Origin of the sequence: Pseudomonas guariconensis (genome assembly GCF_900102675.1) — a bacterium.
Classification (GTDB): Bacteria; Pseudomonadota; Gammaproteobacteria; order Pseudomonadales; family Pseudomonadaceae; genus Aquipseudomonas; species Aquipseudomonas guariconensis.
In genome coordinates this window covers 1-55,798 of the sequence record NZ_FMYX01000008.1, presented here as the reverse complement: position 1 = coordinate 55,798, position 55,798 = coordinate 1, and the positions used below count along the sequence as shown (strand labels likewise).

Below are 55,798 nucleotides of genomic sequence, written 5' to 3'. Positions count from 1 at the left end.
CCGGCGTGCGCGTGGCCACCGGCAGCAGCGCCGATGCCCGCTCCACCAACCAGAGCCTGGACAATTACTTCGAGAAGAAATCGTTGTGGGTCGACCTGGCCTACCTCGACTGGCACCCCACTGCCGTGCCGAACCTGCACTTGATCGGCGGTAAGATGATGCAGCCCTGGGTGAGCATGGGCGACATCATCTGGGACAGCGACATCAACCCAGAAGGCGTGGCCGTCACCTACAAGACCGACCTGGGCGCGGCCGAGCTGTTCGGCAGCGCCGGTCACTACAACCTCAAGGACAACGTCGACGGCGAAGGCGTACAGTTCAAGCACGACGCGCAGCTCTATCACGGCCAGTTGGGCGCCCGCTTCAATGCCGCCGACACCGTCAAGGTCACCGTGGGCACCAGCATCTACGGCTATGACAATGACAAGGACGCAGCCCCACTGCAGGCCTTTGGCAACACCACTAACGAGTTCAACCTGGTGGAAGGCTTCGGCCAGGTCGACTTCACCGGTTTCGCCATCCCGCTGTCCGCCTATGGCCAGTACGTGAAGAACACCGAAAGCACCGACGGCGAAGACAAGGCCTGGCTGGCCGGTCTGAAGACCAAGCTTGGCGCCTGGAGCCTGGATTACAACTACCGCGACGTGCAGCGTAACGCGGTGGTCAGTGCCTTCACCGACTCCGACTTCGGTGCCGGCTACACCGGTTCCCGTGGTCACAAGTTCAAGGTCGGTTACGAAATCGACAAGAACTTCTCGCTGGGCGCGGCCTACCTGATGGCCAAGACCGACCTGTCGCAACTGCCGAACAGCGATGCCGATGTCGACACCCTGCAGGTCGACCTGGAAGCCAAGTTCTAAGCGCGAGCTCCCCTGCGTTGCTCAGGCGGGAAGTGCCGACCCCATCCGGCGCTTCCCGCCTTTTTTATAGGCCATTGGCAGATAAACCCGCCCTCACCAATTGGGCGCTGCCCGTCGAGGGCGCCACTCTACCTGTGGAAGCGGGTTTACTCGCGAAAAGACCTGGGCAGGAGTCAGCGCTTGCGCAAGATCACACTACCGATCGAATAGCCTGCGCCAAACGAACTCAGCACACCCAGCGCACCTTTGGGCAGATCATCCTGATACAGGTGGAAGGCAATCACCGAACCTGCCGAGCTGGTATTGGCATAGCGATCCAGAATCACCGGCGCGTCTTCCTCGGCCACATCACGGCCGACCAGCTTCTTGACGATCAGGTGGTTCATGCTCAGGTTCGCCTGGTGCAGCCAGAAGCGCTTGACGTCGGTGGGCTGCAACCCGTTCTCGCCCAGGTGCTGGCCGATCAGTTCGGCGACCATCGGGCACACTTCGCGGAACACCTTGCGGCCTTCCTGGACGAACAGTTTGTCCGGCGCCCCGATGCCCTCCTCCGCCGCGCGGTTGAGGAAGCCGAAGTTGTTGCGGATGTTGTTGGAGAACTGGGTCAGCAGCTTGGTACTGACAATGTCGAACTGATGCTTGGAGGTGGCTTGGTCGGCACGTTCGATCAGCACTGCAGTCGCTGCGTCACCGAAGATGAAGTGGCTATCGCGGTCGCGGAAATTCAGGTGGCCGGTGCAGATCTCAGGGTTGACCATCAGCACCGCACGCGCCTGGCCCAGTTGCACGCTGTTGGCGGCGGTCTGGATGCCGAAGGTGGCCGAAGAGCAAGCCACGTTCATGTCGAAGGCAAAACCCTGGATGCCCAGTGCCTGCTGCACCTCGATGGAAATGGCCGGGTACGGGCGCTGCAGGTTGGAGCAGGCGACGATCACACCGTCGACATCGGCCGCTGTGCGTCCCGCGCGCTCCAGGGCCTGGCGAGCAGCGGCCACGGCCATCTCGCAGAGGATCGACGGTTCGTCGTTGGAGCGCTCCGGCAGGCGCGGCTTCATGCGCTGGGGATCGAGGATGCCCGCCTTGTCCATGACGAAGCGGCTCTTGATACCGGAAGCCTTCTCGATGAAGGCCGCATCGGACAGCGGCGCAGCTTCGATCTCGCCACGCTCGATGGCGGCCGCGTTGTCTTGATTGAACTGCTGGGCCCACGTGTTGAAGGATGCCACCAGTTCTTCGTTGGAAATGCTCTGGGCCGGGGTGTACAGGCCGGTGCCGCTGATCACGACGTTATGCACGGTCGTTCCTCTGGTCAAAGGCCACCACCACACGGCGCTGGCCGGAAAAGGGCAACATAATGGCACTTCAGTGCCAATTTGTAGGCAAGGGTTTGCCCCTCGGTCACGGAGCAAACCTGCACCCACAGAACCTGCGGGGGCGGGCGTGTCCCGCGATGGGTCGCACAGCGGCCCAAATTCCCACAAGTTTGCCACATTTCCCGGGCTTTAGGCTTCCACCTGCCCCCACTGTTTGCTCAAACGCTTGTCGGAAACCGGTACCTTGGTCCCCAACTGCTGGGCAAACAACGACACCCGGTATTCCTCCAGCCACCAGCGGTAGACCGTCAGTTGTTCGTCACGCTTGCCCTCCTGGGCATGCTTGTCGGCCCGGGCCTTGTACTGCGCCCACAGATTGGCCAGCTCGCCACTCCAGACACGGTCCTTCTGCACCTGGGCGCCAAGCTTCTCCAGACGAAGTTCCACCGCCTTGAGGTAACGCGGCAACTCCTTGAACCACGCAGCCGGTGTCTCGCGGACAAAGCCCGGATAGACCAGGTTGGCCAGCTGCTGCTTGATGTCGTTCAAGGCCACTGCCTGGCTCAGGTCGATCTTGCCCTTGAAGCGCTTCTGCAAACCGTGCCACAGCTTGAGCACCTCCAGGGTCTGGCGGGCCAAGCGTTCGGCGTGCTCGGCCCAGTTGCCACGCTTACGCTCGGCAAGGCCGGCCAGGGCAGCGCCATCTCGGGGCAGCGGCGCCTCGCCTTCAAGGATGCAGCTGTCCAGGCTGGCCAGCAGAATGTCCTCCACCAACGCCTCGACACGCCCCAACTCGCGATACAGCAAACCCAGTTCGGTCAGCCCCGGAAGCTTGCCCCGCAGGAACTTGGCAGGCTCGGCCAACTGTTGCAGCAACAGCCGTTGCAAGGCTCGGCGATGCTGGAACTCGGCTTCGGCCTGGGTCGAGAATCGCCCTTCACGCACGGTGCCGGCCTCTTCCACCAAGGCCGGGTAGACCGTCAACGACAGGCCAGCGATCTTCTGCTGCGCCGTCTGCGCCACTTCAGAGAACGCCTTGGCCTGCACCGGTTGCTCGGCCTTGTCGTTGCGCGGCATGGCCAATGCCGCCTGGCTCGCGGCGGCAAATCGTGCTGTCAGCTCGGCCAAGTCACGACCTTCGCCAAGGAACTTGCCTTGGCCATCGACCACTTCGATGTTCATGCGCAGGTGGCTTTCGACCAGCCCGGCAGCTTCCGTCCAGGCCTCGTCGGACACCCGAGCGCCCGTCATGCGCAACAGCTCCTGACCCAACGACTGAGGCAAGGCCCCCTGGCCAAATGTCATGCGCGCCAGGGCGGCCTTGACGAAGTCCGGCACCGGCACGAAGTTCTTGCGCAGGGCCTTGGGCAAGTTGCGCACCAAGGCCACGCATTTGGCCTCCAGCAGGCCTGGCACCAGCCACTCCAAGCGCTCGCCCGGCAGGTTCGGCAGCAGCGGTGCCGGCACCCGTATGGTGACGCCGTCTCGCGGATGACCCGGCTCGAAGTGGTAAGTCAGCGGCAGGCGCAGGTCGCCGACCTGAAGGCTGTCGGGATACTGCGCGGCCGTAACCTCGCTGGCCTCACGGGCCAGCACGTCCTCTTCGCGCATGATCAGCAGGTTCGGATCCTTCTGGCTGTTCATCCGGTACCAGCTGTCGAAGGTCGCAGTCTGGTGGATTTCTGCAGGCAAACGCGCCTCATAGAAGGCATAGAGCGTTTCTTCGTCGGCCAGGATGTCGCGCCGACGAGCCTTGGCTTCCAACTCGTCAAGCTGCTCGAGCAGGCGCTTGTTGGCGGTCAGGCACTTGGCCCGCGACTGGATCTCGCCGCCGACCAGGCCTTCGCGGATGAACAGCTCGCGCGAGGCCACCGGATCGATAGGCCCGAAATGCACAGGCCGGCGGCCGACCAGGATCAGCCCGTACAGGGTGATCTGTTCGTAGGCCACCACCTGGCCGCGCTTTTTCTCCCAGTGCGGCTCGAAATGGTTCTTCTTGACCAGATGCGTGGCCAGCGGCTCGATCCAGTCCGGTTCGATCTTGGCCACCATGCGCGCATAGAGCTTGGTGGTTTCCACAAGCTCGGCAGCCATCACCCATTGCGGACGCTTGCGGCCGATGCCCGAGGACGGGTGGATCCAGAAGCGCCGCTGGCGTGCGCCTTGATAGTCGCCCTCTTCAGTCTTGTGGCCGATCTGGCTGAGCAGGCCACTGAGAATGGCCTTGTGCATACGCGGGAAATCCGCAGGCTCTTTGTTGACCGACAATTGCAGGTCGCGGCAGATCAGCGCTAATTGGCGATGGGCGTCGCGCCACTCACGCAGGCGCAGGTAATTGAGAAAATGCTTGCGGCACCAGTTGCGCAGCGGGTTGGCGGTCAGCGCCTGGCGCTGTTCCTCGAACCCGCGCCACAGGTTGACCAAAGCCGCGAAGTCGGAGTCAGGATCTTTCCACAGGGCATGGGCCTGGTCGGCGGCCTGCTGGCGTTCCGGAGGACGCTCGCGCGGGTCCTGCACCGACAGGGCGCTGGCGACGATGAGCACCTCCTGCAGGCTGCCCTGGCGAGCGCCTTCGAGCAGCATGCGCCCCAATCGGGGGTCGATCGGCAGACGCGCCAGTTGGCGGCCCAAGGGTGTCAGCTGGTTCTCGCGGTTGACCGCCGAGAGCTCCTGCAACAGGTTGAAACCGTCGCTGATGGCTTTGCCATCCGGCGGCTCGATGAACGGAAACGCATCGATGGCGCCCAGGCGCAGGTGCAGCATCTGCAGGATCACCGCGGCCAGGTTGGTCCGCAGGATCTCTGGGTCAGTGAACGCGGGCCGTGCGTTGAAGTCCTCTTCGCTGTAAAGACGTACGCAGATGCCCGGTTCGACCCGACCGCAACGGCCCTTGCGCTGGTTGGCGCTGGCCTGGGATACCGCCTCGATCGGCAAACGCTGGACCTTGGCGCGGTAGCTGTAGCGGCTGATGCGCGCGGTGCCGCTGTCGATCACATAGCGGATGCCCGGCACGGTCAGCGAGGTTTCGGCAACGTTGGTGGCCAGCACCACCCGGCGCCCGGTATGGGGTTGGAAGATCTTCTGCTGCTCGGCCGGCGTCAGGCGCGCGTACAACGGCAGGATCTCGGTATGGCGCAATTGGGCCTTGCGCAGGATCTCGGCGGCATCGCGGATCTCACGCTCGCCCGGCAGGAACACCAGCACATCGCCGGGGCCCTTGCCCTCGCTGCGTTCGTGATGGGCCAGCTCATCGAGGGTAGCGAGGATCGCCTGGTCGACGGTCAGGTCGTCCTCGACCCGGTTGCCCTCTTCGTCCTGTTCGCTGGTCAGCGGGCGGTACCAGGTTTCCACCGGGAAGGTACGGCCGGACACCTCGATGATCGGCGCCCCGTCGAAATGCTTGGAGAACCGCTCCAGGTCGATGGTTGCCGAGGTGATGATCAGTTTCAGGTCCGGGCGACGGTGCAGGAGCGTCTTGAGGTAGCCGAGCAGGAAGTCGATGTTCAGGCTGCGCTCGTGGGCTTCGTCGACGATGATCGTGTCGTAGCGCTCGAGGAAGCGGTCATGCTGGGTTTCGGCCAGCAGGATACCGTCGGTCATCAGCTTGACCAGGGTGCCCGCATCGCTCTGGTCCTCGAAACGCACCTGATAGCCCACCAGAGCGCCCAGCGGTGTGCCGATCTCCTCGGCCACCCGTGCCGCGACGCTGCGCGCGGCGATCCGGCGGGGCTGGGTATGAGCGATCAGGCCATGCTGACCGCGGCCCATTTCCAGGCAGATCTTCGGCAACTGGGTGGTCTTGCCCGAACCGGTCTCGCCGGCAATCACCAGAACCTGATGCTCGGCCAGGGCCTTCTTGATCTCGTCGCGCTTGGCGGCGATCGGCAAGCTGTCGTCGTAGCGGATGCTCGGCACGCTGTTCTGGCGCGCGACAACCTGGGCACAGGACGCCTGGACCCGCTCCACCCATTGGGCAAGCTTGGCCTCGTCGGGGCGCTTGCGCAGCTCGTGCAGTTGCCGCCGTAGCCGATGGCGGTCGGCGATCATGGCGTGGTCGAGGTTCTTCAGCAGTTGATCGATGGCGTGGTCTGTCATGGGGCTTTTTGATGATGCAGGTGAGCCTGCTTTTTCATGATCGTCATTCGGAAAGTCGGGCGATTGTCGCAGATTTGCCGGTTCTCTGCTGCCTATGTGGGACTCTTCGCGGGTAAAGCCGCTCCCAGCAATTGCACAGAACTTGGAGGCTGCCCGGTCCTGTAGGAGCGGGCTTACCCGCGAAGACGCCAGCACGAATGTTTAGCCAATCACGGAATGAAGGTTGCCATTCACTGCTTTAATCAACCTTATGCCCCGTGTGAGTATCCACCGATGACCTGCCGACCGAGCAATGCGCGCCCCACCCTTCCCAAGGCCCGGGCCCGCGCCGGCGAAAACCCGCTGGTACATGTCATCCTCGCCTTCTGGGCCCTGTGGCACTGCCGCCACGCTCGCCCACCGGATACTTCGTTCGCGTCTCACTGATCCAGCCTCGGCCATCCCTGGCCGACATCAATCAGCCCGACTCGCCGCCCACCTGCGGCCGGTCCTGTGCGCCTGCGGGCGCGAGCGAACATCATGCATTTTGCCAACCCCGAGCAAGCCCGTCGCTTTCTGGCCGACAACCCCGATATCGAACTGTTCGAGCTGTTCATCCTCGATGCCAACGGCGTGCCCCGCGGCAAGCTGCTGCACCGGGACGAACTGCTGGCCGTCTATGAAAGCGGCCGCCCGCTGCCCAGCACCATTCTGGGCCTGACCTTGAATGGCGACGATGTGGAAAACTCCGGCCTGGTCTGGGATGTCGGCGACATCGACTGCCGCGCCTACCCTCTGGAAGGCAGCCTGGTGCGCCTGCCCTGGCGGCGCGTGCCGACGGCTGCCGTGCAGGTCAGCATGCACCCCAGCCAAGGGCTGCCCGCCAGCGTCGCCGACCCGCGCCACGTGCTGATTCGCACGCTCGATGCGCTCAAGGCCGACGGCTATTACCCGGTGATGGCCTGCGAACTGGAGTTCTACCTGCTCGACCAGCAGCGCGACGCCCAGGGGCGTCCGCAACCGGCGCTGGACAATGACGGTGGTCGCCCCCGCACCACCCAGGTCTATGGCCTGCGCGAGCTGGAGCAGATCGAGCCGTTTCTCGCCGACCTGTACGCCGCCTGCAAAGCCCAGGGCATCCCGGCGCGCACCGCCATCTCCGAATATGCGCCCGGCCAGGTGGAAATCACCCTGGAACACGGCGATGCACTGCAGGCCATGGACCAGGCCGTGCGTTACAAACGCCTGGTCAAGGGCATCGCCCATGCCCACGGCATGCAGGCCTGCTTCATGGCCAAACCTTTCGCCCACCTGGCCGGCACCGGCATGCACATGCACCTGAGCCTGGCCGACGCCGAGGGCCGCAACCTGTTCGCCAGCGATGATCCCGCCGGCACCCCGCTGCTGCGTCAGGCCGTGGGCGGGATGTTGCGCCACCTGCGCGAGTCGCTGTTGCTGTTCTGCCCCAACGCCAACTCCTACCGGCGCTTCCAGGCCAACAGCTATGCGCCGCTGGCGCCCACCTGGGGGGTGGACAACCGCACCGTGAGCCTGCGCGTGCCGGGCGGGCCTGCCAACAGCCGGCATGTAGAGCACCGCATCTGCGGCGCCGACGCCAACCCTTACCTGGCTGCCGCCGCGATCCTCGCCGCGACTCATCAAGGCGTACGCGAACAACTCGACCCGGGTGCCCCGATCGAGGGCAACGGTTACGCCCAGGCCACCGAACACCTGCCCACCGAATGGCTGACCGCCCTCGAGGCGCTGGAGCATTCGAGCTGGGCCCGGGAAGCACTCGGCGAAGCCTTCCTCGGCGTCTATCTGAAGGTCAAGCGCGCCGAGTATCGCCAGTTCATGGCCGAAGTCGGCGAACAGGACTGGCGCTGGTACCTGCACCAGGCCTGAGCCCCATTCACAGTAAGGAACGAACATGAACTCAGCAGTGAACAACGGGCCGGCCCAACGGGCGCCGTCCTACTACACCGCCACGCTCAACGACCCGACCCAATACCCCACCCTGACGGGCACCGAGCAGGTCGACGTGGCCATCATCGGCGGCGGTTTCACGGGCGTCGCCACCGCCGTGGAACTGGCCGAACGCGGCCTGAAGGTGGCCATTGTCGAAACCAACCGCATCGGCTGGGGCGCTAGCGGACGCAACGGCGGTCAGGTCACCGGCAGCCTGTCGGGTGACGAGGCCATGCGCACGCAGATGCGCAAGCGCCTGGGTGAAGACGTGGACGATTTCATCTGGCACCTGCGCTGGCGGGGCCACGAGATCATCGAGCGGCGCGTGGAGCGCTACGGCATCGACTGCGATCTCAAGCGCGGACACCTGCACGCAGCGATGAAGCCTTCGCACATGGATGAACTGCAAGCGAGCTACGACGAAGCCCAGCGCCGTGGCATGGGCGACCTGGTGCACCTGCTCGATCGCAATGCCGTCAGCGAACATCTGCAAAGCCCGCTGTACCTGGGCGCCCTCAAGAACCGTCGCAACCTGCACCTGCACCCGCTCAACCTATGCTTGGGCGAAGCGCGCGCAGCCCATGGCCTGGGCGCACTGGTTTTCGAGAACTCCGAGGTGCTGGAGATCGTCCATGGGCCACGCCCGGCGGTGGTCACCGCCCGAGGCCGGATCGAGGCGCGCCAGGTGCTGCTGGCCGGCGATGTCTATCACAAGCTGGAAAAGCGCCAGCTCAAGGGCAAGATCTTCCCGGCCATGGGCGGCATCGTCACCACTGCGCCGCTCGGTGAGCTGGCCGACCAGATCAACCCCCAGGATCTGGCGGTATACGACTGCCGCTTCGTTCTCGACTACTACCGTCTCACGGCCGACAAGCGCCTGCTGTTCGGCGGTGGCGCCAACTATTCGGGCAAGGATTCGCGGGACATCGAAGCCGAGCTGCGCCCGTGCATCGAGCGCACCTTCCCAGCGCTCAAGGGTGTGCCGATCGAGTTCAAGTGGAGTTGTGCGATGGGTATCGTGGTCAACCGCATTCCGCAATTGGGCAAGCTGTCGGACAACGTCTGGTACTGCCAGGGTTACTCCGGGCACGGTATCGCCACCAGCCACATCATGGGCGAGATCATGGCCGAGGCGCTGACCGGGACGTTGGAGAAGTTCGACACCTTCGCGGCGTGCAAGCACATCAAGGTGCCGATGGGGGACTTGCTGGGCAATCCGCTGTTGGCGGCAGGTATGTGGTACTACCAGATGCTCGAGAAACTGCGCTGATCACTGAGGGCTGCGTGACAGCCCCAGGATCCGAACCTTGGTTGCGCAGGGCTGCAATGCAGCCCTGCATGAGCAACGTCAGGCGATCTTCTTCAGGCCCTGCTTCTTGAGCTCTTCATCACGCAGCTCACGGCGCAGGATCTTGCCGACGTTGGTGGTCGGCAGCGCATCGCGGAACTCGATGTGACGAGGGACCTTGTAGCCGGTGACGTTGGCGCGCATGTGCTCCATCACCTGCTCCTTGGTCAGGGTCATGCCCGGCTTGACCACGATGAACATCTTGATCACTTCGCCCGACTTTTCGTCCGGCACACCGATCGCCGCGCACTGCAGCACGCCCGGCAGACTGGCCAGTACGTCTTCGAGCTCGTTCGGATAGACGTTGAAACCGGAGACCAGGATCATGTCCTTCTTGCGATCGACGATGCGCATGTAGCCATCGGGCTGGATGACTGCGATATCGCCCGTCTTCAGCCAACCGTCCTGGTCGAGAATTTCAGCGGTGGCCTCTTCGCGCTGCCAGTAGCCCTTCATGACCTGCGGGCCCTTGACGCACAGCTCACCGACCTCGCCCAGGCCCAACTCGCGACCGCTGTCGTCGATCACCTTGCACAGGGTTGAAGGCACAGGAATGCCGATGGTCCCGACCTGGTTGGCCTCGGCCGGGTTGACCGCTGCGACCGGGCTGGTCTCGGTCATGCCGTAGCCTTCGCAAATTGCGCAGCCAGTGACGGTCTTCCAGCGCTCGGCCACGCTCAGTTGCAAGGCCATGCCACCGGAGAGAGTGATCTTCAGCGCCGAGAAGTCCAAGGCGCGGAAGGCGTCGTTATTGCACAGGGCAACGAACAGGGTATTGAGGCCGACGAAGCCGCTGAACTTCCATTTGCCCAGCTCCTTGACCATCGCCGACAGGTCACGGGGGTTGCTGATCAGCACATTGTGGTTGCCGATCAGCATCATGGCCATGCAATGGAAGGTAAAAGCATAGATGTGGTACAGCGGCAGCGGGGTGATGAGGATCTCGCAGCCTTCGTGCAGGTTCGCCCCCATCAGGGCGCGACATTGCAGCATGTTGGCCACCAGGTTGCGGTGGGTCAGCATGGCCCCCTTGGCAACCCCGGTGGTGCCGCCGGTATACTGCAGCACCGCGACGTCGTTCGGCTGTGGGTTGGCTTCGGTCACCGCGCCGCCCTTGCCCAGCGCCAAGGCATCGTTGAAGCGTACGGCGCCCGGCAGGTTGTAGGCCGGCACCATCTTCTTCACGTACTTGATTACGCTGTTGATCAGCAGGCGCTTGAGCGGTGGCAGCAAGTCGGCCACTTCAGTGACGATGACGTGCTTGACCTGGGTCTTCGGCACCACCTTCTCGGCCAGATGCGCCATGTTGGCCAGGCACACCAAGGCCTTGGCGCCGGAGTCGTTGAACTGGTGTTCCATCTCCCGCGCAGTGTAGAGCGGGTTGGTATTGACCACGATCAAACCTGCGCGCATGGCACCGAATACGGCCACGGGGTATTGCAGGACATTGGGCAGTTGTACGGCAATCCGATCACCCGGTTTGAGGTCGGTATGCTGTTGCAGCCAGGCGGCAAAGGCGCCCGACAGGGTGTACAGCTCACCATAGGTGAGGGTTTTGCCCAGGTTGCTAAAGGCCGGTTTGTCGGCAAAGCGTTGGCAGGATTGCTTGAGCACCGCCTGGATATTGGGGAACTCGTCAGGATTGATTTGCGCCGTTATCCCGGCTGGGTACTTATCCTTCCAAAAATTTTCGATCATGGAAGCCCGCTCCTTCAGCAACAGCGAATTCGTCACGCATTACGCGTTTATTATTGATATGGGATGACGGCTCATTGCAAACCGGATCATCTGGAAGCGCGCCGAGAGTAACAGCTTTGCCAGGGGTCGACTAGAGCCCAAATCGGCCCAATCGGTCACAAAAATGACTCAAAGAAATGTATCGGTCATTTTTAGAGTATTTATCCAAAACGTCGCAATTCAAGCCGAAAACGGCAGGATAGAGCGGTTTACAACCACCCTATTCTGCCGCTCGAAGAAACCTGCGTGAAAATCAGGCGATATCCCGCAGCTCGCGACGCAGAATCTTGCCCACCGGGGTCATGGGCAGCGAGTCACGCAATACGATGTATTTGGGCACTTTGTAACCGGTGAAGTTGGCTTTGCAGTACGCCTTGAGCTCGTCGACGCTCAAGCCTGCTTCTCGCGGCACCACGAATAGCTTGACCGCCTCGCCGGAGCGATCGTCGGGCACACCGATGGCCGCGCAGTTGGCAACCTTGGGATGGCCCATGACCACTTCCTCGATCTCGTTGGGGTACACGTTGAAACCCGAGACGATGATCATGTCCTTCTTGCGATCGACGATCCGGGTGAAACCGTCCGGGTCGATCACGGCGATATCGCCAGTCTTGAGCCAGCCGTCGGCATCCAGCGTCTGTGCGGTGGCCTCAGGTTGGCGCCAGTAGCCTTTCATGACCTGCGGGCCTTTGATGCACAACTCGCCCCGTTCGCCCAGAGGCAGCTCGTTGCCCTCGTCATCGATGACCTTGAATGCTGTGCCAGGCACAGGAATACCTACCGTCCCCAGACGCGCCAGCGCGCCGTAAGGATTGGTGCTGGCGACCGGAGAGGTCTCGGTCAGGCCGTAGCCCTCGACGATGCGACAGCCCGTCAGGCTCTCCCAGCGTTCGGCCGTGGCCTTGACCAAAGCCGTGCCTCCGGAGTTGGTGACCTTGAGCGAGGAAAAGTCCAGGGACTTGAAGCCAGGGTGATCCATCAAGGCGACGAACAAGGTGTTCAAGCCAAGCAAGGCAGTGAAACGCCACTTGCCCAGCTCCTTGATGAAGCCGGGAATATCACGGGGATTGGTGATCAACACGTTATGGTTGCCGGTGACCATCATGCACATGCAGTTCGCGGTGAAGGCATAGATGTGGTACAGCGGCAGCGGTGCGATCATCACCTCCTGGCCATCCTTGATCAGCTTCTGCCCATCCGGGCCGTGCTGGGAGAAACAGGCCAGCACTTGCAACATGTTGGCCACCAGGTTCCCATGAGTGAGCATGGCCCCCTTGGCCAGCCCCGTGGTGCCACCGGTGTACTGCAGCACCGCGACATCATCGAGGCTCAGGGGCACCGGCTTGGGCACCCCCGACCGGCCCTGGCGCAGCACCTGCTTGAACGATATGGCCTGGGGCAGCCGGTAGGCCGGCACCATCTTCTTGACCTTGTCGACCACGGTATTGACCAGCCAGCCCTTGGCGAACGGCAGCAGATCGCCCATCTTCGCCTCGATCAGGTACTCGATATCGGTGTCGCCCAATACCTCTTGGACCCGCTTGCCGAACATGTTCAGGTAGACCAGGGCACGGGCACCGGAATCCTTGAACTGATGGCGCATTTCTCGCTCGGTGTAGAGCGGGTTGGTGTTCACCACGATCAGCCCGGCGCGCATCGCGCCGAACACGGCAATGGGGTATTGCAGGACATTGGGCATCTGCACCGCGATGCGATCGCCCGGAACGAGGTCGGTGTGCTGCTGCAACCAGGCGGTGAAGGCAGCGCTATAACGCTCGAGGTCGCTGTAGCTGAGGGTCACGCCCAGGTTACTGAAGGCCGGACGGTCCGCAAAGCGCTTGCAGGAGCGCTCGAACACGTCGACGACCGATCGATAAGCAGTGATCTCGAGGGTGGAGGGCACGCCCGCCGGGCGTTTGTCGTTCCAGAAGTCGGCTTGCATCTTATTGTTGTTCCTCTGCCATGCGCTGTCCCTGACCTGCCTGCCCAAGCTCACGAAGGGGCAAGAAGGCGTTGAATCGACGTTAGCAGGTAAGCAGGAGACGGCATATACGCCAAGTGCCGCCATTAACATTGTGAATCTTATTTGTGCCCTTCCTACAATCAGGCCCATTGGGCATACACTGTCTGCAACCCATGAGCCAAGGACTCGCCATGCCCCATGACGCCTTCTGGCTGCCCGCCAGCGAGCATTGCAGCTTGTATGTCCATCAGTGGTTGCCGACAACACCGGTCAAGGCCGTGGTGCTGCTGGCCCACGGCATGGCCGAGCACGCCGGTCGCTACCAGCGCCTGGGGCATGCCCTGGCCGATGCAGGTTTCGCCCTGTTCGCCCCCGATCTACGCGGCCATGGCCGCACCGCGGAACTCGGCAATCTCGGCCTATTCGCCCGCCATCATGGCTGGAACACCGTGGTCAACGACCTTGGGTTGGTGGCCCAGCACATCGGCCAGCAGTTTCCCGGCACACCGCTGTTTCTGTTCGGCCACAGTATGGGCAGCTACATCGCCCAGGCCTACCTCATGCACCACAGCGCCAGCCTCCAGGGTGCCGTGCTCAGCGGCTCGAACTTCCAGCCGCCGCTGCTCTACCGCACCGCCGCGCTGATTGCACGCCTGGAGGCCTGGCGCCAGGGCTATCTGGGCAAGAGTGCACTGATCGAATGGCTGTCCTTTGGTTCGTTCAACAAAGCGTTCAAGCCCAACCGCACGGCCTTCGACTGGCTCAGCCGCGATGCCGAGGAGGTCGACAAGTACATCGCCGACCCCCTGTGCGGTTTTCGCTGTTGCAACCAGCTGTGGATCGACCTGCTCCAGGGCCTGGCGCAGATCAGCCAGCCGAAGAACCTCGCGCAGATCGACCCGAACCTGCCGATCCTAGTCCTGGGCGGCGAATGTGATCCGGTCAGCGACGGCAAGCGTCTGAAGCATCTGGCCGACGCCCTGCGCGCGACCGGCAACCGCCATGTGCAGCTGCGCCTGTACCCTGCAGCGCGACACGAAGTGCTCAACGAAACCAATCGCGACGAGGTCACCGCCGACATCCTCGGCTGGCTGGAGCAGGCGCTGGCCCTTGGCCGCCCTGCCCGCAGTGAATGATGTACACTTGCTCGTCCGCCCCTTAAGGAAGCCCAGATGTCCCAGGTCACCAACACGCCCTACGAAGCCCTCGAAGTCGGGCAGAAAGCCAGCTATGAAAAGTCCGTGGAAGAGCGCGACATCCAGCTGTTCGCTGCGATGTCCGGTGACCACAACCCGGTACACCTGGATGCCGAATTCGCCGCCAAGAGCATGTTCCGCGAGCGTATCGCCCATGGCATGTTCAGCGGTGCACTGATCAGTGCCGCGGTTGCCTGCACCCTGCCAGGCCCAGGCACCATCTACCTGGGTCAGCAGATGAGCTTCCAGAAGCCGGTCAAGATCGGCGACACCCTGACCGTGCGCCTGGAGATTCTCGAGAAGCTGCCCAAGTTCAAGGTGCGCATCGCAACGAATGTGTACAACCAGAACGACGAGTTGGTGGTCGAAGGCGTCGCCGAGATCCTGGCTCCGCGCAAACAGCAGACCGTCGAATTGGTCAGCCCACCGAACTTCGTTGCCAGCTGATCGAGCCCGTCGACAGTACGCCTTCACGGGTGAACCCGCTCCTACCAGGCCAGCGCTGCCCTGAAAACCGTGGGCGCGGGTTCACCTGCGAAAGATTCACTCGCGCCGCCTAGCGTTCCAGCTCCCGCAGACACCGCTCGATGTGCCGCCTCTCCGGCCCCTGCCGGGTAAGCGCCAGCGCCTGCTGCCAGGCTGTGCGGGCCTGCTCGTCCTGACCCAACTGACGGTGCAACTCCGCCCGGGCAGCATGGGCCAGATGATAGTCGCGCAACTCGCCACGCTGCAGAATCGCCTCGATCGCCACAAGCCCCGCCCTTGGCCCGTCACGCCTGGCCAATGCCGCCGCCCGGTTAAGCTCGACCACCGGTGACGGCCAGTGCCGTTGCAACACATCGTACAACCCTACGATTTCCTGCCAGTCGGTCTGCTCGGGACTGGAAGCCTCGGCATGCACCGCGGCAATGGCCGCCTGCACGCTATAGGCACCGAACTGCCGGCTGCGCAGTGCTTGTTGCACCAATTGGCAACCTTCGGCGATCTGGGCACGATCCCACAGGCTGCGGTCTTGTCGGTCCAGAACCACCAACTCCCCCGCCGCATCGCTGCGCGCTTGCAATCGCGAGGCCTGCAGCAGCATCAACGCCAACAGCCCAAGCACCTCGGCATCCGGCAACAACTGGGCAAGCAACCGTCCGAGCCGGATCGCTTCGTCACACAGCTCACGCTGTATCAGGTCATCACCCGTGGAGGCCGAATAACCTTCGTTGAAGACCAGGTAGACCACTCGCAGCACACTTTCCAGGCGCTCTGGCAGTTCGGCCAGCGCCGGTACTTGATAGGGAATGCGCGCATCGCGGATCTTGGCCTTGGCACGCACGATGCGCTGGGCAATGGTCGCCGGGCTCTGCAGGAAGGCTCGGGCGATCTGCTCGGTGGTCAGGTCGCAGACTTCACGCAGGGTGAGCGGCACCTGGGCATCGACTGAAAGCGCCGGGTGGCAACAGGTGAAGATCAGCCGCAGGCGATCCTCCACCAAGTCCTCCTCCTCGCCGGGACCCTGCCGTTGGTCCTCGAGCAACATGACCAGATCCGCCTGGGATCGGTCGAAGCGGGCGCGCCTGCGCAAGGCGTCGATGGCCTTGAAGCGGCCCGCAGACACCAGCCAGGCACGCGGGTTGTCTGGGATGCCATCGCGTTGCCAACGCTCGACCGCAATGAAAAAGGCGTCGTGCAGGGCCTCTTCGGCGAGATCGAAGTCGCCCAGCAGGCGGATCAGCGTCGCCAGGATACGCCGGGAGTCCTGCCGATAGACCGCCTCGACCTCCCGCCGCACCTGTTGAGCCTCGAGCATCAGTCCGGCATCCGCTGGGTCACCACCTCGACCAGCCGATCCAGGCTTTCACCCCAGCCCTGGTAAAAACCCATCTCCTCATGAGCACGGCAGTCGGCGGCGTTCCAGTGCAAGGCGCGTGCGGTGTAGCGGGTCTTGCCCTGTTCCTCGTCGAAGGTGATCACGGCCGTCATGAACGCTTTGTCCGAAGGTGCCCAGCCCGGCCCGAAGGCATCGGTAAACACCAACCGCCGCGGCGCGACAATCTCCAGGAACACCCCCTGGTTGGGATACTCGGCGCCATCGGGCGCTCGCATCAAGGTCCGGAACAGCCCGCCCACCCAGAGTTGCAACTCGCACTCGGGGGTGGTCATGCCATGGGGGCCCCACCACTGTGTCAGCCACTGTGGCTCGGTCCAGGCGCGAAACACCTTGGCCGCAGGAGCATCGATCAAGCGTGTGATGGACAACTCGTGTGGCGACTGTTGCGGGCCGGGCTGTGCAAGGCTCATGCTGGTCGTTCTCCGTCGTCAGGGTTGCAACTCACGTACAGGCCGTACCTCGACGCTACCGACTCGCGCCGCCGGAATGCCTTTGGCGATGTTCAGTGCCTCGTTCAGGTCGCGCGCATCGACCAGGTAGAAACCCGCCAATTGCTCCTTGGTCTCGGCAAACGGACCGTCGGTCAGGCTCATGCGCCCACCCCGCACACGCACTGTGGTGGCGGTCTGCACAGGTTTGAGCGCCTCGGCCGCAAGCATTCGCCCGGCCCCCTGCAACGACTCAGCGTAGGCCATGCATTCGGCATCTTCAGGGCTGTCGGGCAGGCTGTGCAGCAGCCCTTCGTCACAATAGACCAGGCACAGGTATTTCATGGTCGTCTCCAATGCTGCGCAAAGGTGCGTTTGCCGATGAGCGGCAGGGTCGTTAAGGCTTGAGGTTGAACAGGGCTTTCTGGGTTTGCATGTCGAACGGTGCCGACCAGTGCTCGTGAATGACCTGCCATTGCCCGCCACTACGACGATAGCCTACGGTGGCCCGCATGAAGCCGCATTGGCTCTCGTCGTCCGAAGGGCCGCAGCGATTGAGCCAATGGGCAAAGCCCAGGTCACCGTCGGCATGCACGGTCAGTTGCGCCAGTTCGAACACCATGGGCCCGGTGCAGAAGCTCATGCACATTTCCCAGTGCGCCCGGTAGGCGGCCTTACCCTTGAATTGCAATGCGTTGATGGCATCGAAGGCGACGATGTCGTCAGCGTACGGCGCGCAGATGGCGTCCAGGTCGCGGTCGCGCACGGCCTGCATCCAGCGGTCGATCAATTGGTTGAGTTGGGTTTCGGCGGTGTTCATCGGTGTTTCCTCCAATCGGTCATGAGCGGTTGGCGCCTCAAGTTTCGGCGCCTTCATGACTGGTCGAATGGTGATTGGGGAAATCGACAAGGCAGGCGAAAAAAAATCAAAGCAGCAAACACTGCGACTTTTCAGCTTTGACGTGTAGGAGCGGGTTTACCCGCGAATGCCAAATCGTTGCTCACGGACAAATCACAGCCCCGAAAAATCACATGGCAGGACTCGCAAGGATGAATTCACGGTACCCTGAAAGCACCACGTATCCGGCAAAGTAACAGAAGATCGCCGCCGACAGCAGGTACGACCACGTCAGCAGACGATCCCCCAGCAAACGCCCGCCGTGACTGGCGATAGCACACAGGCCCAGGCACCACACCACCCCGGCCGCAAAGAAGCCGCCCAGGAACAGTCCGGCCTCCAGCGGCCCACCGGCACCGGAGCGGGAAATCAGCACCCCGCCCACTGCCGCGAACCAGAGGATGGCACTGGGCGAAGACATGGCCAGGAACATCCCCCGCAAGAATTCGCGCCAGGCCGGCTCCACCACTGCCTGTCCACTGGCCTCCAGATGCCCACCGCGCCAGGCCGCCAGCAACATCTTCAGCGCGAACCACACCAGCAGGGCCGAGCCGCCCAGCCACAACGTCCAGCGCCCCGCTTCGAACTGCAGCAGCACGGTCATGCCCGCGAGCGCGGCAACGGCATAGATCAGATCACCCACGCACGTCCCCAGCCCCAGCCACACGCCTTGCATGAAACCGCGTTGCATGGCCAGGGTGATCATGGCGATGTTGGCGACACCGATGTCCAGGCACAGGGACAAGCTGAGGAGGAATCCATTCGAAAAGGGCATGGGAGACTCGGTCATGCAGGTTCAAGGGAAGGCGATTGTGCCTGAGCGCGTGATGCCCTGTTCAGATCTTTCGCGCATGAAACATCGCCTGAATACCCTCAAGCACCGAGCAGCACCCGCGCATAGCGCTCTCGATCGATGTTCGCCCCGCTCAGCACCACCGCCACACGCTTGCCGGCCTGACGCGCGCGCTCTTGCATCAACGCCGCCAGGGCCGCTGCGCCGGCACCTTCGGCGGTGTTGTGGGTGGCTTGGTGGTAAAGGCGCATGGCCTGGGCGACTTCATCGTCGGTGACGCGCACGATGCGTGCGGCGTGTTCATGAACCAGCGCGAAGGCATCAGGGTGCGGAACTCGGCAGGCCATGCCGTCGGCGAAGGTGTCGGCGGTCTCGGTAGTGACGATGCGTCCCTGCTCGAAGCTCTGGGCATAAGCATCGGCAGCACTGGAGACCACGCCGACGATCTGGGTCTTCAACCCCAGCAGGTTGCGCGCCTGGATCAGACCACAAATACCCGAACCCATGCCGATCGGCACGTAGACGCAATCCAGGTCTGCCACCGCATCGAACAGTTCCAGCGCATAGGTGGCCACGCCGCGCACCAGCTCCGGATGGAATGAAGGCACCATGGCGTAACCCAGCGACTCGGCAAGCCTGGCGGCTTCTTCGCGGGCCACATCGAAATCGACCCCGTGTTCCACCAATTCGGCGCCCAAGGCACGCATGGCGGCGTTCTTTTCTCGCGAGTTGCCTTCCGGCACTACGATCACCAGCGGCACCCCAGCCTGACGCGCCGCCAGCGCCATGCTCTGGCCATGGTTACCACGGGTGGCGGTGACCAGCCCTCGCGGTGGTTTGCCATTGGCCAACAGCGACCGCACATAGACCAGCCCGCCACGAACCTTGAAGGCACCGGTCGGTGCATGGTTTTCGTGCTTGACCCAGACCTTGCAACCCAAACGGTCGGCCAAAAGCGGCCAGGCATGCTGCGGTGTGGCGGGAACGTGCTGGTGGACGAAGTCGGCGGCTTCACGCAGGGCGGGCAGGTCGAACATGGACGATATTCCTTCATCAAAGGGAGATCGATCCTAAGCCCGACCCGACGCCGAGGTAAACCTTATCTGCCCACCGACAGTTTCAGCCCTGGCTGCAACCCTCACCCATGGCGCGATACTGGATGGTGTGTACCTGGCCCTGGTGGTCTTCGTAGGTCATGGTAGCAGGCACCACCTCGCAGACGTTGGGGATGGTCGACAGGCTGATCACCCGCTTGATGTCCAGGTTGGTGGAATAGTCGTACTGCTCGACTGCAGGTTGGTTGGTGGCGGTCTTGACCTCATCGGCGAAGGCGAGCGAGGACATACCGACCAGTGCGAGAATCAGTAAAGCTTTCATGAGAGGTTGGCCTTAAAAGCAATCAACTCGATTGACTTCATATGCCGTGAATGGCGCGGAGAAGTTGTCATCATTCCGAAGATGACACGAAGTACCGATCCCGTTTCGTACTGCCGGGGGATGTCTGAAAGTCTACTCCCCGCCTGGAATAGTTGAACCCCGAACTCGGACAATCACTCTTGCGAACCCTGCAACAATCTGCGAAAAAACGCCTCCACGAAAACCCTTGTCCACGCCCATGAATCCGCTCCATTGCAGCCCTCTGGGGCCCCTTGAACGTAAGCTACTCGATCATTTCTACCGCCAGCACGACTCTCGCATGCGCGCCGCGGGCGATGGCCAATGGTGGGTGGCACGGGCGGGAGGTATCGTCGCGGGCATGAGCCTGAGCCCCGTGGCCCAAGGGCACTGGCTCACAGGCCTGTTCGTTGCGCCAGCGTGGCGTGGCCAACAGGTCGCGTCCCAGTTGATCGAAGCGGCACTGCAGGTCACCTGCGGCCCGACCTGGTTGTTCTGCCATCCTGATTTGGAGGCCTTCTACCAGCGCCAGGCCTTCACCCTGACAGATACGCTGCCCGAGGCACTGGCCTCACGGCTGGCGCGCTACCAGCGCAGCAAGCGTCTGGTGGCAATGGTGCGAGATCAGTCGTCACGTGCATCGAGCCCAGGGAACAGCACCTCGGTATAGCCGAACTTGCTGAAGTCCTGAATGCGCGACGGGTACAGCCGGCCGATCAGATGGTCGCATTCATGCTGCACGACACGGGCGTGGAAACCGTCGGCGAAGCGGTTGATCGGATTGCCATCGGGGTCGATGCCCTCGTAACGGATGTGCTTGAAGCGCGGCACCACACCGCGCAGCCCCGGCACCGACAGACAGCCTTCCCAGCCGTCCTCGACCTCCGGGGACAAGGGCGTGATCACCGGGTTGAGCAGGATGGTCTGGGGTACGGGTTCGGCATCCGGATAACGCTCGCTGCGCTCGAAGCCGAAGATCACCAGTTGCAGGTCGACGCCGATCTGCGGTGCGGCCAGGCCCACGCCGCCCACATGGCGCATGGTCTGGAACATATCGTCGATCAGCGCCTGCAACTGCTCGCTGCCGATCAGGTCCGCCGGTACCGGCGGGGCGATGCGCAACAAGCGTTCGTCGCCCATCTTGAGGATGTCACGGATCATCGGGGGTTCGGCTCACTCGGCTGGGGCTCGACAGGATGTTCATGGCCGAGCACGGTCAATGTCTCCTTGGAGGTATGACCTGCGGCTTCCTTCTCACCAGGGTTCTTGCCTTCGGCCGACATGTGCTCGATCACCGCGTTCATCTCGGCACCGAGCAGCAGCACGGCGGCGGAAATGTAAAAGTACAGCAGCAGGACGATGATTGCCCCGATACTGCCGTACATGGCGTTGTAATCGGCGAAGGTCTTTACATAGTAACCGAATGCCAGCGAAGCAATGATCCACACGACCACCGCCAATACCGAGCCTGGGGTGATGAAGCGAAACTCCTGCTTCACATCGGGCATGACGTAGTAGATCAGCGCCACCGCCACCATCATCAGAATGATGATCGCCGGCCAGCGCAGGATGGTCCAGACCGTGACGATGACCTCCTGCATGCCCACCTGGGCGGCGATCCACTCCATCACCTGCGGCCCTAGCACCATCAGCGCCGCCGCCGCCAGGAGCATACCGGCGATGCCGATGGTGTAAACCACCGACAGCGGGATGCGCTTCCAGACCGGCCGCCCTTCGGGTACGTCGTAGGCGGCGTTCATCGCGCTCATCATCAGGCGCACGCCGGCCGAAGCCGTCCACAGGGCGATGACGATACCCACCGAGAGCAGCCCCCCCTTTGACTGCTGCAGCTGGTCGATCACCGGATTGACCTGCTCCAGGGCCTGGGGCGGCAGCACCAGCTCCGACTGCAGGCGCAGCCAGGAGAAGAAGTCCGGCAGGTGCAGGAAACCGATCAGGGCGATGAGGAACAACAGGAAGGGGAACAACGAAAACAGCATTTGGTAGGCGAGCGCGGACGCATAAGTGGACATCTCGTCATCGAGAAACTCGCGGACGGTGCGCACCAGCACGCGGTGCAGGGGCAAACCGCGCAGGTTGGGGAAAAACATAGCGTCTCCTTTCGCTGCAGGATCGTGTCAGGTGAAGGCCAGCCAATCGGGCAGGCACGTTTCAATGATGCAAGTCTAATAGACCACATCAGACACGTTGCAGCTCAACGCCAGGCCACCAAAAGAAAACAGCTACAAATGCCTGTAGACCGACCGGGGCTGAACCGTAAGCGCCTTGCTGCTGGACCGGGCCGCTGCTCCCAGGCTTGTTTGCCCGCAGCCGGCCCCGCACAATACCAGGCCTTATCTCGCGTCAACCCGCAGGAACCTGCATGAAACTCGACAAACCCACCGCCATCGCCCGCCGTAACCAAGCGCTGGAGCGGCCGGTGCTCAACCGCGACAACACCCTGCTCGCGATCCTGGATCGCAAACGCAACCTGTGGTGGTTCGATGTGCCGACGGCGCTACTGCGCAAAGGCCAGCCCGACTGGGTCAACCTGCTGCTGCACACCCCCGAGACCGATGAGCTGCAGCACCTGAAAGTGCCGACCAACTTCCTGCGCGCTCACCAGGAGCAGATGGAAGTCCGTCATCCAGGCAAGCGGCGCTCGACCATCAGCCTGGCCCTGAGCGCCGACCGTGACTCGCTGCTGCGCGACACCCGCCCCGGTGGCGAGCAGCTGGACTTCACGCCCTTCCTGCAGGGTTGATCAGGCCCGTTCGATGCGATCGTCAAGGATGACGATGCGGCCTTGCTTGTAGAGGGCGCCGATCGCTTTCTTGAAGTTGCCCTTGCTGACATTGAACAGTCGGCTGATCACTTCAGGGTCGCTCTTGTCGCACACCTCGAGCATCCCGCCCGCAGCCTCCAGGCGCGCCATGATCTGCTCGGGCAGGCTGTCGACCAGGACCTTGCCCACCGGCTGCAAGCTCAGGGCGATCTTGCCGTCGTGGCGCACTTCCTTGATGTAACCCTTCTCATGCATGCCCGAACGCAGGAACTTGAACACCTCGTTCTTGTGGATCAAGCCCCAGTGGCGGTTGTTGATGATCGCCTTGAAGCCCATGGGCGTCTGCCCGGCCACCAGCAGTTCCACCGGCTGGCCGGCCTGGTAGTCGGCAGGGGTGCGATCGAGGTAGCGGTCCAGGCGTGCGGTGGCGGTGATGCGACGGGTACGTTTGTCCAGGTAGACGTGCACCACGCAGTAGTCGCCGATCTTCAGCGGACGCGACTCTTCCGAATAGGGCATCAACAGGTCCTTGGACAGCCCCCAGTCGAGGAAGATGCCCGCGCCGTTGATGTCCTTGACCTTGAGACTGGCGAACTCACCGACCTGTACCTTGGGCTTTTCGGTGGTGGCGATCAGCTGGTCTTCGCTGTCGAGGTAGATGAACACATTGAGCCAGTCGTCGATCTCGGCGTCGACGTCCTTGGGGATGTAGCGCTTGGGCAGCAGGATCTCGCCATCCGCACCGCCATCCAGGTACAGGCCGAAGTCCGTGTATTTCACGATTTGCAAACTGTTGTAACGCCCAAGCAAAGCCATTTACGAAGATCCTCAAGACAAGGCGGCTATTCTACACCTGAACAGCCTTCGCCGCCTGGCCGTCCGTGCCCAGGAACCGACGGAGCTCCCTTGCGTCTACTGCCTGGCAAGCTCCAGCAAGGATTCGCCCATGCCCGTCACCCTACGCCCTGTGTTCATCATCGTCCTGTGCCTGACCTTGGCAGTGGCCGCCTGCAGCCGCATCGACCTGGCCTACCGCAACCTCGACGTGCTGGTGCCCTGGTCCCTGGATGACTACCTGAACATGAACCGCCAGCAGAAAACCTGGCTCGATGAGCGTCTCAAGCAGCACCTGGCCTGGCATTGCAAGACGCAATTGCCCGGCTACCTGGAGTGGCTCGACCAGATCCGCCAGATGGTCGTCACCGACCAAGTCACCGACCAGGCACTATTGCAGCGCACCACCGAAGCTCGCCAGGCCATCGGCCGGGTCGCCGAGGCGATCACCCCCTCCGCCACCCAGCTGTTGCGTGGCATGAGCGACGAGCAGGTCGCGCAGATGCGCCAGGCCTTTCTTGATGACATCCGCGAGCGCCAGGCCAACTATGTCGAGACGCCCCTGCCCAAGCAGATCAACGACCGCGCCAAACGCATGGAAAAGCGCCTCGAACCCTGGCTGGGCGAACTCAACGCGTCCCAACGCCTGCGCGTGCTGACCTGGTCCCAGGCCCTCGGCGACCAGAATCGTCAGTGGATCGCCAACCGCGCCCACTGGCAGCAGCAACTGGTGCTGGTCATGGCTCAGCGCGACACGCCCGCCTTCGAGCCCCGCATCGCGCAGTTGCTGCAACGCAAGGAGAGCCTATGGAGCCCGGAATACCGCATTGCCTTCCAGCATTCCGAACAACAGGCCCGCAGCCTGCTGGTGGACCTGATGAAGCAGAGCACCCCGGTACAACGGCAGTACCTCCAGGAACGGCTGAGCAAGGTGCGCAACGACTTCACCGAACTCAAGTGCATGAAGGGGTAGCACCTTTGCGCTGTCGCCAGCCTCCAGATCAGGCTGTAGCGCCTGGCGACAACCTGCGATGGGCTCTAAGCCAGCCTCAAACGCTCACCGCGCCTTGCGCCGATACGGAAACACGTCGATGACCTTCCCGTCACGGATCGTCGCCTGCAGCCCCTTCCAGTAATCGGCGTCATACAGCTCGCCATGCAACCGGCTGAACAGCCGTCGCTGGCCGATGTCGGCGAACAGAAACGGCGGAAACTCCTCCGGAAACACATCGTGCGGCCCGATCGAATACCACGGTTCGCCGGACATCTCGTCCTCCGGATAACGCGGCGGCGGGATATGCCGGAAGTTCACCTCGGTCAGGAAGCTGATCTCGTCGTAGTCATAGAACACCACCCGACCATGACGGGTGACGCCGAAATTCTTGAGCAGCATGTCACCAGGAAAGATGTTCGCCGCCGCCAGTTGCTTGATCGCCAGGCCGTAGTCCTCCAGCGCTTCCAGCACTTGGGCTTCACTGGCCTGTTCCAGGTAAAGATTGAGCGGCGTCATGCGCCGTTCGGTCCAACAGTGACGGATCAGCACTGTGTCGCCTTCAAGCTTGACGGTCGAGGGTGCCACCTCCAGCAGCTCGGCCAGGCACTGCGCTTCGAACTTGGCCTTGGGGAAACGGAAATCGGCGAATTCCTGGGTATCGGCCATGCGCCCGACCCGATCGACGCTTTTGACCAGACGGTACTTGTCGATCACCGTGGCCCTGTCCACGGTCTTGGACGGCGAGAAGCGGTCCTTGATGATCTTGAACACAGTATTGAAGCCGGTCAGGGTGAACACGCTCATCACCATGCCACGCACCCCAGGCGCCATGACGAAGCGATCCTCGGTACTGGCCAAGTGATTGATCAACGCACGGTAGAACTCGGACTTGCCGTGTTTGTAGAAGCCGATCGAGGTGTACAGCTCCGCGATGTGCTTGCCCGGCAGGATGCGCTTGAGGAAATTGACGAACTCCGCCGGCACCGGCACATCGACCATGAAATACGAGCGGGTGAAGGAGAAGATGATCGACACCTCGGCTTCATCGGTGATCACCGCATCCGCCTCGATGCCATGGCCCTCGCGGTGCAACAGCGGAATCACCAGCGGCCACTGCTCATCCGGCGTGTACAGCCGCCCCACCAGGTAGGCGCCCTTGTTGCGGTAGAGCACCGGTGAGAACAGCTCGACGGCCAGCGAGGGATCCTTGCAGACCCAATCGGGCAAGCATTCGCGCAGTTGCTGCTCAAGACGTGCTACGTCCCCGTCCAGGTCGCCATAGGGCACATTGAACGGGTAGTCGGCAAAGATCGAGCGCAACAGGCTCCGGACGCTGCCGTCAGGCTGATAGATACGAGTCTGTGCAGCCCGCTCATGTCCGCGCATCGACGGCCGGGTGGTATGGATGAACATGCAGCCATCGCTGATCAGGTCGTGGCTGAACAGGCTGCAGAAGATCGAGTTGTACCAAGTCTCGGCCAACTCATCGTCAAGGCGCGGGTCGATCAGGCGGATATAGGCATTCTTCACCAGCGGCCATTGCTCGACATCCAGCAGTACCGCCTCGGCAAAGCCATCGCGCAGCCAACCATTGACCTGGGCGACCTTTTCTTCATAGAGATTGATGCGTGCCGCCGCAGCCTGCTGGATCTGCTGCCACAGCGCCTGTTCGAAGCGCTCGCGCGCGCCCAGGGTGATGCGCCGGAAATGTTCGCGGTAGTCGTCGAAACCATCGAGGATCATCCGGGCGATCTCGGCCGCCGGCCATGACTGGGACATGCAGGGGACTCCATGCGGGGGTTCAACACGCAAGCTTAGTTGCCCCTGCTTTCGTCGTGCCCTTTTCACAGGCAAACCCGCTCTTGCAGGACAATCGCCGCCCTGTGAGCGGGTACCCATGAAAGGCCACGGACAAATTCACACAGCAAGAAAGGACAAGAACCGCGCTCAGTCGATGGCGTACACTCGCGCCCTTGCCGATTGCTGGAGACCGCTGTGAGCCCCATCGCCCTTGCCCGCCTGCTGACCCTTGCCGCTGTCTGGGGGGCGAGCTTCCTGTTCATGCGCATCATCGCGCCGGAACTCGGTACCGTGCCGACAGCGTTCTTTCGCGTCTCGATCGCGTGTTTGGGTCTGATCGCCATTCTCGCCGCGGCGCGGGTGCGCTGGGACTTCAACGGCAAGCTTGGCGCCTGTCTGGTATTGGGGATGATCAACTCCGGGATCCCGGCCACCTTCTATTCAGTGGCCGCGCAGGTGCTGCCAGCCGGCTACTCAGCCATTTTCAACGCCACCACGCCGCTGATGGGTGTGCTGATCGGCGTGCTTTGCTTCCGCGAGCCCATGACCCTGGCCAAGCTGTGCGGCATATTCCTGGGGCTGTTCGGCGTCGGCATCCTCAGCGGTGCGGGCCCGGTGGCGTTGGATCTAGCCTTGTTGCAAGGTGCCCTGGCCTGTCTGGCCGCGACCACCTGCTATGGCTTTGCCGGGTTCCTTGCGCGACGTTGGGTGAGCGATCTGGATAGTCGGTTGTCGGCCTTGGGCAGCATGCTCGGCGCGACCTTGCTGCTGATGCCGGTGTTCGCCTGGAGTGCCCTCACCCAGCCACCGGCCAGCTGGGGCGGTTGGCCGGTGTGGCTGTCATTGCTGGGCCTGGGCCTGCTGTGCACGGCGTTCGCCTACATCCTGTACTTCCGCCTGCTGGCCGAGATCGGACCGGTCAAGGCCAGTACCGTGACCTTCCTGATTCCGGTATTCGGCGTCCTGTGGGGCGCCTGGCTGCTGGACGAGCCGCTGTCGATGGCGCATCTCTATGGTGGAGTGCTGATCGGTGTGGCCTTGTGGCTGGTGCTGCGTCCGGCCAAAAAATAGGGCCATGGCCCTTTCGCGGGGCAAGGCCCTGTCCCTTTTGAAATGGCGTACACCCATTCGCGAAGAGGGCCGCAAAGCGGCCCTCGGTGCATCAGGCTTCAGCCGTACGCAACACCGGCTTGCGGAACACGAACAGCAGCCCGACGACGATCAACCCCATGCCCAGCAGGCTGAGCGGTGCCAGACGATTGCCGAAGATCAGATAATCCATCACGGCAGTCACCGCAGGCACCAGGTAGAACAGGCTTGTGACATTGACCAGGTTGCCACGGGCGATCAGGCGATACAGCAGCAAAGTCGCCAACAGCGAGACCACCAGCCCCATCCATGCCAGCGCACCGATGAAGCTTGCACTCCATTGCACCTGGAGCGGCTGAAATGGCGCGAACACTGCGCACAAGGCAAAGCCGGCTATGTACTGTAACGGCAAGGTACCCATGGGGTTGTCGGTGATGCGCTTTTGCAGGATCGAGCCCAACGTCATGCTGGCCAGCGCCAGCAGGGCGAACAGCATCCCAGCCAGGGATACCCCGCCCAGGTTGAGGCCTTGGTAGACCACCATCACCAGCCCCCCAATCCCCAAGCCAAGCCCGAACAGCCGGCTCCAGGAACGCTGGCGCTCCATCAGCACAACGGTAAGGATCGGTTGAACACCCATGACCGTGGCCATGATTCCAGGGGTGACGTGGGTGTTGAGCGCAAGCAGATAGAAGATCTGGTAAGCGCCCAACAACACGCAACCGGTACCCAGGGCGCGCAGCACGGCACCACGACCACACGGCCAGCGCAGCCCCAGCAGTGGGCTGACCATCAGCAGGCCGGCAAGCGCCAGGGCCGAGCGTAGCAGGAGGAAGGCAAAGGGGCTGGCCTGGGCAAGGCCAAGCTTGGAGACGATCGCCCCGCTGCTCCACAGCAGGACGAACAGGCTGGTCGTGGCCGCCGAGGCCACGGATGCTTTGGAAAAGACAGACATGTATTGCCACCTGTATAGGGCAAATGAGCCGAACGGCAGGCTGTCGCGTTAGCGAGGGAGGTAGCCGACCGTGTTCAGTAGGTTGCGAGCGTGATGGGAGGCGGCCAGAGGCCGATCAGCCCAGCACCACTGCGCAAGGAGGCGGAGCTACGCCGCCTACCACGCCACTGACAGGTGGTGGGTAATGACTGATCATGGCCGGCTGCTGACTGCCACGCACAACCACGCCCGCGACAGGCGCGAGGACGACAGCTGTGATGGAAGGGATGGCAGGCATGATCGGGTCTTCGGAGAAGAGAATGTTTCGGAATATAACGGCGAATCCTGGGCCGGGCAATAGCTGCATTCTGGATTGGCAGATCAGGCCCTTTCGCCGGTAAACCCGCTTCCGCACGTTCCAGGTTGAGCCGGTGGGAGTGAAAAACCCGCTCTCAAGGTTTGCGCTGAGCCTGTGAGAGCGGGTTTACCGGCGAATGCGATGACAGGTGATTCAGAACAGCCAACGGTACAGCAGATACGCCACCACCACCGCCAGCACTGGCCGCAGGATGCGGTAGGCCTTGGGATTTGCGCGCTTGAACTGCTTCACGCGGGTGCTGATCTTGTTGCTGAAGCGCTTGCTCCAGGCATAGGCCTGGTTGATCCCGCCCACGCGCTCGTCATCGGTGTTCTGCGGCGCAGTGGCGCGGCCCAGGAAGGCGCTGACCTTGCGGTTGATGCGGGTCATCAAAGGGCTGCTGAGCGGGCGCTCGATGTCACAGAACAGAATCACGCGGGTTACGTCGGTTTCGTTCTTCACCCAGTGCACATAGGTCTCGTCGAACATCACGTCCTCACCGTCGCGCCAGGCGTAGGGCTGGCCGTCGACGTAGATGCGGCAATTGTCAGAATTCGGAGTAGACAGGCCCAGGTGATAACGCAGGGAGCCGGCAAACGGATCGCGGTGCGGGTTCAGATGGCTGCCACCGGGCAGCAAGGCGAACATGGCGCCCTTGACATTGGGGATGCGGCTGACCAGTTCGACGGTCTTGGGGCAGAGCATTTCGGCCGAGGGCAGCGGCTTGTCGTACCACTTCAGGTAGAAGCGCTTCCAGCCCTTCTTGAAGAACGAGCCGAAGCCTGCGTCATTGTCCTTTTCCGCGGCACGAATGTAGCCCTCGTCGAACAGGCGCATGGCCTCTTCGCGGATCACTTCCCAGTTGTCCTTGAGCACATCGAGCTCGGGAAACCGCTGACGGTCCAGGTAAGGCTTGGACGGCACGCCGGAAAACAGGTACATCAGGCTGTTATAAGGTGCGAACAGCGCCGAATGATTGACGAACTGGCGCAGCACGGGAAGACGTGCCTTGCCGCGCAGGTGCACGAACAGCACACTGGAGAAGAACACCAGCAGGACACCTGCCTTGGCGGCGAAGGAAAAGGTCATGCAACACTCCTTGGAGAAGAAACCAGGCCGTGGCCTGCTCCATTCAAAATCATCCGGCCATCATAAACCCATCTGCCCCTGGTAAAAACCTCCAGGGACGCAGTGCAGTTTTCAGGATCTTGCAACAAAGAGTGCTGCCCGGCATTGCTCCGGATCAGCGGTGCATCAGAAAAGCGGGGCCGCCACACGGCCCCGGTATCGCCAGGACCGCGTGTTACTGCTGGTTTTCCTGTTCGGTGAACAAGTCACTGAACAGCATGCTCGACAGGTAACGCTCGCCCGAATCCGGCAGAATCACCACGAGCGTCTTGCCCTGCATCTCGGGCTTCTCGGCCAGGCGCACGGCGGCAGCCATCGCCGCGCCACAGGAAATACCGCAGAGAATGCCCTCTTCCTGCATCAGGCGCAGGGCCATGGCCTTGGCCTCGTCGTCGGTGACGGTCTCGACCTGGTCGACGATGGACAGGTCAAGGTTCTTCGGCACGAAACCTGCGCCGATGCCCTGGATCTTGTGCGGGCTTGGCTTGAGCTCTTCACCCGACAGAGTCTGGCTGATCAACGGCGAGGCCACCGGCTCCACCGCCACTGACAGGATCGACTTGCCCTGGGTGTGCTTGATGTAACGCGAAACCCCGGTAATGGTACCGCCGGTGCCGACGCCCGCCACCAGGACGTCTACCGCGCCATCGGTGTCGTTCCAGATTTCCGGACCGGTGGTCTTTTCGTGAATCGCCGGGTTGGCGGGGTTATCGAACTGGCCCGGCAGGAAGTAGTTGGCCGGGTCGGAGGCGACGATTTCGTTGGCTTTCTCGATCGCGCCCTTCATGCCCTTGGCCGGGTCGGTCAGCACCAGTTCGGCCCCCAGCGCCTTGAGCACCTTGCGCCGCTCCAGGCTCATGGATGCAGGCATCGTCAATACCAGCTTGTAGCCACGGGCAGCGGCGACGAAGGCCAGGCCAATGCCGGTGTTGCCCGAGGTGGGCTCGACGATGGTCATGCCCGGCTTGAGCTTGCCGCTGCTCTCGGCGTCCCAGACCATGCTCGCGCCGATCCGGCACTTGACCGAATAGCCTGGGTTGCGTCCTTCGATCTTGGCCAGGATGGTCACACCACGCGGAGCGATGCGGTTGATCTGCACCAACGGCGTATTGCCGATGGAGTGGGCGTTGTCTGCGTAGATGCGGCTCATGGCAGGAGTCCTTGAACTTTGTAGGAGCAGGGAAAGCTTCAAGGGTAAGCCTGCCCCGGGGGGCAGTAAAGCCCGTTCGAACTCCCCACAGGCCATAGCGGTCAACCGGACAACCTGCCCCGGAGAGCCCTCGATGAAAGCTCGCTATCGTTGGCCGCTGATAGGCCTGGCCAGCCTGGTCGCGCTGTTGCTGGCCCTGCACCTGGCCCTGCCCTACCTGGTCCGTGACTACCTCAACGACCGGCTCGCGGACATGGGCGACTACCGCGGGCACATCACCGACGTGGACTTGGCCTGGTGGCGCGGGGCCTACCAGATCAATGAGCTGAAGATCGTCAAGACCAGCGGCAAGGTACCGGTGCCGTTTCTCGATGCCCCGCTGATCGACCTCTCGGTGAGCTGGCGTTCGCTGTGGTACGACCATGCCGTGGTCGCCGAGGTCGTCTTCGTGCACCCAGAGCTCAATTTCGTCGACGGTGGCAACAAGCAGAACTCCCAGACCGGCCAGGGTACCGACTGGCGCCAGCAGCTAGAAAAACTGCTGCCCATCACTCTCAACGAGGTGCGCATCGAAAACGGCACCCTGACCTTTCGCAACTTCAATTCCAAACCGCCTGTCGATCTGAAGGCCACCCAGTTGGACGCGAGCATCCGCAACCTGACCAACGTACGCGACGAAAAAGGCCGCCGCGACGCCCATTTCGACGGCACAGCGCGGCTGCTGGGCGATGCCCGGGTGGAAAGCCGTGCCACTTTCGACCCGTTCAGCGATTTCGACGATTTCGAGTTTCGCCTGCGCGCGACCGGTATCCAGCTGCGCCGGCTCAATGATTTCGCCAGTGCTTACGGCAAGTTCGACTTCAATGCAGGCCATGGCGATCTGGTGATCGAAGCCCAGGCCGAGAAAGGCCGTCTGCACGGGTACATCAAGCCTCTGCTGCGGGATGTGGATGTGTTCAATTGGCAGCAGGACGTGGAAGACAAGGACAAAGGCTTCTTCCGTTCGATCTGGGAAGCGCTGGTCGGCGCCAGCGAAACGGTGCTCAAGAATCAGCCTAAGAACCAGTTCGCCACCCGCGTGGAGCTGAGCGGTAGCGTGCACCAGCGCAACATCAGCGCCTTCGAGGCGTTCCTGCAGATCCTGCGCAACGGCTTTATCCAGGCATTCAATGCACGCTACGAACAACCGCCGCCCGATTCCGACTGAAGCGGGGCGCGACGCACCATTCAGAGACTGAATGACCAGTCTGCGTTTTCTCTCGCCTGGGCCCGCGTTATAGTCGCTGGCAATGACAAACACGTATCGCCTCTTTCACGGGTGAATCCGCTGCCACAGGGCCAGCGTCACCGCTTCCTGTGGGAGTGGTCTGCCCGCGAAAGGGTCTTGAATGACACCCCGCAGAGGATCGGTTCATGAAGTTCGAAGGCACCCGCGACTACGTCGCCACAGACGACCTGAAGCTGGCGGTCAACGCAGCCATCACCCTGGAGCGCCCGCTGCTGGTCAAGGGTGAACCGGGCACCGGCAAGACCATGCTCGCCGAACAGCTCGCCGCCTCCTTCGGCGCCCGCCTGATCACCTGGCACATCAAATCCACCACCAAGGCCCACCAAGGCCTCTACGAATACGACGCGGTCAGCCGCCTGCGCGATTCGCAACTGGGTGTGGACAAGGTCCATGACGTGCGCAACTACCTGAAAAAGGGCAAGCTCTGGGAGGCTTTCGAGGCCGAAGAACGTGTGATCTTGCTGATCGACGAGATCGACAAGGCCGACATCGAGTTCCCCAACGACCTGCTGCAGGAACTCGACAAGATGGAGTTCTACGTCTACGAGATCGACGAGACGATCAAGGCCAAGCAACGTCCGATCATCATCATCACCTCCAACAACGAGAAGGAACTGCCCGACGCCTTCCTGCGCCGCTGCTTCTTCCACTACATCGCCTTCCCCGACCGCGACACCCTGCAGCGCATCGTCGACGTGCACTTCCCCAACATCAAGCAGTCGCTGGTCAGTGAAGCGCTGGATGTGTTCTTCGACGTGCGCAAGGTGCCGGGCCTCAAGAAAAAGCCATCCACCTCCGAGCTGGTCGACTGGCTCAAACTGTTGATGGCCGACAACATCGGCGAAGCCGTGCTGCGCGAGCGCGACCCGACCAAGGCTATTCCGCCGCTGGCCGGCGCCTTGGTCAAGAACGAGCAGGACGTGCAACTGCTCGAGCGCCTGGCCTTCATGAGCCGGCGCGGCAACCGCTGACAGGAGCCGGCCATGCTGCTCAATCTGTTCAACGAAATGCGCGCGGCCAAGGTGCCGGTGTCGGTGCGCGAACTGCTCGACCTGCTCAATGCCTTGCAGCAGCGGGTGGTGTTCGCCGACATGGACGAGTTCTATTACCTGGCGCGGGCCATCCTGGTGAAGGACGAGCGGCATTTCGACAAGTTCGACCGGGCCTTCTCCGCCTACTTCAAGGGCCTGGAGAATCTCGACCGACACCTGGAGGCGTTGATCCCCGAAGATTGGCTGCGCAAGGAGTTCGAGCGCTCGCTCAGTGACGAGGAACGTGCGCAGATCCAGTCCCTGGGCGGGCTGGACAAGCTGATCGAGGAATTCAAGAAACGCCTTGAAGAACAGAAGGAACGTCACGCCGGCGGCAACAAATGGATCGGCACCGGCGGTACCAGCCCATTCGGCTCCGGCGGCTACAACCCCGAAGGCATCCGCGTGGGCGAGGCCGGCAAACGCCAGGGCAAGGCGGTCAAGGTATGGGACCAGCGCGAATACAAGAACCTCGACGACCAGGTCGAACTGGGCACACGCAACATCAAGCTGGCTTTGCGTCGCCTGCGCAAGTTCGCCCGCGAAGGCGCTGCCGAGGAACTGGACATCGATGGCACCATCGACCACACCGCACGGGATGCAGGGCTGCTGAACATCCAGATGCGCCCGGAGCGGCGCAACACGGTCAAGCTGCTGTTGCTGTTCGACATTGGCGGCTCCATGGACGCCCACGTCAAGGTCTGCGAGGAGCTGTTCTCCGCGTGCAAGACCGAGTTCAAGCACATGGAGTACTACTACTTCCACAACTTCGTCTACGAGTCGGTGTGGAAGAACAACCTGCGCCGTACATCGGAGCGCTTCTCCACCTTCGACCTGCTGCACAAGTATGGCGACGACTACAAAGTGGTATTCGTCGGCGATGCGGCCATGGCGCCTTACGAGATCACCCAGCCGGGCGGTAGCGTGGAGCATTGGAACGAGGAAGCCGGGTACGTGTGGATGCAGCGTTTCATGGAGAAGTTCAGGAAGATCATCTGGATCAATCCGTATCCCAAGCAGGCCTGGGACTACACCGCCTCCACCCATCTGGTGCGCGAGCTGATCGAAGACAAGATGTACCCGCTGACCTTGCAGGGGCTGGAAGACGGGATGCGTTACCTGTCCAAGTAATGGCGTCGCCCGTTTCGCGGGTAAACCCGCGCCCACAGGTGCAGCACATCCATTGCGGACTGTGCTGCACCTGAGCAACTGCCCTGCATAGGCCCGTCGCAGGTCAGCCCGCACCTACCGGCTTAAGTACGTACCTTGTGCAAGCCGGGGTCCGGCGCTCCGATTGACCCGCCAGAGGGCCGGCAGCCTCACCGCCAACGTTGCAGATAAGCCTGCTGCTGCTGCCAGGCCAGCTCCTGCACCACCGCCCTGAAGCGCACCACCGCCCCGGGCAGGCACTGCGCCAGTTGCGCCAGCGCCAGGGGCGTCAGCGCTCCAAGCCGTGGATACCCACCAATGGTCTGCCGGTCATTGAGCAGCACGATCGGCTGCCCGTCCGGCGGCACCTGCACGGCGCCCAAGGGGATACCCTCCGAAATCATCGGCGCGCTCTGGTAGACCAACTGCGGCCCGAGCAGGCGCATACCCATGCGGTCGGCGCGGCTGTCCAGGGTCCACTCACGATTGAACGCCTCGAACAAGCTGGTGCCACTGAATGCGCCGATCTGTGCGCCCATGACCAGCTCCAGTTCGGGCTTTTGCGGGTAGGTCGGACGCAAATGCTGCGCCACTTCACGCAAGGCAGGCGCCCCCTTGGCGAACGACAAAACTTGCCCTTTGGCCAGCGCCTTCCCTCGCCCATCGAGGCCGCCGAGCGCCTCGCGTGCCACGGTCGCGCAACTGCCCAATACCGTCTCGGCCTGGAACCCGCCAGGCGCTGCCACGTAAGCCCGCGCGCCTTGCCGAGGTTGGCGAAGACTCAGACGCTGGCCCTTGCCCAAACGCAAGCTGCGCCAGGGCTGGACAGGCTGATCGTCGACACGCGCATCCAGATCTCCACCGGCCAGGGCCAAGGTGCAATCGTCCTCGGCGACCAGCGTGAAGCCCCCCAGCGTCACCTCCACCACCGGCGCATCCAGCGCATTGCCCAGTAGCCAGTTGGCCCAGTACATCGCCACCCAATCCAACGCCCCACCCTGGGTCACGCCTAGGTGGCGTACGCCGAAACGCCCGGCATCCTGCAACTGACACAGCGCGGTGCTGGACTCGATCGTCAATCGCTTCATGCCAGGGCCTCCAACGGGCTGTCGTCGCCGCCCAATGCCATGAACTGCTCGTGAGACACCGCCACGAAACGCACCCGATCACCTGGTTGCAGCAGGCTGTAACCCTCACGTGCGTGGTCGAACAAGCGCACCGGGGTGCGGCCGATCAGGTTCCAGCCGCCTGGCGAGACCGCCGGGTAGGCGGCGGTCTGGCGCTCGGCGATGCCCACGCTGCCCGCTGCCACGCGCTTGCGCGGGGTACTCAGGCGTGGGCTGGCCAGGCGTTCGTCCACCAAGCCCATGAAACCGAACCCCGGCGCGAAACCCAGGGCAAATACCGGGTACTCCCGCTCGCTGTGCAGGCCGATCACCTCCGCCTCGCTCAGGCCGCTGCGGGCAGCCAGCACCGGCAGCTCCGGCCCGACGCTGGCGTGGTACCAGACCGGGATCTCATGGCGACGCCCGGTGTTGCCCGCATCCGGCTGCAAATCCGCCAATGCCTGGTCGATCAGCGCGCGCGCCTGCCCAGGTGCCTGCTCGAACTGCACCATCACGGTGGTATAGGAGGGGACCAAATCCACCAGCCCCGCCCCGAAGGCTGTGCGCAGGCGCTGGCTGGCAGCCAGGATCCACGGCATGTTGGCCTCATCGATGACGTCGAACAGGCGCACCATCAAGCTGTCGATGGCCACCACCTCGATGCATGGATTCATGGCTGCTCCAAGGCGTCGAGGGCCTGGCGGATCTGCCGCACGGCCGCCACGGAGCTGTCATTGTCGCCATGCACGCAGAGGGTACCGGCATCCAGTTGCACAGCACTGCCGTCATCGGCCACCAGCGCCTCACCACGGGCCAGGCGCAAGGCCTGCTCGATCACCAAGGCCGGGTCGTGATGCACCGCGCCGGGCAGGCGCCGGGAAACCAGATGACCGCTAGCGGTATAGGCCCGGTCGGCAAAGGCCTCGAACCACAACGGCACACCGATCGCCTCGCCCAGGGCGCGTGCGGCGCTGTCGTCGGCGGTGGCCATCAGCATCACCGGCAGTCCCGTATCATAGGCGGCCACGGCCTCGAGTACTGCGCGCAGCTTGAGTGGGTCGGCCATCATGTCGTTGTACAGCGCGCCATGGGGTTTGACGTAGGCCACGCGGCTGCCCAGCACCTTACAGATCCCCTCCAGCGCGCCGATCTGGTAATGCAGCAGGTCTCGGATCTCCTCGTTGCTGCACGCCATGGAGCGGCGGCCGAAACCGACCAGGTCCGGGTAAGCCGGGTGCGCGCCGATGGTCACGCCGTGCTCCAGTGCCAGGGCCACGGTGCGGCGCATGGTGCCGGGGTCGCCTGCGTGGTAGCCGCAAGCGATGTTGGCGCAATCGATGTAAGGCATCACCTCGGCGTCCAGGCCCATGCGCCAACTGCCGAAACTCTCGCCCATGTCGCAATTGAGAAGCAGGCGTTTCACCGGTCGAACTCTCTTGTGGTTGTTCATGTGCCTACCTTACCGTGCCTGGAGTTCTTTGCCGCGTGTTTCAGGCAGGCTCAGGGCCGCGAGGATCACCACACCGTAGGACACCGCGGCAAAACCACCAATGCCCAGGCCCAAAGGCACTTTCTGGCTGAGCATGCCGATCAGCAGCGGGAAGAACGCAGCGATGGCGCGCCCCACGTTGTAGCAAAAGCCCTGCCCCGAACCGCGAATGCGGGTGGGGAACAGCTCGGTCAGGAAGGCCCCCATGCCGCTGAAGATGCCCGAAGCGAAGAACCCCAGCGGAAAACCCAGCCACAGCATGACGCCGTCACTGACCGGGATCTGGGTATAAAGCAGCACGATGACGAACGAGCCGACAGCGAACAGGATGAAGTTCTTCTTGCGACCCAGCAGATCGGTCAGGTACGCGCTGATCACATAACCCACGTAGGAGCCGACGATGACCATGGCCAGGTAGCCGCCGGTGCCCAGCACGCTCAGGCCACGCTCGTTCTTGAGGAAGGTCGGAAGCCAAGAGGTGATCGCGTAGTAACCGCCCAAGGCGCCGGTCGTCAGCAGCGAGGCGCGCAGGGTGGTCCAGAGCATGCCTGGGGCGAAGATTTCATAAAAATGCGACGGCGCCTGGGCCTTTTCCACAGCCTTGGCTTGGCGGTAGACCTCCGGGTCCTTGACCAGGCGGCGGACGAAGATCACGAACACTGCCGGCACGATGCCCAGCAGGAACAGCGCCCGCCAGGCCTGCTCCGGCGGCAGGAAGGAGAACAGCAACGCATAGAGGATCGCCGTCAATCCCCAGCCGATGGCCCAGCCGGACTGCACCATGCCCACGGCCTTGCCACGGTCCTGGGCGCGGATCACCTCACCGATCAGCACCGCGCCGGCCGTCCACTCGCCGCCAAAGCCGAAGCCCATCAGGGTCCGGGCGATCAGCAGTTGCTCATAGCTCTGGGCGAAGCCGCACAGGAAAGTGAAGAAGGCGAACCACAGCACGGTCAGTTGCAGGGTGCGCACCCGGCCGATGCGGTCGGAGAGAATGCCGGCAATCCAGCCGCCCAGGGCCGAGGCGATCAGGGTGCTGGTATGGATCAGCCCAGCCTCGGCGGTGGTGATGCCCCACATCAGGATCAACGTGGGGATGACGAAACTCAGCATCTGGGTGTCCATGCCATCGAGGCCGTAGCCGATCTTGCAACTCCAGAAGGTGCGTCGTTGCTGACGGTCGATGTCGCGGTACCAGGCGAAGGGGCCGTTGGACGGCCGGGGGGAAGCCTGCTGCTGCACGCCGGTTGGGTTCATGATTGCCTCGGCTTGTTGGTATTGTTCTCTGGGCGACGCGTTGCGTCGCGGCCTGGGCGTCATTGTTCAGAGGCCGTGCGCTGGGCGTCCAACGATAAAAACCGCCGGTCTGGAACAAGAAAAACTGATCATGAACCTTCGCTTCCTCGAAACCTTCGTCTGGGTTGCCCGGCTCAAGAGCTTTCGCCTCACCGCCGAGAAGCTCTTCACCACCCAGGCCTCGGTGTCCAGCCGCATCGCCGCGCTGGAGGCGGACCTGGGCGTGAAGCTGCTGTTGCGCGATTCGCGCGGAGTCAGCCTGACACCGGAGGGCAGCAAGGTGCTCGAATATGCCGAGCGCATGCTCGACACCGCCAAGGCCATGAAACAGTCGCTGGACACTGACCGGGCCAAGGTCGGGCGGATCCGCATCGGCGTGATGGATACGGTCATCCACACCTGGATGAGTGCCCTGGTGGCCGAACTGACCGAGCGCTACCCGCAGGTAGAGATCGAACTGGTGGCCGACACGGCCCTGAACCTGCGCGAGCAGCTGCAGAAGGGCTTTCTCGACGTGATCCTGCAGACCGACCTGCTGCGCCAGGAGTCGATCCGCAGCCTGGACCTGGCACGCTACCCCATGGGCTGGATCGTTGCCGCGGGCTCGACCCAGCAGCATGACTATGCCTCGCTGGCCGAGCTTGCCCGCGAACGGATCATCACCTTCTCGAAGAACTCGCGCCCGCACCAGGAGGTGCTCAGCCTGCTGCAGGCGGCCGGCGCCGAGACACCTCGTTTGAATTGCGTGAATTCAGTGGCAGCCATCACCCGCCTGCTGCGCGATGGCTTCGGCATCGGCGCCCTGCCCCCGGCGCTGGTCGATGCCGAACTTGCCCGCGGCGAGTTGGTGCTGCTGGGTGGCTTGCAGCCACCGCCGAGCCTTGAGCTGGTGGTGGCCTGGCAGACCGGGGTGGAGCTGGTGGAAGAAGTGGTGAGCCTGTGTCGGCAAGTGCTGGAGCGCTACGCGCAGGATGCGGGGGAGCAGCGGATCGTGCTGGTCTGAATCGACGGCGGTGTCATCTACAAGGGCAAACCCGCTCCCACAGGCACGCCGCTGAACGTGAAGTTTGCCCCGGCCCTGTGGGAGCGGGTTTCCCGCGGGCCTTAGCGCCAGCTCTCTTTGACGGCCGTGCGACGCCCGCCAAGCGCCACCCAACCAAGCCCCAGCAACAGGCTTTCGATCACCAACGCCAGCACGAAGCCGGCGCCCAAACCCCAGCCGATCGCCTCGGGCACCAGCAGGATCTGATAGCTGTAGCCATTGAGGGTTTCCTCACGCAACTGAGGATCGGCCTGCACCAGCACATGCCAGGTGCGGCTCAGCCACGGGCCTTGCAGCGCCTGCCACTCGTTTTCCAGCAACTGGTTGCGGATCAGCAGGCTTTCGATGCTGTTGGCATCGCTGTTGAACACCGGGTCATCGCTGCTGCGGTAATGGCGTATGAGGGCTTGCAGGTCGCCTTTGAAGAAGCGTTGCGCCGTCTCTTCGAACCCTGAGAGCGCCTCACGCGACTCGAACAGGTGCGCTTCGACCCGTTGGCTGTAATCCTTGATCAGCCCCGGAACCTGAAGACCGACCAACAAGCCGAAGGTGAACAACAGCAACCGCAGGTAACCTCTGAACATGCAATGGCTTCCCTAGCTCTGCCCCTGGGCTACGCACTCGCCATGCCGCCACAGGGCCCATTGACCCGGCTCGTAGCGGTGCCAGGTCTCGTTTTCGGTCAGGGCCTCGGTGGCGATCACCGTGACCACATCGTTGGGGGTGGTTTCAGCCTGGAAGTCGACGTTCAGGTCGAAGTCCTTCAGGCGCGCCGGCCCGAACGGCGCACGGCGGGTGATGTGCACAAGCTTGGTCGAGCAGAAGCAGAACAACCAATCGCCGTCGCTCAGCAGGCAATTGAACACGCCTTGGCCGCGATAGCCGGCACAGGCTTCGACCAGCACCGGCAGCAGCTGTTCGATTTCAACCGGTTCCGGGAAGGCTTCACGCACGCGGTTGAGCAAGTCGCAAAACGCCGCCTCGCTGTCGGTATCGCCCACCGGGCGGTAGAAGGTGGTCTGGCCACGGAAATCGCCCAGCTGGCCGTTGTGCGCAAAGCACCAGTTGCGGCCCCAGAGCTCACGCACGAACGGGTGGGTATTGGACAGGCACACCTTGCCGACGTTGGCCTGTCGGATATGACCGATGACCACTTCACTCTTGATCGGATAGCGCTGCACCAGATTGGCCACTTCCGACTCGCTGCTCGCGGCCGGGTCCTGGAACACCCGCAGGCCACGCCCTTCGTAGAAACCGATGCCCCAGCCGTCGCGGTGCGGGCCGGTACGCCCACCGCGCTGCATCAGGCCGGTGAAACTGAAGACGATGTCAGTGGGGACGTTGGCACTCATGCCCAGCAGTTCGCACATGTTCGATGCCCCTTGCCTACAGACGTGGCTCGACCCGGCCACGGCCGGTGCCGACAGGCGCCGCCGGCAGCGGATCGTCGCGGTAGCGGTCGCGACGGTCGGCGGCGACCGGGGCCTCGACCATCACCTGCTCATCCTCGGCAGCCTGGCGCTTGGCGGCGGCATCGGCGTTGGCCCGGCGTTCGCGGGCGCGTTTTTCCAGCGGCCAGCGCACCACCACGAACACCCCGTACAGGATGAACGCAATCAAACCGTACATAGCCAGGTCCGAAGCAGCGCGCCAGGCGTTGTTGCCGACCTTGAAGGCCACGTCCAGCGCCGTGATGGCGATGGCCGGCGCGAAGCTTTCCTTGACCGGGTCAACGATGGTGGGCGTCAGCAACAGCACCGCCATGACCACCCGCAGCGGTTCGCGCAGCCAGCGCCACATCCAGCCAGTGAGCTTGAAACCCACCCACAGGCAGCCCAGGGCGGCAAGGGCGTACAAGCCCCAGGCGAGCGTATAGTCGTTCTCGGTCATGGTGTTCGTGCAAGCCAGGTAAAGAGACGCCTATGATAAACACTTTTGGACCGCGCCGCCCTCTTCACGGGCAATCCCGATTCCACAGGTCGCAAGCCATGCAGACGACCCGTAGGAGCAGGCTTACCCGCGAACAGGCCCATGCAGCCCACCCCTTGCCATGAGACTGCCAATGCCCAACACGCCCCAGCCGCCGATCGCCCACGCCGACAACGCCCCCGACCCGTATGCTTGGCTGCAACAGCGCGACACGCCCCAGGTGCTGGCTTACCTGAACGCGGAAAATGCCTACCAGCAGGCCTGCCTGGCCGACCAGGCTCCCTTGCGCGAGCAACTGTTCGAGGAAATCAAGGGCCGTATCCTGGAAACCGACCTGTCGCTGCCCTCCCCCTGGGGCCCGTACCTGTACTACACCCGCACCACAGCAGGCGATGAATACCCGCGCCACTACCGCTGCCCGCGTCCGGCGGACGACAGCAACACCGTCGATGAAAGCCGCGAAGAACTGCTACTCGACCCCAACGTGCTGGCTGCTGGCGGCTTCCTGGCGCTGGGCTCCTTCAACGTCAGCCCCGACCATCGCCTGCTGGCCTACAGCCTCGATACCAGCGGCGACGAAATCTATACCCTGTACGTCAAGGACCTGACCAGCGGCGCGGTCACCACCCTGCCCTTCGAGGACTGCGACGGCAGCATGACCTGGGCCAACGACAGCCGCACGCTGTTCTTCGCCGAGCTGGACGACACCCACCGCCCATGGCGCCTGCGCCGTCACACCCTCGGTGAGGACACCGCCCAGAGCGTGTTCGAGGAAGCCGATGGGCGGTTTTTCCTGCATTGCTATCGCACCAGCTCCGAGCGCCAGCTGGTGCTGCTGCTCAACAGCAAGACCACCAGCGAAGCCTGGGTACTGGACGCCGCGACTCCACAGGCCGCGTTCACGTGCCTGGCGCCCCGGGTCGAGGATCACGAGTACTACCCCGACCACGGCCAGCTCGACGGCCAGTGGCGCTGGTTCATCCGCAGTAACCAGGACGGTATCAATTTCGCCCTGTTCCACGCCCCGGCCGAGCAGGTGCCGACCCGTGATCAATGGCAAGTGCTGGTCCCCCATCGTGACGACATCATGCTCGAAGGCCTGAGCCTCAATGCCAGCGCGCTGACCCTGAGCCTGCGCGAAGGCGGCCTGCCGATCATCGAAGTGCACCCGCGCGACCTGCCGCCCTACCGCGTCGAGCTGCCGGATGCCGCCTATAGCCTGTACGTGCAAGACAGCCTGGAGTTCGTCAGCCCCCGCGTGCGCCTGCGCTACGAAGCGCTCAATCGGCCGGCCCAAGTGCGCCAGCTGGACTTGGCCAGCGGCGCCCAGGCCGTGCTCAAGCAGACGCCGGTGCTGGGTGAGTTCGACGCCGACGACTACGTCAGCCAGCGCCTGTGGGCGGTGGCCAAGGACGGTACCCGGGTACCGATCAGCCTGGTGCGCCGCCGTGACGATCTGGGCAAATGCGTGCCGCTCTACCTGTACGGCTATGGTGCCTATGGCGAAAGCCTCGATCCTTGGTTCTCCCATGCCCGTCTGAGCCTGCTGCAACGGGGCGTGGCCTTCGCCATCGCCCATGTGCGTGGCGGCGGCGAGCTGGGCGAGGCCTGGTACCGGGCTGGCAAGCAGGAACACAAGCAGAACAGCTTCGATGACTTCATCGCCTGCGCCGAACACCTGATCGCCGAAGGTGTGACCGACTCCGCGCACCTGGCCATCAGTGGCGGCAGCGCCGGCGGCTTGCTGATAGGTGCGGTGCTCAACCAGCGCCCGGAGCTCTTCCGTTGCGCCATTGCCGAGGTGCCGTTCGTCGACGTGCTCAACACCATGCTCGACCCAGAGCTGCCGCTGACCGTCACTGAATACGACGAATGGGGTAATCCGCAGGAGCCGGACGTGTACCAGCGGATCAAGGCCTACGCCCCCTACGAGAACCTCAAGGCCCAGGCCTACCCAGCCATGCTGGTGGTCGCCGGCTACAACGACAGCCGCGTGCAGTATTGGGAGGCAGCCAAGTGGGTGGCACGTCTGCGTACCTGCAAGACCGACGACAACCTGCTGCTGCTCAAGACCGAAATGGGCGCCGGCCACGGTGGCATGAGCGGCCGTTACCAGGGGCTGCGCGATGTGGCGCTGGAGTATGCCTTCGTGCTCAACGAGCTGGGGGTGATGTAATCCGCATTTCACCCAGCCGCTAATGCTTGATCGGCGCCTTCGGCGGCTCCGGCTGTAGCCCTGGCAGAGGCTGGTCTTTGCGCGGCCCGGGCAGCGGCATCGGCGGCAGCAGCGGCGCACCGGGCCGGTTGTCGCCGGCCTTGGGCGGCGTGCTCGGGGTGATCTGTGGGTAAGGTGTCGGCGTCGGCGTGCCCGGCGCCCCTGGCACTGACGTGTTGATCCGCGGCGTCGGCTGGCCCGCAGCCTCGGCGCACGGCGCAAGAGCAAGGATCGATACGGCGAGGATCGCAGGAAACATCAGCAACCTCCTGTCTGGAACCTACCTACAGGCTATGCCCATTCCTGCGTTTTCGCCTGTCCGAGGACAGCGCAGGCGCGCTAGACTCAACGGTAAAACCGTCATCCGCCTGAACACTAGAAAGGTAACACCCATGAGCTCGGCCTCTACTTCCGCCGCCGCTGCCCGCCTCGACCGCATCCTCGCCGACGCCAAGCGCGACAAGGAAATGGGCTACCGCGACAAGGCCCTGAAGATGTACCCGCACGTCTGCGGCCGCTGCGCCCGCGAGTTCTCCGGCAAGCGCCTGAGCGAACTGACCGTGCATCACCGCGACCACAACCACGACAACAACCCCCAGGATGGTTCGAACTGGGAGCTGCTGTGCCTGTACTGCCACGACAACGAGCACTCGCGCTACACCGACCAGCAGTATTTCAGCGAAGGTTCCACCAGTACCCCGAGCATCGCCAAGGCAACCCACAACCCGTTCGCCGGCCTTGCGAGCCTGCTCAAGAAAGACTGATCGTCGAATCGCCTCCGCTGCCGCCGGCGAGTCCGTATAATCGCGCTTTTTTTGCGAAGGACCCCGGCACGTGGCAAACAAACGGTACAGCTGCATCGGCCTGTTCAATCCCAAGTCGGCAGAGAACGTAGGTTCGGTGATGCGCGCAGCAGGTTGCTACGGCGTCAATTCGGTGTTCTACACCGGCAAGCGTTATGAGCGCGCCCGCGACTTCGTCACCGACACCAAACGCGTGCACTACGACATCCCGCTGATCGGTATCGACGATCTGCAGCGCATCATCCCCCTGGGCTGCACCCCGGTGGCCGTGGAACTGGTCGAAGGCGCCCGCCCCCTGCCCGAGTACACCCATCCCGACCGCGCGCTCTACATCTTCGGCCCCGAAGACGGCAGCCTGAGCGCCGATGTCCGGGCCTGGTGCGAAGAAACCATCTACATCCCCACCGAAGGCTGCATGAACCTGGCGGCAACGGTGAATGTGGTGCTGTATGACCGCATGGCCAAGGGGCTCAATACCCGCTCGGGGCCCAAATTCAAATGAACACCACCTTCGCGAGGGGGCCTTCGCGCGGTTGAAACGCTCTCCAACAGGTTCCGCCTGGCAATCGAACTGAACGGCCAGCAGCCGTAGCGGGTCAGTTACTTACACCCCACACGGAGACCAAGCCATGCGTGATACCCCTTTGCTTGTGCATACCCATAATGTCCACGGCTGGGAGCGTGCCAGCTCCCTGGCAGGCGGCGCGCTGATGATCGGCAAGGGGCTGCGCCATGGCGGCGCGCTCGGGCTGCTGCAGATCGTGGTAGGCGGCATGGCCCTGGCCCGCGGGATCAGCGGACACTGCTCGACCAAGGCATGGTGGCAACGTCACAGGGCGGAATACCTGCGCCTGCGCGACGATATCGAACGCAGTGCGGAGCAGTTGAAGGCGCTCAAGGCCAAAGGCTGAGCCGCCTGCGTGGCGCATTCGCTGGTAAAGCCGCCTCACAGTGGGAACATCGAAACATCTGTGGAGCGGGCTTACCCGCGGACAAACCCTCGGAACTTCAGCGCAGAACCTTGCTGTCCAGCACCTCGGAAGATCGTCCCAGCACGCTTTCGCTGAGCTGGATGAACTCTGCCGTGCTGACGCTGGGCAGGCGCATCAACGCACGGGTGACGTCGTCCAGCGAGCGTTTGTTCTGGGTGTGCAGGCGGATCTCGCGGTCCAGGGCCTGGAGCAGCAGCACACCTCGGGCAACCTGGGCGGCATCAGCCCTCTCCCCTTTCAGACGGGTGACCTTGGCCGCCTGTTTGTGCAGGCGCGCCTGCCAGGCCTCGTAACGGTCGTCACTGAGCCCCCCAGCCCGGCGCAGCAGCTCGGTGGCGTAGTAGTCAGCCAGGCTTTCCCCGAGCCAGTCGCTGCCCTCACGGTCGTTGATCTGGGCGAATACCTGAACCAACTCACGCATCAAAGGGCTGGCGCCACTTTCACCGATCAATGGCCGGTTGCTGTGCAGATAGATGGAATTACGCCCGGCCAGCGCCCCGCGCCACATTTCATCCCGCGCCCCCACCAACAGCAGTTTGGGCGGATTGCGCGGGAACACGGCCTGCACCTGCGGCCAGACGAAAGTCAACAAAGTCAGTGTGTCCATCCGCCGCAAGCCCTGGCCTTGCGGCGCGGCCACGGTGACCTCCGTCTCGCCCAACCGCGCCCGGCGACTGCCAAGGTTGCCAGCAAGCATCCAGCCGGTCGGACGGTCGAACAGGCGCGAGACATCGTCGATGCGAAACTTCTGCTTGCCGATACGTGGCCAAGCGGTTTCTACGCTCTTCCAGCCTGTCGGCAACTCGAACATCAGGCGCGCCACCAGCTCGGTGCCGTCCTGCTGGTCCAGGCGCGCTGGCGGCACCAGCTGGTCCCCGCGAAACAACGCCCAGTGCGGCGTGATGCGGCTTTCATAGGCGCCGCCCCGTGGTTTTTGGTCGAGCTGCACGCGATAGCTGAGCTGGGTCTTGCCCGAGGCCGGGCGCCAAATCCCCCGCTCGCCCTGCACCTGCCATTGGCCATCGGCGTGAAAATCGCTGTACGCCCTGTGCTTGCCCAGGTCGAAGTCCAGGCTGCGCACCACACTGCCATCGGCCAGGGTCAGATGCACCTCGGCCTGCCCGCTCGCCGGCAGCAGGCGCACCTGGTAATCCAGATCGACTTTCTTGGCCCAGGCCGGCGTACAGGCCAGAAGGCCCAGAACCCACAACAAATGGCAACGCATGCAGAAACTCCTTGTTCCCAGAAGCGAAAGACAAAAATGCGCGACGTGATCAGCCGGCGCGGAAGATGAGGTGGTCTTCCCAGTCGTCCTCGTCGACATCGTGCTCGCTGAGCATGCGCCCAGACTGGGAAATACGCTGTTCATGCACTTGGTTGCGATCCCCGCAGACCAAGTGATGCCAGGCAGGCAAGTCCTTGCCTTCACTGACCAAGCGATAGCCGCAGGTGGTGGGCAACCACTTGAACTGGTCGGCCTTGCCCGGGGTGAGCTGGATGCAGTCGGGCACCTGGGCGAATCGGTTCGGGTAGTCGCTGCACTGGCAGGTGGTGAGGTCTAGCAGTTTGCAGGCGATGCGCGTGTAGTAGACGCTGTTGTCGTCCTCGTCCTCGAGCTTCTGCAGGCAACACAGGCCGCAGCCGTCGCACAGCGACTCCCATTCTTGCGGGTCGAGTTGCTCGAGGGTCTTGCGCCGCCAGAAGGGCGCGGTATCGGCGATCATCACACGTGTTCCTGCTTGGGCCAGCGGCATGCTTGAAACAACACGCTTCAAGCAAGAGCGGGCGTAACGGCTTTTTCTTGTGGCTAGCAGCTTCAAACGCGCAGCTGCCGCCATGGCGGCGCCAGTCTAGAGCCTGTCCCGAACCAAAGCCAGACCGCTTGTCAGTGCCGACCAGACGCAGTAGCGTGCGCGCTTTCCCGTCCATTTGCAGGAGCACGCATGAGCGCCAACCCACGCATCGCCGACTACGCCATCAATGAGCAGTTCATCAACCGCTGGTCGCCACGGGCGTTCACCGCCGAGCCGATCAGCGAGCAGACCCTGCTGAGTTTCCTGGAGGCCGCGCGCTGGGCGCCTTCGGCCTACAACTCACAGCCTTGGCGCTTCCTGTATGCCCGCCGTGACACGGCGAACTGGGAGCGCTACCTGGGCATCCTCAACGAGTTCAACCGCAGCTGGGCGCAACAGGCCTCGGCGCTGGTACTGGTGATGTCCAAGACCACCTTCGCCGCCCCTGGCTCCAGCGAGGAAAAACCGGCCCTGTGGCACACCTTCGACACCGGTTCCGCCTGGGGCCACCTGGCGCTGCAAGCCAGCATCAGCGGCTGGCACACCCATGGCATGGCCGGTTTCGATCAGGAGCTGGCTCGCAAGGAGCTGAAAATCCCCGAAGGCTATGCGCTGCACGCGATGGTGGCGATCGGCAAGCTCGGCGACAAGGCCACCTTGGCCGAGGCCCTGCAAGCGCGTGAAGAGCCAAGCCCACGCCGTCCGCTGAGCGAACTGGCGGCCGAGGGCGACTTCAGCCTCTGAGGCTCTCCCGGCCCTTATGCGCGGATGAACCCGCTCCTGCAAGAGACCGTGCGGTCTTTGTGAGAGCGGGTTCATCCGCGAACTGCGACCGACTCAGTACCCGCGCTTGAAATCCACTTCCCCGCGCAACCCCTGCCCCGCCTGATACGCCTGCATGTTCTCGACAAACAACCGCACCATCGCCACCGGCGAGGTGGGCGCCGAGCTGTGCCCGGTCAACAGCAGGCCCCAGGCCGTCCAGAACGGATGGCGCTGAGGCAGCGGCTCCTGCCGGCAGACATCGATCACTGCCCCGGCCAGATGGCCCTGCTTCAAGGCTTCCACCAGGTCGGCATCGACCACTGCCACGCCGCGCCCGGCATTGATGAACAGAGCGCTGGGCTTGAAGCACTTGAACAGAGCAGCATCGTAGAGATCATGCGTCGCCGGCGTGTCCGGCAGCAGGTTGAGCACGTAGTCGGCCTGCGCCACCATTCGCGGCAAGTCCTCGAGCCCGGCCACCTCGACGAATGGCGCCTGCTCGCGGGCACTGCTGGCAATGCCATACAAGGTCACGCCGAACGGCACGAGAAACTCGGCGACCCGCTGGCCGATATCGCCCGTGCCCACCACGAGCACCCGACGACCTTCGAGGGAGCGCCCCGGACGATCATCCCAACGGCGCTCGACTTGACTGACCAGACGCGCCAGCACGTCGCGCTCGTGAATCAGCATGTAGGTGAGCATGTATTCGGCCATCACCTGGCCGAAGATACCGACCGCACGGGTCAGGCGGTAATCACGCGGCAGGCCTTTGGCCAGCAGCGGCGTGATGCCGGCCCAGGTGGACTGTATCCACCGGGGCGCATGCCCCTGGCGCAGCAGACTGGCAAGCAGGTCGGGCTGGCCCAGCCATACCGGGCAGTCAGGCGCCAGACGCGATAATTCGGCGGAATCGCCGCTGGTCACGATATCCAGCTCTGGCGCCGCCTCGCCCAGCAGGCGGGCATAGTTGGCATGATCCTGTTCAGCGATCAGAACGCGCATGTAGAAGACAACCTTGGCAAACAACGAAAACGACCCGGCAGGCGGGTCGCTTGACGAACGATGGGGACCGGGCCGAGGTCAGGCCGGGTCGTTGCGGCGCAGCAGCTCTTCGGGCAGGTGCTCGATGTAGTCGTCCTCGGGCGGTGGCATCTGCAGGTGGTAGCCCTGGTTGTCGAGGTTCTCAAGCACCTTGGCGATGTCCTCACGCGCCAGCTTGCGCTCGGGGGTCAACACCAGGTCGAAGGCATGCACCGGGGTGCCAAAGAAGGGCAGCAAGGCCTCGGGCACTCGCGCCAGCCCCTCGGCCTTGAGCACATAGAGGTACATTTCGTTCTTGCGAGGGCTCTTGTAGATCGAGCAAATACGTTTCATCAGGAGTCTCCGGCGCCTGCCAGGCTGTCCAGCAGGGCCTGGCCCATGCGCTCGCGGCGCCAGCCGCGCAGCGAATCGGGCAGTTGATAGGGGCCGTTGGGGAAGCCGCTCTTGAGCAAGGCTTCGAGGGTTTTCTTGCGCAGCATCAGTTCCGGGGCGATACCCAGACGCTCGCCTTCGGCCTGGCCGACCGCGCGCAGACGCTTGAGGATGCCGGAGGCCTCGATCGGCAGCGGCTCGGGCAAGGCTTGCGGCCACTGTTCGGCCGGCAGGCTCGCCGCGCGCTTGATCAAGCCAAGCAGGAACTCGCCGTCTTGGCGGATGGTGCGCGGGTGCATGTCGTCGATCCGGGCCAAGGCCGACAGGTTGTCCGGCTGGCTTTTGGCCATGGGCCAAAGCGAGTGCTCACGCAGCACGCGGTTGCGCGGTACATCACGGCTGCGGGCCTCACGCTCGCGCCAGATGCACAATTCGCGCAGCACCGCCAGTTGCTGGGGGCTGAGCTTCCAGGCGAGCTTCACGTCGCGATAAAGCAGCTCCGGCTCGACTTCGCGGCGCAACTGGGCAACCAGCTCGGCGCCGTCTTCGAGCACCCAAGCATACTTGTCGTCCGACAGGCGCGGGCGCAGGGCACTGAACAGCTCGGCCAGGTGCACGGCATCCTCGGCGGCGTAGCTGACCTGGGTTTCGGACAATGGCCGTTGCAGCCAGTCCGAACGGGTTTCGCCCTTGGGCAGCTCGATGCCCAGGACCTCTTGCACCAGGCGCGAGTAGCCCATGGAGAAGCCGATATTCAGATAGCCGGCAGCCAGCTGGGTGTCGAACAGCGGTTGCGGCAGCTTGCCGGTCAGGCGCAGGAGCACTTCCAGGTCTTCGCTACAGGCGTGCAGCACCTTGACCACGCCGTTGTCCTCGAGCAGCTCGGCCAGCGGCTGCCAGTCGCGGATCAGCAATGGGTCGATCAGAAAAGCCCGGTTGCCTTCACCGACCTGGATCAGGCCGGCCTTGGGATAGAACGTGTCGACCCGCATGAACTCGGTGTCGAGCGCCACGAAGGGCAGCTCGCGCCAGGCCCGGCAGTGTTCGGCCAGGGTCTGGTCATCTCGTATCCAGTGTATTTCGATGCCCACGAGGCTCTCCCACAAATAATGGCGGGCAGTATATACGGCGCGGGCATTGGGGGTGAAACCTGCGCCATCCTTGGTTTGATCAACGGTCGGCGGTCATCCACGGCCGGCAGCTGGCGAACATATCCATCGATTGCCGGTAGACCTCGGTACGCACCTGCAACAGGCCGAGCATCGAATGGAACAGATTGTCCTGGCTCAGCGGCGCGTCGCGCAGACGGCCCAGGCAGTCGGTGTCGAGGGCGAAGTCCTGGCGGTAGCTGTCGGAGAACCACACCAAAAGCGGCACATGACGCTGTTGCTCGGGCGCCAACATGTAGGGCGTGCCATGCAGGTACAGGTTGTATTCGCCCAGCGACTCGCCATGGTCGGAGAGGTAGATCATCGCGGTGTCGACCTTGTCCTGACGGCTGCGCAGGAGATCGATCAGCGAGCCCAGCACCTGGTCAGTGTAAGCCAAGGTGTTGTCATAGCTGTTGACGATGGCCTGCTGGTCGCACTGGTTCAGGGCGTTGCTCTGGCACACCGGGGTGAAGCGCTCGGCGCTGGCCGGATAGCGCTTGTAATAGTCCGGGCCATGGCTGCCCATCTGGTGCAGTACCAGCACGGTGTCCTGAGTCAGATTGTCCAGCAGCTCGCCAAGGCCCTGCAGAAGGATCTCGTCGTGGCATTCACCATCGGCGCAGAGCTTAGGGTCCTTGAGGTTGCTGACATCGACGAACTGCACCCGGTCGCAGGTGCCTTTGCACCCGGACTGGTTGTCGCGCCACTGCACGCTCAGGCCGGCGCGCTGGAGGATGTCCAGGAGCCCTTCGCGGTTCTTGGCAACGCGAGCGTCGTAGTCCTTGCGTGGCATGCCAGAGAACATGCACGGCACCGACACGGCAGTTTCGGTGCCGCACGAATGCACATCGCTGAACGCCAGCAGGCCTTGCTCCTGGTTCAGGCGAGGCGTGGTGTCGCGTCCATAACCCAGTACCCCGAAGTTCTCGGCCCGGGCGCTCTCCCCCACCACCAGCACGGTCAGCGACTTGCGTTCGTGGCGCTGCCAGGCATGGGTGTCGCGCTTGGCGTCCTCACCGTAGTGCTGGAACGGCCGCGCGGCACTGCCCAGGCGTTCGCTGACATAACCGAACGAGGCGCCGACGATGTTGCTCGGGGTGAGCATCAGGCGGATTTCATGGTGGTTGCGAAACAGCGAAGACAGCCCCTGGTAGTTGACCAGCGCCACTGAGCCCAGGGCCGCCACGCAGGCACCGCTGACCACCAGCTTGCCCAGCAGCTCGCGATGCCAGGGCCGATAGGCGATCCTGGCCTTCCACAGCAGCACCGACGGCAGGACGCCGAGCAGGCCGATGTAAAGGGCAAACTTGATCGACAGCAGGTCACGGACTTCGGCGACGTTGGTCTCGGCCATGTTGCGGAACATGCCTGTGTCGATCAGCACACCGTACTGGTTCATGAAATAGGCAACCCCCGCGCCGCTCATGAACAACACGATCAACAATGGCTTGAGCACATACCTGAACGCCACCAGCGTCAGCAGCAGGTTGAACGCGAACAGCATCATCACGGCGAAGGCCAGTAACAGCCACATGCCCACCATGCCTGGAGGTACAGCGGTTTCCAGGTGCTCCCAGAGCGCGGTATTGAACCCGATCAACAGGTAAAGACTGGCCAGCAACGTGACCCATTCGGCCCGCAGTGTTTTTACGTTCAAGATGATGTTCGCAGTCGAGAATTAAGATCGGCCCACGCACCTGGCAGGGCACCGGGGAAGTTGACCGAACTCTAGAAAGCGCACCATCAAGAATTTGTGAAAAAGACGCCAACAAAGGGTTGGCTGATATCTTTTTAACATTAAATGAATTTCATCTTTCCCCGGCGGGCAGATGTAGCTTGGCGTAAGGCTCGCGGTCGATATCCTGCACCTCTACGCACAGCTGGATATCCAGCCCCTCGCGAGCGGCGATTACTTCGCTCAGCACCTCCAGCAGGCTGGCGGACAACTGCTTCTTCACCTGCGCCGAACGCCCGCTGAGAATCGCCAGCCGTACATGGGCAAACGCCCGTTCGAGCGGTGCGGTGCCCACCCGGTAATGGGCGAAGGCCTGGGCACGGCTCTTGATATCCAGCTCGTCGGCGAACTGCCCGCTGCCCACCAGGGTGTGGTTCAGGCGCATCAGCAGCAGATCGACATTCAGATCGGCCAGGTTGTCGCTGTATTCCAGGTTCAGATGAGGCATGGCGCGGGTTCCAGGTCATGGCGGGAGTGCCACAGCCTACTCCAGCCCCGCAACCGGGCAAAGGCGACTATCCTCAAGGTTCAGGACTTTTTGCCAACCCCTGACCCGAGGTGAAGAAATGCCAGTCCCGCATGATCTGCTCGCTGACCTGCACATTTCCGCTGACGATTTCCAGGCGCTGATCGACAAGGACCAGACGCTCCATCAACTGCACAAGGAGTACAACGCCAAGGACAAGGAAGTGGTGGCCGCCGAAGGCAACGGTACCGCTGACGACGCGGTCAATCGCTTGCGCAAGGAGCGCCTGCTGATCAAGGACAAGATCGAACGGATCGTTCATCCCGCCAGTTAACATTCCCTCTTCAAAAACATTCGCGGATGAACCCGCTCCCACAGGTTCTGCAAAAGCCAATGGGAGCGGGTTCACCCGCGAAAGCCAGACATACGACCCAAGCGGCTGTCGTTACGCCCCGGCCGAAGCCTTGAGCCCGGTCTCCAGATCCTCGATCAGGTCGCGGTAGTCTTCGATACCCACCGACAGGCGCAGCAGGTTCTCGCTGATGCCCATCTGCCCCTTCTGCTCGGGGCTCAGGGAGTTGTGCGACATGCTCCAGGAGTGGTTGATCATGCTCTCCACCCCTCCCAGCGAATCGGCCAGCACAAAGATCGACAGCGCTTGCACCAGGCGGTTGACCGCAGCGCGGTCGCCCTTGATCTTCATCGCCACCACCGCGCCGCCGCCGCGCATCTGTCGCTTGCACAGCTCATGCTGCGGATGGCTTTCGAGCTGCGGGTAATACACCTGCTCGACCTGCGGATGCCCCTCCAGGAACTGGGCCACGCGCAGGGCGTTGGCGCACTGGCGCTCCATGCGCACGTCGAGGGTCTTGAGCCCGCGCAGGGCCAAGTAGCAGTCGAACGGCCCCTGGATCGCGCCCACGGCCATGCTGATGCGGCGCAGGCGCTTGAGCAGCTCGTCGTTGGCCGCCACCACCACGCCACCGATCAGGTCGGAGTGCCCCCCGATGTACTTGCTCGCCGAATGCATCACCAGATCGACCCCCAGGGTGATCGGGCGCTGGTTCCAGGGCGAGCAGAAGGTATTGTCGATGCAGGTGAGGATGCCGCGCTCACGGGCCAGCGTGCACACCGCCTGGATGTCCACCAGGTGCAGCAACGGGTTGGTCGGCGACTCGATCCAGATCAGTTGGGTCTCAGGGCGAATGGCGGCGGCGACGGCCTCCAGGTCGTTCAGGTCGACATAGGTGGTGGTCAGGCCCGAGGTGCGACTGCGGTAGTCCTCCAGCAGGCGGAAGGTACCGCCGTACACGCCGTTCATCACCACGACGTGGGCGTCTTTGGACAGCAGTTCCAGCACGGTGGCCGTGGCGCCGACACCCGAAGCGGTGGCGACCGCGCCCACGCCTTCTTCCAGGGCGGCGACGCAGGTTTCATAGGCATGGCGGGTCGGGTTGCTGACCCGGCTGTAGGCATATTCGGGGTGATCATCCAGACCGCGCTTGATGAACGAGCTGGTGGTGACGATGGCCGGGAAGATGGCGTTGTCGGCGACGCTGGTCTGCTCGCCGGCGTGGATGGTACGGGTGGCGAAATTGCGCGGCTTGTTGTCGGACATGGTCGGGTCCATTGACGATGATGAGGAAGGAAGGCGCCACTATGGCATATCCACTGCCCTTCGCCGAGCGGGGGATGAATCTGCTGCCTGGGCTGTTTGGCTATTCTCGTTATTCTTCAAGCACGCTAATCTCGAGAAACTTTTTCTCAACGGGCGCCCAATAACGGTATGGACAGTTTCGATCAACACATCCTCACCCTGCTCCAGCGCGATGCCTCCATCTCCCTCAAGGACCTGGCCGAAGCCGTCAATCTCTCGACCACGCCTTGCTGGAAGCGGGTCAAGCGCCTGGAGGATGAGGGTTTCATCCGCGGCCGCGTCGCCCTGCTCGACCCCGAAAAGCTGGGCCTGGGACTGACCGTGTTCGTCCAGCTCAAGACCCAGCGTCACGACAGCGCCTGGCTCGAGCAATTCGCCAGGGTCGTGACCGGGTTCGAGGAAGTGATGGAGGTGTATCGAATGTCCGGCGACTGGGACTACATGCTGCGGGTAGTGGTGGGCGATATCGCCGCGTATGACCGTTTCTACAAGAAGCTGATTACCAGCACCGAAGGCCTTTCGAACATTACCTCGAGCTTTGCCATGGAGCAGATGAAGTACACCACGGCGTACCCGGTTCACCGCTGAACGCTGGGGCCGCAAAGCAGCCCCGGCCGTCAGTCAGTCTGCGTGGCTGACTTCGATTCTGTTGTCCGCACGCGCCTTCTGAAGCTTGATCGCCACGAACTTCGACGTTGGGGTGTAGGTCCCTTCGCCGTAGCTCTCCAGCGGCACCAGCGGGTTGGTCTCCGGGTAGTAGGCAGCCGCCTGGCCCTCGGGCAGGTCGTAGGCCACCAGGCGGAAGCCCGATACGCGCCGCTCGCGACCGTCTTCCCACAGCGACACCATGTCCACCTGCTCGCCGGGCTCAAAGCCCAGGCGGCGGATGTCAGCTTCGTTGACGAACACCACCTCGCGCAGGCCGAACACGCCCCGGTAGCGGTCGTCCAGGCCGTACAGGGTGGTGTTGTACTGATCGTGCGAGCGCAGCGTCTGCAGGATCAGGTCCGGCTTGTCGCCGCGGGCCAGGACCTTGGCGTTGACCAGCTGTTCAGGCAGTTCGCTGGGCGTGAACTGAGCCTTGCCAGTCGCCGTGTTCCACGTACGATCGGCGGCCGCGTTGCCCAAATGGAAACCACCCGGCTGCGCCAGGCGCGTGTTGAAATCGGCAAAGCCTGGGATCACATCGGCAATCAGTTCGCGGATGCGTCCATAGTCGCCGATCACCCATTCCCAATCGATCGGATGATTGCCCAGGGTCGCCTTGGCCATGCCGGCAATGATCGCCGGCTCCGAGCGCAGGTGCGGCGAGCGGGGTTTGAGCTGGCCGTGGGAGATGTGCACCATGCTGAACGTGTCTTCGACCGTGATGCCTTGCGGGCCTTCGGCCTGCAGGTCGATTTCGGTGCGGCCCAGGCACGGCAGGATCAACGCATCACGGCCGGTCACCAGGTGCGAGCGGTTGAGCTTGGTGGCGATGTGCACCGTCAGTTCGCAGTTGCGCATCGCCGCATGGGTGCGCGGTGTATCGGGCGTGGCCTGGGCGAAGTT

The 55,798-nt window shown here is 63.1% G+C and carries 55 protein-coding genes (1 of these 55 cut by a window edge); 20 read left to right on the top strand and 35 right to left on the bottom strand.

Going from position 1 to position 55,798, the window contains the following annotated elements; translation table 11 throughout:
• On the top strand, positions 1-860 hold the 3' portion of the coding sequence (locus BLS27_RS14600; RefSeq protein ID WP_043209330.1) for a putative porin. 385 nt of this gene lie to the left of the window's left edge; 860 of the gene's 1,245 nt are visible here — the last part of the coding sequence; the start codon falls outside the window, past its left edge; its stop codon occupies positions 858-860.
• 173 nt (positions 861-1,033) lie between these two features.
• On the opposite strand, the gene BLS27_RS14595 is transcribed toward BLS27_RS14600, so the two are convergent.
• Together BLS27_RS14595 and hrpA are read right to left on the bottom strand one after the other, a co-directional pair.
• Positions 1,034-2,155 (bottom strand): beta-ketoacyl-ACP synthase III, encoded by a 1,122-nt coding sequence (locus tag BLS27_RS14595; protein ID WP_043209328.1) that lies wholly within the window; start codon positions 2,153-2,155, stop codon positions 1,034-1,036.
• A 207-nt stretch (positions 2,156-2,362) separates the two neighbouring features.
• Complete coding sequence (gene hrpA / locus BLS27_RS14590; protein ID WP_090345371.1) at positions 2,363-6,268, bottom strand: ATP-dependent RNA helicase HrpA; 3,906 nt, start codon at positions 6,266-6,268, stop codon at positions 2,363-2,365.
• A 519-nt stretch (positions 6,269-6,787) separates the two neighbouring features.
• Between hrpA and BLS27_RS14585 the strand changes: the two genes are divergently transcribed.
• A complete protein-coding gene (locus tag BLS27_RS14585) occupies positions 6,788-8,152 on the top strand; it encodes a glutamine synthetase family protein (RefSeq protein WP_043209325.1) in 1,365 nt (454 codons plus the stop codon).
• A 25-nt stretch (positions 8,153-8,177) separates the two neighbouring features.
• On the top strand, positions 8,178-9,485 hold the full coding sequence (locus tag BLS27_RS14580) for an NAD(P)/FAD-dependent oxidoreductase (RefSeq protein WP_043209323.1): 1,308 nt from the start codon (positions 8,178-8,180) through the stop codon (positions 9,483-9,485).
• A gap of 78 nt (positions 9,486-9,563) precedes the next feature.
• On the opposite strand, the gene fadD1 is transcribed toward BLS27_RS14580, so the two are convergent.
• Together fadD1 and fadD2 are read right to left on the bottom strand one after the other, a co-directional pair.
• Positions 9,564-11,261, bottom strand: a complete 1,698-nt coding sequence (gene fadD1, locus BLS27_RS14575) for a long-chain-fatty-acid--CoA ligase FadD1 (RefSeq protein WP_043209321.1) — start codon at positions 11,259-11,261, stop codon at positions 9,564-9,566.
• A gap of 292 nt (positions 11,262-11,553) precedes the next feature.
• Positions 11,554-13,242, bottom strand: a complete 1,689-nt coding sequence (gene fadD2, locus BLS27_RS14570; RefSeq protein WP_043209319.1) for a long-chain-fatty-acid--CoA ligase FadD2 — start codon at positions 13,240-13,242, stop codon at positions 11,554-11,556.
• A gap of 212 nt (positions 13,243-13,454) precedes the next feature.
• Here fadD2 and BLS27_RS14565 point away from each other — a divergent pair, with 212 nt between their 5' ends.
• Together BLS27_RS14565 and BLS27_RS14560 are read left to right on the top strand one after the other, a co-directional pair.
• A complete protein-coding gene (locus tag BLS27_RS14565) occupies positions 13,455-14,399 on the top strand; it encodes an alpha/beta hydrolase (protein ID WP_070571450.1) in 945 nt (314 codons plus the stop codon).
• 36 nt (positions 14,400-14,435) lie between these two features.
• Complete coding sequence (locus tag BLS27_RS14560) at positions 14,436-14,906, top strand: MaoC family dehydratase (protein WP_043209315.1); 471 nt, start codon at positions 14,436-14,438, stop codon at positions 14,904-14,906.
• Between the two features lie 109 nt (positions 14,907-15,015).
• Here the strand turns inward: BLS27_RS14560 and BLS27_RS14555 are convergent, their stop codons facing one another.
• From BLS27_RS14555 to BLS27_RS14525, 7 genes are all read right to left on the bottom strand, one after another.
• Entirely contained in the window at positions 15,016-16,257 is a 1,242-nt protein-coding gene (locus BLS27_RS14555) for an RNA polymerase sigma factor (RefSeq protein WP_090345369.1), read from the bottom strand.
• Positions 16,257-16,748, bottom strand: coding sequence for an SRPBCC family protein (locus tag BLS27_RS14550; protein ID WP_090345367.1), 492 nt, complete (start codon positions 16,746-16,748; stop codon positions 16,257-16,259). Before BLS27_RS14550 ends, BLS27_RS14555 begins: the two co-directional genes overlap by 1 nt.
• Before the next feature lie 18 nt (positions 16,749-16,766).
• Complete coding sequence (locus tag BLS27_RS14545) at positions 16,767-17,111, bottom strand: YciI family protein (RefSeq protein ID WP_043209307.1); 345 nt, start codon at positions 17,109-17,111, stop codon at positions 16,767-16,769.
• A gap of 52 nt (positions 17,112-17,163) precedes the next feature.
• The gene (locus tag BLS27_RS14540) at positions 17,164-17,586 is read right to left on the bottom strand and encodes a YybH family protein (protein ID WP_090345365.1); all 423 of its coding nucleotides are present in this window, start codon (positions 17,584-17,586) and stop codon (positions 17,164-17,166) included.
• Positions 17,587-17,794: 208 nt separating this feature from the next.
• Positions 17,795-18,439: a LysE family translocator gene (locus BLS27_RS14535; RefSeq protein ID WP_090345363.1), complete on the bottom strand. Its 645-nt coding sequence runs from the start codon at positions 18,437-18,439 to the stop codon at positions 17,795-17,797.
• Positions 18,440-18,537: 98 nt separating this feature from the next.
• On the bottom strand, positions 18,538-19,494 hold the full coding sequence (locus BLS27_RS14530; RefSeq protein WP_090345361.1) for a threonine dehydratase: 957 nt from the start codon (positions 19,492-19,494) through the stop codon (positions 18,538-18,540).
• Between the two features lie 82 nt (positions 19,495-19,576).
• Positions 19,577-19,834 (bottom strand): DUF2790 domain-containing protein, encoded by a 258-nt coding sequence (locus BLS27_RS14525; RefSeq protein ID WP_043209299.1) that lies wholly within the window; start codon positions 19,832-19,834, stop codon positions 19,577-19,579.
• Positions 19,835-20,072: 238 nt separating this feature from the next.
• Between BLS27_RS14525 and BLS27_RS14520 the strand changes: the two genes are divergently transcribed.
• Positions 20,073-20,522, top strand: a complete 450-nt coding sequence (locus BLS27_RS14520; RefSeq protein ID WP_090345359.1) for a GNAT family N-acetyltransferase — start codon at positions 20,073-20,075, stop codon at positions 20,520-20,522.
• Here the strand turns inward: BLS27_RS14520 and def are convergent.
• Positions 20,477-21,013, bottom strand: a complete 537-nt coding sequence (def, locus tag BLS27_RS14515) for a peptide deformylase (protein ID WP_043209294.1) — start codon at positions 21,011-21,013, stop codon at positions 20,477-20,479. The genes BLS27_RS14520 and def overlap by 46 nt on opposite strands.
• Positions 21,010-21,963 (bottom strand): YihY/virulence factor BrkB family protein, encoded by a 954-nt coding sequence (locus BLS27_RS14510; protein WP_043209293.1) that lies wholly within the window; start codon positions 21,961-21,963, stop codon positions 21,010-21,012. Before BLS27_RS14510 ends, def begins: the two co-directional genes overlap by 4 nt.
• Before the next feature lie 272 nt (positions 21,964-22,235).
• Between BLS27_RS14510 and BLS27_RS14505 the strand changes: the two genes are divergently transcribed.
• Positions 22,236-22,616 (top strand): hypothetical protein, encoded by a 381-nt coding sequence (locus BLS27_RS14505; protein WP_043209291.1) that lies wholly within the window; start codon positions 22,236-22,238, stop codon positions 22,614-22,616.
• Here the strand turns inward: BLS27_RS14505 and BLS27_RS14500 are convergent, their stop codons facing one another.
• Positions 22,617-23,453, bottom strand: coding sequence for a CvfB family protein (locus tag BLS27_RS14500; protein ID WP_043209290.1), 837 nt, complete (start codon positions 23,451-23,453; stop codon positions 22,617-22,619).
• Between the two features lie 130 nt (positions 23,454-23,583).
• Here BLS27_RS14500 and BLS27_RS14495 point away from each other — a divergent pair, with 130 nt between their 5' ends.
• Positions 23,584-24,444, top strand: a complete 861-nt coding sequence (locus BLS27_RS14495) for a DUF6279 family lipoprotein (protein ID WP_090345357.1) — start codon at positions 23,584-23,586, stop codon at positions 24,442-24,444.
• A gap of 84 nt (positions 24,445-24,528) precedes the next feature.
• On the opposite strand, the gene aceK is transcribed toward BLS27_RS14495, so the two are convergent.
• Positions 24,529-26,244, bottom strand: coding sequence for a bifunctional isocitrate dehydrogenase kinase/phosphatase (gene aceK / locus BLS27_RS14490; protein WP_090345355.1), 1,716 nt, complete (start codon positions 26,242-26,244; stop codon positions 24,529-24,531).
• 216 nt (positions 26,245-26,460) lie between these two features.
• Between aceK and BLS27_RS14485 the strand changes: the two genes are divergently transcribed.
• Entirely contained in the window at positions 26,461-27,336 is an 876-nt protein-coding gene (locus tag BLS27_RS14485) for a DMT family transporter (protein ID WP_090345353.1), read from the top strand.
• Positions 27,337-27,427: 91 nt separating this feature from the next.
• Here the strand turns inward: BLS27_RS14485 and BLS27_RS14480 are convergent, their stop codons facing one another.
• From BLS27_RS14480 to cysK, 3 genes are all read right to left on the bottom strand, one after another.
• Positions 27,428-28,309 (bottom strand): DMT family transporter, encoded by an 882-nt coding sequence (locus tag BLS27_RS14480; RefSeq protein ID WP_090345351.1) that lies wholly within the window; start codon positions 28,307-28,309, stop codon positions 27,428-27,430.
• A gap of 490 nt (positions 28,310-28,799) precedes the next feature.
• Complete coding sequence (locus BLS27_RS14475; protein WP_043209281.1) at positions 28,800-29,735, bottom strand: aspartyl/asparaginyl beta-hydroxylase domain-containing protein; 936 nt, start codon at positions 29,733-29,735, stop codon at positions 28,800-28,802.
• 214 nt (positions 29,736-29,949) lie between these two features.
• Positions 29,950-30,924 carry a cysteine synthase A gene (cysK, locus tag BLS27_RS14470; protein ID WP_090345350.1) on the bottom strand — a complete coding sequence of 325 codons (975 nt, stop codon included), beginning with the start codon at positions 30,922-30,924 and terminating at the stop codon, positions 29,950-29,952.
• Between the two features lie 133 nt (positions 30,925-31,057).
• On the opposite strand from cysK, the gene BLS27_RS14465 reads away from it, so the two are divergent.
• From BLS27_RS14465 to BLS27_RS14455, 3 genes are all read left to right on the top strand, one after another.
• Complete coding sequence (locus BLS27_RS14465; RefSeq protein ID WP_043209276.1) at positions 31,058-32,131, top strand: DUF748 domain-containing protein; 1,074 nt, start codon at positions 31,058-31,060, stop codon at positions 32,129-32,131.
• Between the two features lie 206 nt (positions 32,132-32,337).
• Positions 32,338-33,183, top strand: coding sequence for an AAA family ATPase (locus BLS27_RS14460; protein ID WP_043209275.1), 846 nt, complete (start codon positions 32,338-32,340; stop codon positions 33,181-33,183).
• Between the two features lie 12 nt (positions 33,184-33,195).
• On the top strand, positions 33,196-34,374 hold the full coding sequence (locus tag BLS27_RS14455; RefSeq protein WP_043209273.1) for a vWA domain-containing protein: 1,179 nt from the start codon (positions 33,196-33,198) through the stop codon (positions 34,372-34,374).
• Between the two features lie 188 nt (positions 34,375-34,562).
• On the opposite strand, the gene BLS27_RS14450 is transcribed toward BLS27_RS14455, so the two are convergent.
• The 4 genes from BLS27_RS14450 to BLS27_RS14435 are packed head-to-tail and all read right to left on the bottom strand — an operon-like array spanning position 34,563 to position 38,244.
• Positions 34,563-35,480 (bottom strand): 5-oxoprolinase subunit C family protein, encoded by a 918-nt coding sequence (locus tag BLS27_RS14450; protein WP_090345348.1) that lies wholly within the window; start codon positions 35,478-35,480, stop codon positions 34,563-34,565.
• Positions 35,477-36,172: a 5-oxoprolinase subunit PxpB gene (pxpB, locus tag BLS27_RS14445; protein ID WP_090345346.1), complete on the bottom strand. Its 696-nt coding sequence runs from the start codon at positions 36,170-36,172 to the stop codon at positions 35,477-35,479. The genes BLS27_RS14450 and pxpB overlap by 4 nt, the downstream gene beginning before the upstream one ends.
• Entirely contained in the window at positions 36,169-36,948 is a 780-nt protein-coding gene (locus BLS27_RS14440) for a 5-oxoprolinase subunit PxpA (protein ID WP_090345344.1), read from the bottom strand. The genes pxpB and BLS27_RS14440 overlap by 4 nt, the downstream gene beginning before the upstream one ends.
• Before the next feature lie 9 nt (positions 36,949-36,957).
• A complete protein-coding gene (locus BLS27_RS14435; protein WP_090345342.1) occupies positions 36,958-38,244 on the bottom strand; it encodes an MFS transporter in 1,287 nt (428 codons plus the stop codon).
• 130 nt (positions 38,245-38,374) lie between these two features.
• Between BLS27_RS14435 and BLS27_RS14430 the strand changes: the two genes are divergently transcribed.
• Positions 38,375-39,286, top strand: a complete 912-nt coding sequence (locus BLS27_RS14430) for a LysR family transcriptional regulator (RefSeq protein WP_043215489.1) — start codon at positions 38,375-38,377, stop codon at positions 39,284-39,286.
• 101 nt (positions 39,287-39,387) lie between these two features.
• On the opposite strand, the gene BLS27_RS14425 is transcribed toward BLS27_RS14430, so the two are convergent.
• Genes BLS27_RS14425 through BLS27_RS14415 form a run of 3 tightly spaced genes read right to left on the bottom strand, consistent with a single transcriptional unit; the run spans position 39,388 to position 41,215 of the window.
• Positions 39,388-39,909: a DUF2937 family protein gene (locus BLS27_RS14425; RefSeq protein WP_043215487.1), complete on the bottom strand. Its 522-nt coding sequence runs from the start codon at positions 39,907-39,909 to the stop codon at positions 39,388-39,390.
• Between the two features lie 12 nt (positions 39,910-39,921).
• Positions 39,922-40,695, bottom strand: a complete 774-nt coding sequence (locus BLS27_RS14420; protein WP_043215485.1) for a class II glutamine amidotransferase — start codon at positions 40,693-40,695, stop codon at positions 39,922-39,924.
• A 16-nt stretch (positions 40,696-40,711) separates the two neighbouring features.
• Positions 40,712-41,215, bottom strand: coding sequence for a hypothetical protein (locus BLS27_RS14415; RefSeq protein ID WP_043215483.1), 504 nt, complete (start codon positions 41,213-41,215; stop codon positions 40,712-40,714).
• A 172-nt stretch (positions 41,216-41,387) separates the two neighbouring features.
• Between BLS27_RS14415 and BLS27_RS14410 the strand changes: the two genes are divergently transcribed.
• Positions 41,388-43,430 carry a S9 family peptidase gene (locus BLS27_RS14410; protein WP_090345340.1) on the top strand — a complete coding sequence of 681 codons (2,043 nt, stop codon included), beginning with the start codon at positions 41,388-41,390 and terminating at the stop codon, positions 43,428-43,430.
• A 19-nt stretch (positions 43,431-43,449) separates the two neighbouring features.
• On the opposite strand, the gene BLS27_RS14405 is transcribed toward BLS27_RS14410, so the two are convergent.
• Positions 43,450-43,728, bottom strand: coding sequence for a hypothetical protein (locus BLS27_RS14405; RefSeq protein ID WP_043215479.1), 279 nt, complete (start codon positions 43,726-43,728; stop codon positions 43,450-43,452).
• 133 nt (positions 43,729-43,861) lie between these two features.
• Here BLS27_RS14405 and BLS27_RS14400 point away from each other — a divergent pair, with 133 nt between their 5' ends.
• The 3 genes from BLS27_RS14400 to BLS27_RS14390 all read left to right on the top strand — a co-directional run bounded on the left by BLS27_RS14400 (position 43,862) and on the right by BLS27_RS14390 (position 45,183).
• Positions 43,862-44,233, top strand: a complete 372-nt coding sequence (locus BLS27_RS14400) for a YajD family HNH nuclease (RefSeq protein ID WP_090345338.1) — start codon at positions 43,862-43,864, stop codon at positions 44,231-44,233.
• Positions 44,234-44,303: 70 nt separating this feature from the next.
• Positions 44,304-44,774, top strand: a complete 471-nt coding sequence (locus BLS27_RS14395) for an RNA methyltransferase (protein ID WP_043215476.1) — start codon at positions 44,304-44,306, stop codon at positions 44,772-44,774.
• Between the two features lie 127 nt (positions 44,775-44,901).
• Positions 44,902-45,183 (top strand): YgaP family membrane protein, encoded by a 282-nt coding sequence (locus tag BLS27_RS14390; RefSeq protein WP_043215502.1) that lies wholly within the window; start codon positions 44,902-44,904, stop codon positions 45,181-45,183.
• Positions 45,184-45,280: 97 nt separating this feature from the next.
• On the opposite strand, the gene BLS27_RS14385 is transcribed toward BLS27_RS14390, so the two are convergent.
• Complete coding sequence (locus BLS27_RS14385; protein WP_090345336.1) at positions 45,281-46,489, bottom strand: hypothetical protein; 1,209 nt, start codon at positions 46,487-46,489, stop codon at positions 45,281-45,283.
• A gap of 49 nt (positions 46,490-46,538) precedes the next feature.
• A complete protein-coding gene (locus BLS27_RS14380; protein WP_043215470.1) occupies positions 46,539-46,988 on the bottom strand; it encodes a YcgN family cysteine cluster protein in 450 nt (149 codons plus the stop codon).
• A 219-nt stretch (positions 46,989-47,207) separates the two neighbouring features.
• Between BLS27_RS14380 and BLS27_RS14375 the strand changes: the two genes are divergently transcribed.
• On the top strand, positions 47,208-47,801 hold the full coding sequence (locus BLS27_RS14375; RefSeq protein WP_043215469.1) for a nitroreductase family protein: 594 nt from the start codon (positions 47,208-47,210) through the stop codon (positions 47,799-47,801).
• 93 nt (positions 47,802-47,894) lie between these two features.
• On the opposite strand, the gene BLS27_RS14370 is transcribed toward BLS27_RS14375, so the two are convergent.
• From BLS27_RS14370 to BLS27_RS14350, 5 genes are all read right to left on the bottom strand, one after another.
• Positions 47,895-48,827, bottom strand: a complete 933-nt coding sequence (locus BLS27_RS14370) for a D-2-hydroxyacid dehydrogenase (RefSeq protein WP_043215467.1) — start codon at positions 48,825-48,827, stop codon at positions 47,895-47,897.
• Between the two features lie 78 nt (positions 48,828-48,905).
• A complete protein-coding gene (locus BLS27_RS14365; protein ID WP_043215465.1) occupies positions 48,906-49,199 on the bottom strand; it encodes a YcgL domain-containing protein in 294 nt (97 codons plus the stop codon).
• Positions 49,199-50,329 (bottom strand): ribonuclease D, encoded by a 1,131-nt coding sequence (gene rnd, locus BLS27_RS14360; RefSeq protein WP_070571426.1) that lies wholly within the window; start codon positions 50,327-50,329, stop codon positions 49,199-49,201. Before rnd ends, BLS27_RS14365 begins: the two co-directional genes overlap by 1 nt.
• A 79-nt stretch (positions 50,330-50,408) precedes the next feature.
• On the bottom strand, positions 50,409-52,049 hold the full coding sequence (locus BLS27_RS14355; RefSeq protein ID WP_070571425.1) for a phosphoethanolamine transferase: 1,641 nt from the start codon (positions 52,047-52,049) through the stop codon (positions 50,409-50,411).
• 148 nt (positions 52,050-52,197) lie between these two features.
• Positions 52,198-52,572, bottom strand: coding sequence for a 5-carboxymethyl-2-hydroxymuconate Delta-isomerase (locus BLS27_RS14350; protein WP_043215822.1), 375 nt, complete (start codon positions 52,570-52,572; stop codon positions 52,198-52,200).
• A gap of 118 nt (positions 52,573-52,690) precedes the next feature.
• Between BLS27_RS14350 and BLS27_RS14345 the strand changes: the two genes are divergently transcribed.
• Positions 52,691-52,924, top strand: coding sequence for an HP1242/YdcH family protein (locus BLS27_RS14345; protein WP_090345334.1), 234 nt, complete (start codon positions 52,691-52,693; stop codon positions 52,922-52,924).
• A gap of 111 nt (positions 52,925-53,035) precedes the next feature.
• Here BLS27_RS14345 and BLS27_RS14340 read toward each other — a convergent pair whose 3' ends face one another.
• Positions 53,036-54,220, bottom strand: coding sequence for a trans-sulfuration enzyme family protein (locus BLS27_RS14340; RefSeq protein WP_090345332.1), 1,185 nt, complete (start codon positions 54,218-54,220; stop codon positions 53,036-53,038).
• A gap of 156 nt (positions 54,221-54,376) precedes the next feature.
• On the opposite strand from BLS27_RS14340, the gene BLS27_RS14335 reads away from it, so the two are divergent.
• Positions 54,377-54,835, top strand: a complete 459-nt coding sequence (locus BLS27_RS14335) for an Lrp/AsnC family transcriptional regulator (RefSeq protein ID WP_090345330.1) — start codon at positions 54,377-54,379, stop codon at positions 54,833-54,835.
• A gap of 33 nt (positions 54,836-54,868) precedes the next feature.
• On the opposite strand, the gene BLS27_RS14330 is transcribed toward BLS27_RS14335, so the two are convergent.
• The coding region (locus BLS27_RS14330) for an FdhF/YdeP family oxidoreductase (RefSeq protein ID WP_279614982.1) at positions 54,869-55,798 on the bottom strand (930 nt) is incomplete at its 5' end.

Coding starts and splice junctions, on each gene's coding strand:
- BLS27_RS14415 (WP_043215483.1), bottom strand. CDS start 41,215: ATGACCGAGAACGACTATACGCTCGCCTGGGGCTTGTACGCCCTTGCC.
- BLS27_RS14550 (WP_090345367.1), bottom strand. CDS start 16,748: ATGAGCCTTGCACAGCCCGGCCCGCAACAGTCGCCACACGAGTTGTCC.
- BLS27_RS14420 (WP_043215485.1), bottom strand. CDS start 40,695: ATGTGCGAACTGCTGGGCATGAGTGCCAACGTCCCCACTGACATCGTC.
- BLS27_RS14450 (WP_090345348.1), bottom strand. CDS start 35,480: ATGAAGCGATTGACGATCGAGTCCAGCACCGCGCTGTGTCAGTTGCAG.
- BLS27_RS14565 (WP_070571450.1), top strand. CDS start 13,455: ATGCCCCATGACGCCTTCTGGCTGCCCGCCAGCGAGCATTGCAGCTTG.
- BLS27_RS14560 (WP_043209315.1), top strand. CDS start 14,436: ATGTCCCAGGTCACCAACACGCCCTACGAAGCCCTCGAAGTCGGGCAG.
- BLS27_RS14335 (WP_090345330.1), top strand. CDS start 54,377: ATGGACAGTTTCGATCAACACATCCTCACCCTGCTCCAGCGCGATGCC.
- pxpB (WP_090345346.1), bottom strand. CDS start 36,172: ATGAATCCATGCATCGAGGTGGTGGCCATCGACAGCTTGATGGTGCGC.
- BLS27_RS14540 (WP_090345365.1), bottom strand. CDS start 17,586: ATGAACACCGCCGAAACCCAACTCAACCAATTGATCGACCGCTGGATG.
- BLS27_RS14425 (WP_043215487.1), bottom strand. CDS start 39,909: ATGTTCAGAGGTTACCTGCGGTTGCTGTTGTTCACCTTCGGCTTGTTG.
- aceK (WP_090345355.1), bottom strand. CDS start 26,244: ATGTCCCAGTCATGGCCGGCGGCCGAGATCGCCCGGATGATCCTCGAT.
- def (WP_043209294.1), bottom strand. CDS start 21,013: ATGATCCGTGACATCCTCAAGATGGGCGACGAACGCTTGTTGCGCATC.
- BLS27_RS14525 (WP_043209299.1), bottom strand. CDS start 19,834: ATGAAAGCTTTACTGATTCTCGCACTGGTCGGTATGTCCTCGCTCGCC.
- BLS27_RS14400 (WP_090345338.1), top strand. CDS start 43,862: ATGAGCTCGGCCTCTACTTCCGCCGCCGCTGCCCGCCTCGACCGCATC.
- BLS27_RS14510 (WP_043209293.1), bottom strand. CDS start 21,963: ATGTTTTTCCCCAACCTGCGCGGTTTGCCCCTGCACCGCGTGCTGGTG.
- BLS27_RS14460 (WP_043209275.1), top strand. CDS start 32,338: ATGAAGTTCGAAGGCACCCGCGACTACGTCGCCACAGACGACCTGAAG.
- BLS27_RS14405 (WP_043215479.1), bottom strand. CDS start 43,728: ATGTTTCCTGCGATCCTCGCCGTATCGATCCTTGCTCTTGCGCCGTGC.
- BLS27_RS14340 (WP_090345332.1), bottom strand. CDS start 54,220: ATGGACCCGACCATGTCCGACAACAAGCCGCGCAATTTCGCCACCCGT.
- BLS27_RS14505 (WP_043209291.1), top strand. CDS start 22,236: ATGAAACTCGACAAACCCACCGCCATCGCCCGCCGTAACCAAGCGCTG.
- BLS27_RS14430 (WP_043215489.1), top strand. CDS start 38,375: ATGAACCTTCGCTTCCTCGAAACCTTCGTCTGGGTTGCCCGGCTCAAG.
- BLS27_RS14500 (WP_043209290.1), bottom strand. CDS start 23,453: ATGGCTTTGCTTGGGCGTTACAACAGTTTGCAAATCGTGAAATACACG.
- BLS27_RS14545 (WP_043209307.1), bottom strand. CDS start 17,111: ATGAAATACCTGTGCCTGGTCTATTGTGACGAAGGGCTGCTGCACAGC.
- BLS27_RS14530 (WP_090345361.1), bottom strand. CDS start 19,494: ATGTTCGACCTGCCCGCCCTGCGTGAAGCCGCCGACTTCGTCCACCAG.
- BLS27_RS14535 (WP_090345363.1), bottom strand. CDS start 18,439: ATGCCCTTTTCGAATGGATTCCTCCTCAGCTTGTCCCTGTGCCTGGAC.
- BLS27_RS14475 (WP_043209281.1), bottom strand. CDS start 29,735: ATGACCTTTTCCTTCGCCGCCAAGGCAGGTGTCCTGCTGGTGTTCTTC.
- BLS27_RS14380 (WP_043215470.1), bottom strand. CDS start 46,988: ATGATCGCCGATACCGCGCCCTTCTGGCGGCGCAAGACCCTCGAGCAA.
- BLS27_RS14555 (WP_090345369.1), bottom strand. CDS start 16,257: ATGCTCGAGGCTCAACAGGTGCGGCGGGAGGTCGAGGCGGTCTATCGG.
- BLS27_RS14455 (WP_043209273.1), top strand. CDS start 33,196: ATGCTGCTCAATCTGTTCAACGAAATGCGCGCGGCCAAGGTGCCGGTG.
- cysK (WP_090345350.1), bottom strand. CDS start 30,924: ATGAGCCGCATCTACGCAGACAACGCCCACTCCATCGGCAATACGCCG.
- BLS27_RS14585 (WP_043209325.1), top strand. CDS start 6,788: ATGCATTTTGCCAACCCCGAGCAAGCCCGTCGCTTTCTGGCCGACAAC.
- BLS27_RS14390 (WP_043215502.1), top strand. CDS start 44,902: ATGCGTGATACCCCTTTGCTTGTGCATACCCATAATGTCCACGGCTGG.
- BLS27_RS14580 (WP_043209323.1), top strand. CDS start 8,178: ATGAACTCAGCAGTGAACAACGGGCCGGCCCAACGGGCGCCGTCCTAC.
- BLS27_RS14385 (WP_090345336.1), bottom strand. CDS start 46,489: ATGCGTTGCCATTTGTTGTGGGTTCTGGGCCTTCTGGCCTGTACGCCG.
- BLS27_RS14480 (WP_090345351.1), bottom strand. CDS start 28,309: ATGTCTGTCTTTTCCAAAGCATCCGTGGCCTCGGCGGCCACGACCAGC.
- BLS27_RS14350 (WP_043215822.1), bottom strand. CDS start 52,572: ATGCCTCATCTGAACCTGGAATACAGCGACAACCTGGCCGATCTGAAT.
- BLS27_RS14440 (WP_090345344.1), bottom strand. CDS start 36,948: ATGAACAACCACAAGAGAGTTCGACCGGTGAAACGCCTGCTTCTCAAT.
- hrpA (WP_090345371.1), bottom strand. CDS start 6,268: ATGACAGACCACGCCATCGATCAACTGCTGAAGAACCTCGACCACGCC.
- fadD1 (WP_043209321.1), bottom strand. CDS start 11,261: ATGATCGAAAATTTTTGGAAGGATAAGTACCCAGCCGGGATAACGGCG.
- BLS27_RS14435 (WP_090345342.1), bottom strand. CDS start 38,244: ATGAACCCAACCGGCGTGCAGCAGCAGGCTTCCCCCCGGCCGTCCAAC.
- BLS27_RS14495 (WP_090345357.1), top strand. CDS start 23,584: ATGCCCGTCACCCTACGCCCTGTGTTCATCATCGTCCTGTGCCTGACC.
- BLS27_RS14520 (WP_090345359.1), top strand. CDS start 20,073: ATGAATCCGCTCCATTGCAGCCCTCTGGGGCCCCTTGAACGTAAGCTA.
- fadD2 (WP_043209319.1), bottom strand. CDS start 13,242: ATGCAAGCCGACTTCTGGAACGACAAACGCCCGGCGGGCGTGCCCTCC.
- BLS27_RS14370 (WP_043215467.1), bottom strand. CDS start 48,827: ATGCGCGTTCTGATCGCTGAACAGGATCATGCCAACTATGCCCGCCTG.
- BLS27_RS14375 (WP_043215469.1), top strand. CDS start 47,208: ATGAGCGCCAACCCACGCATCGCCGACTACGCCATCAATGAGCAGTTC.
- BLS27_RS14410 (WP_090345340.1), top strand. CDS start 41,388: ATGCCCAACACGCCCCAGCCGCCGATCGCCCACGCCGACAACGCCCCC.
- BLS27_RS14465 (WP_043209276.1), top strand. CDS start 31,058: ATGAAAGCTCGCTATCGTTGGCCGCTGATAGGCCTGGCCAGCCTGGTC.
- BLS27_RS14365 (WP_043215465.1), bottom strand. CDS start 49,199: ATGAAACGTATTTGCTCGATCTACAAGAGCCCTCGCAAGAACGAAATG.
- BLS27_RS14345 (WP_090345334.1), top strand. CDS start 52,691: ATGCCAGTCCCGCATGATCTGCTCGCTGACCTGCACATTTCCGCTGAC.